The following is a 57,671-nucleotide window of genomic DNA, read 5'->3' as shown; positions in this document are numbered from 1 at the left end:
CAATCGTCCCGGTCATCGTCGTCGGCCTCAAGCTCGTCCATGTCCACTAGGCCGAGGTTGCGGCCGGTGGCCTTCAGATCACGGTACGCCCACCGTTTCGACGCGATCGGCGTCAACCCGTTGTCGCGCGGGACCAGGTTCGGCAGGATGCGGCTCCACCTGAGCTTGCAGTGCGTGAACTCGATCACCCCGTACGGGGTGCGGAACTCGCCCTCGCGGCCCGTGGTCATGAACGTGACCCGGTCCACCGGGATCTGGCTGATCACGCCCCAACGGCTCAACGCGCTCTCCAGACTCTCCCACACCAGCTCGTGCGGGCGCAGCTTGCGCGCCACCTGGTGCAGCGTGCCCTCGCCGCGGTGAGCCGAATACGCGAACACGTACACGCCGCGGGCCGCCCGCACCAGAATCCCCGCCGAGACCAGGCTCGACAGCGTGCGGTCCAACGCCTGCCCCGACTCGTCGAACAGCATGCCAAGCTCCACGTTGCGCCACACGTCCACCGCATACCGCGCGTCCATGTCACGCAACCGCGCCATCGCCACACTCCGCCTCACACCAACCAGTATGCACCAACACCCACAAAAACACATGTCCACGCACACCAAAACCGAGACTCCCGGGAGCGGACACTCCGATCACACGTACGGAATCGGCTAGGAGAAGGGTTGGTTTTTCGTTACGAATCACAATGGCCGGATGTGCCAGGTTTTCCCAAGAATGCCAGGCGTGTCGGGGTGAGTTTTCTGCGGCGCTGGAATTTTTGTCACGTTTTCTGTTACGTTCCGGGTCTAGGCGGAGAAACAGAAAACCCCGGAAGGTTGAATTCCAACCTTTCCGGGGTTTCATTCTGCGTGCGAGTGGGGGAGTTGAACCATCCGGGATTGTTGCTATCAGGCCGTTTTTGTTGGTATTTCAACGTTTCTCTATGATTGTTTATCACTGTAAATCACTGTAAATCAACGTTGATTGTCATATTTTTGTCATATCAAGCGATGCCCGCAAGTCTTCCGGCATCTACGTTTTTCGGTGCTAGACTTGCTTCTTGGACAATGCGAGGCCTTTGCCTTCGGGCGGGAGTTCTCCGGCCCCGTCTTCGGGCGGGGCTTTTTCATTGGTTGCGTATGGTTTGGATGTATCGGGCGGCTTCTTCGATGGTGCGGAAACCGCTTTTTCGGTGTCTTCGCCCGTTGATGCGTATGGCGACTAGGTAGCAGTTTCGGTCTTTGCGCCATGTGATGCCGCGAACGCCGGTGGTGCTGAGGCTGGACGCCTTGCGGCGCGTGGCGGCTTGCGAGCGGGTGACGGCTTCGAGATGGTCGGGATTGATGCAAGCGGGGACGCCGCATGTGGCGGTTACGACCATGCCGGCCGGCACGGTGCCGTGTGCGAGTTCGTAGGCGATACGGCGGGCTTGCCGGGGCTTGTTGCCTATGGATATGACGGGGTGCCCGCTTGAGTCGGTGTGAGCCGTCCATATCCAGTGTCCGCCCGCTTGTCTGTCGGTCTTGGCGTCGATGCGTCGGCGCAATCGTTCGGCTTCGGTGTCGTTCATGTGCCTTGCCTTTCCTTGGTTATGGTTTTGTTACGCTTGAACGGCGGAATTGCAACGTTTCCGAGCGTTGCCGGCGTGGTGACGTTCCGGTTTTCGCCTGTGTATGCCGTTGCCGCGTGGCGTGTATCGGGTCTGGTGGGGGTATGGGAAAGCCCCGGAAACCGGCCGTTATGGCGGTTTCCGGGGCCGTGGCGGCTTTTCCCCTTGGGATAAAACCGCCTTGCGGGGGTATCGGGCCCTATGACCGTTGAAGGGGCTAGGCCGGTGGGGGAGGGTATGCCGCCCCTATGCCTTCGCGGCCTTGCCGCTCGCTGCGGCTCCCACGGTGAGCTTGGCGAGCCGGTCGGGGCGCAGCACGCCGAAGCCGAAGCGGAACGTGAGACGGATGGCGTAGTTGTCCGAGTCGAAGTAACGCTGATCCGACACGGCCACTTCGAGCTGTCCCACGGCGCTGAGTATCTGCGACTGGTCGATCAGCAGCAGCGTTCCGGCCGGCGTGTTCTTGTTGATGACGACGGGAAGTCCGGCGAGCCGTAGCGCCGTGGCCTCGGCGGGCGATCCGATCAGCGGCGTGTTATAGCCGCTGCCGGCCTTCATCTTCTGGATGTACGCCCATGCGGTCGGGCTGGCGATGATGTGCGTCGGCTCGGCCCCGTTGGTCTGCACGGTGGCGATGGCGTCGGTGAGCGCGTCAAGGTTCGTGTCGATGTTGCCGCCGTCCACGATGCCGGTCGTGTTCACGAGTCCGATGGGGCCGGCTTCTCCCTCGGCGGGCTTGTTGGCGAGATAGATGGCGTCGGCCTTCTTGATGACGGCTCGCCCTAGGCTGTTGGTGAGCAGTTCACCCACGCCGGCGTGCGAGTACGCCTCGCGGCTGATCCGGTGTAGCACCGAGAGCTTGTGCGTGTTCACCGTCAGTTCGGTAAGCTCGGGGTCGGCCTCGCTGATCTGTTCGCCTTCCTTGACGATATCGGCTTCGGGGTCTTCGCTGACGAACGGGACGCGGACGCTTGGCGCGTCGCCTTCCACGTTCGCGCCGATGCTGCTGGTGGAGATGATAAGCGCCTCGGGGATGATGTCTTCCGGTGCGAAGCGCTGTACGTCGGGGAAAGCGCCCTTGTTCTGGCTGGTGATCGTAAATGCCATGATGATCCTTTACGGGTGTGAAAAAGCATGTGTGTATGTCTGCCGTGCGCACTGCCGCGCCACGGTGCCCCGCAAGGGCCGAAGAAAACGGACGGCGGGGCCTCAAGCCACATAGAACATCCGTATCAATGTACAAGTGTAGCCCAAAGCCCCGCCGCGCTCACGATGATTTTCGATCATCCTAGAAGGTCTTCAAATATCTTCGCCTCCCAGTCGGGTATCTCTCCGCTCCTGTGCTTCTTCCGCATATCGTTTAGCAAAGCCTCGTTTTTTGAGTCTATCTCTTGGTGAGCTATGCGGTATTTGGCTTCCTTGGCCTTATGCATCGGATCGTCTGGGGTTGACATCCCCATGTCGTACCACAACAGCCGTCTACGCCAATAGAAGTGCCCGTCGTAGTGCTTGTTATATTCACTGGCGAGCTCCGCGAGTCGTTGAAGATCGATGTTGCCGTGTTCGTCTATGACCGTTTCGACGTGCATGACTTGGAAGAACTTGCTCATATGCCTTGCCTCGGCCATCTTTGTCTTTGCGCTCGTGTCTTGGAGAAGATAGCTTATCGCCCTGCTGCCTATGAAGTTCTGTCCTTGCCATGCCTTGTCCGCGCGTTTCATGGCGGCGGCGTACCGTTTGCGGTATTTCTCGGTCTGCATTGCCGCTTTCGTTTTCTTCATTACCGGCCTCCCGCGCTCATGATGGTGTTCCTGAATCGTTCTTTTGGTGATCCGCCGAAGTCATATGCCCTGTCGTACATCGGCATGTGCGGCATTGGATGGCTGCGTTTCCATATGCTGTTTGGATGGTATGCGCTTTTCAGCTCTTCCACTATCCGTTTTCCTTCCTCGGTGAGTTCTTCTTCTTCCGTGAAGTACGTCTGTATGTCCATTTCGGCGAGGTCTTCGGCGAGGTCGGGGGCCGTCTCGTGCCATCCGTAGCCGGCTATGTCCCTTCCGAGCTGTTCGATACGGTAGTCGTGTAGCTTCTGTTCCATCCGGTCGGCGAGCTCTTCCGCTTCCTTCGCCTTGACGCGCCATTTGGCGGCTTCGCGGCTGATGTTGCCGCCGCTTTCGGTCTCTTCGGCTTCCTCGCTGTCCGCGTCGTCGGTCTGTTCCCCGGCGTCGTTGTCGTCCGCTGCCGTGGCTTCCTCGGACTGTGCGGACTCTTTAACGTCCGTCGCCGGTTCGGCCGTCTGCGGCGTGGTTTCGTCGGTTTGCGGCGCGGCCGGCGTATTCTGTTCCGTCGTTGCGGCGTCTGGCGTCTGTTCCATGATGCTTGTTCCTTCCTTGATGGTCGGTGTACTGTTGATCTTGCGAGATTCCACATCTCGCTGGTTTCCGCGTAATCGGACAAGTGCCGATTAGGGCGGGGCGGGTAACGGCCGTGAATGCCGGTATCCGCCCCGCTTTTTGTTATGAGGCCAATTCCGTCACCTTCTTTCCTCTGATCGTGGCCGCGTCCACGAGTCCGCGAAGCGATTCGTCGGCGAGCGCCACATAGATTTGCGTGGTTTCGGTGCTTGCGTGGCCTAGCGCGGTGCTGACGGCGAGCATGTCGTGCGAGTGCAGGTAGGCGACGGTGGCGAACCGGTGGCGCAGCTTGTGCGGGCCGTATCCTTCCGGCAGCAGGCGTGATATGTGCTTGCCTATGTGCGATTCCTCGCAGTGGCCTTTCCAGCGTCCGGGGAACATCCAGCCGCCGCAATGCGTGATCGTCTCGGCGAGGTCGTCGGGCAGGGGCACTATGCGCTGTTTGCCGCCCTTGCCGTGCACGACGAGCGAGTACGCGCCCGTCGTGCCGATCACGTCGTCTTGGTGCACTTGGGCGATCTCGGCGCGTCTCAGCCCGCATTCGGCGGCCAAGAGGATCATGACGCGCTCGGCGCTCGTGGCCTTCTCCAACGCGGCGGTGATGTACCGGTCGGGGCACGGCTTGGGGTGCGGGCGCGGCTTCCTGACGTTCGGCAGCGTCGCGGCCGGGTCGTGGTCGGCGAGTCCCGCCGCCTTCATCCAGCGGAAGAACGTGGCGAAGCAGTTGCGCAGCCCCTTGCGAGAGTCCTGCGAGCGCCCGTCCGCGAGCGCTTCCACGAGCTGCCCGGTCGTGACCTGTTCGGGCGGCGTGCCGGACGTGTCCGCGAAGTGGCGTAGCTGGTAGTAGCGGGTGAGCAATGTTTTCTCGCTGCAACCGCCCGCGCGCTTGTACTCGATGAAGCCCGCGACGGGATCGCGCCACGGTTCGGGTAGTTTGCTGATATCCATGTGTGCCATGCGTCGCCCTTTCCTAGAACAGGGTCAGTTGCTCGCCTTGGCCGGCGTCGTGCTTGCGCGGGTCGCCGGGCATGGTTTCGTATCCCATTTCGATCAGCGTGGCGCGAAGCTCGCACAGGGGGCACATGACCCAATCGCCCCGCTGCGTCTCGTTCGTCCGCTCGTGATCCGTCTCGCACGGCAGCCCGCACAGGGTCACGTCCTTCATGTGGTCGCGCTGCTGGAACGTGTGGTGAAGCACTGTGGTTTCGACGCTCATGATTCCTCGCTTTCCGGGAACAATCCAAGGTCTTGCGTGTTCTGTTCCGCGTTCCTCGCGCGCGCGGGGGCTTGAAACGCGGAAGTATTCGCGGAAGTAATCGGAGGCGTTGCAATCATTGGGGTTTGATTACTTCCGTGATTACTTCCGCGTTCTGTACCCCCGCGCGCGCGAGGGGCGGCGGTGGTATCCGCGAGCGCCCATAGACGTTTCTGTCCGCGTCCCTCGTAGGTCGGGTCTGGGACGGTGATGATACGGCCGTCCGAGCGTTCGCGGGCGTTGGTGAGCTGCCGTCTGCTGTAGCCTTCGACGTTCGCCGCCGCCGCTATGTCCTTGAACGCCACGGGGCCGTCATTGAGGTAGTCGGTGAGCCATTCGAGCACCTCGCCGCGTTCCGTGTGCGTCGTGTCGCCGCCCGCCGCCTGTATGTTGCGGTTTATCACCTCGTTCACGTCGCGTTCGGTCTTCATGAAGCCCGTGACCTTCGGAACCGCGAACGTTTCCCCGTGATCGTCCGCCACGTCAACGGACATAAGACCGTAGCTGTATGACGTGCCCTGAGCCGTCGTGTAGCTGCTCTTGTCGATCGTGGCGACGCAATCGCCGTTGTCGTCGTCCTTGGCGATAAGCACCAGAGAACGGATCACGTCGCGGAACGCATGACTGCCGCTGATCTTGTCCGACGCATAGCCGCCGCCCTTGTTGAAGTGAAGGATGCCGACAATCGCCATGTCCAAGTCGTCCGCGAGCGCGGCCAACGGGTCGAGCGCCCGGCGCACGTCGTCGCGCTTGTTGCTGTCGCCGTCCATGCACGAGGTTATCGGGTCGATGATCCACAGGCGCACGCCCTCGGCCCTGAACGAGTCCGCGAGCGCCGGCAGATCGTCAGGCAGTCTCACGCCGGTATCCGTGCCGTTGCCGTCGCTGTTCGTGTCGAGCATGGACAGAAACCGCACGCGATCCAAGTCCGCGCCGGCCGCTTCCAGCCTCATGCGCTGCATCGACTTCGAGTCCTCGATGCCGCTGATGGCCACGGTGGCGGGCTTGCCCTTCCAATCGCCATCGAGAAGGCCGCGAGTGGCGAGCGCGGCACGGTACAGGCTCAGCGTGCTTTTAGACACGCCAGCACGTCCGGCCATAAGCGTCAGCGTCCCGGTCGGAATCATCGGATAGTCCAAGAACCTCGGCCGCTGCTTCGCCACGGTGGACGCCGGCACGAGCAGCGGCGTACGCCCCTTATAGGGCACGGCGAGCGTATGCGCCGCCGTGGTGGCCGGCATGTCGTCCAACGCGGTGAAGTAATCCGTGAGCGTCGCCCGCTGATCCAACGTCAACGCGCTCATATCAAAATCGATCGTCATGGCAGCAACGCCCCTTTCACACGATTCATCGTCCCGTCAGCGCCTTCGCAAGCGCCCTGTTGCATCCCGCCGTATACCCGTTCGCGTACGTCCGCCGCGAACCCTGCGGCCACACGCCATGAAGGTATTCCAGCTCCCTCAATTCCGCCGCCCGGTTCAGATACCGGTAATACGCGGCCACGTCCTCCATGTAACGGCGCTCGCCTGTGTAGTCCCGTGTGGGTAGACTGGACGACACGAGGGCTTCGGGTTTGTCCAAGGTTCGGAACCTCTCTCTCACTGCCCGGCGTCGGCTCCCCAAAATTCCCGACGCCGGGCGTTTCCATAAGCCACAGGCACAGTCCTGTGACGGCGAGCGCCGCGAGCGCCGGCCCGTAGTCCTCGGCTTGGGTGAAGCCGATAGAAGCGATCCAGCACACGGCGGCGAGAATGCGGACAATCATCACAATGCCTGCCGTCATCGGTTCCCGCCTTCCGTCATATGCCGGTACATCCAATCGACCACATGTCGGCGTTCGTACACGGTTGCGCCCTTTACCTGCGTCTCATACGTCGGCCCGACGCCGTGACGCCGCCAGTCGGCGAGCGCCGTCACCGTCACGCCCATGCACGCGGCCGTGCCCGGTTCCGTGCAACGCTTCGGCATGGCCTTCGCGTCCTCTATCTGCCGTGCCGTGAAAACCGGTATCGGAATCATCTGCACCCCTCCCCGCCAAGGAACGCCACGAGGTCGCCGACCTGAGACGGCGACAGGCTCACGGGATGAGCCGTCAACGCCTCCGCGCCGATCCGAAACACGTAGAAGCCGGCCGGGTAACGGTCAACGATCAACGGACGATCCGGGTCGTACTCGTTCTCGAAACGAATCGTGCCGCTCATGCCGTCGCCCCCTTGCCCGCGAGCGCCTTGCGCTTCGAGCGGCCGGCATCGCTGCCGAGCCATGCGTCAACGTCGCTTTTCTTGTACACGACCTTGCGGCTGGTCGGCTTGTAGAACCTCGGCCCCTTCTTCGCATAGCCCATCGTGGCCAAGGAACCCGCAGAGGTCTTCGCGTACGCCGCAACCTCCTTCCGGGTCATCCACACGTCCCCGCTATCGATCGTCGGCAATGGGCCGGTAGCTATTGATGCCATCTTCGATACCTCCAGTGATCTAGACTGATAAACAGTCAATCAAATTGATTTGTCGTGATATAAGATAGAACACGATTTATCAGTTGTCAAACTGTATGAGGGAATATCAAATTGATCGATTATGCTGGTCGTATGACTCAAAACGATGAACCAAAGAAGCGAGCCGTGAACCAACTTGGTGCAACCGGCGAGCAAGTTGCGGTTAACATCAAGCGTTTTCGTGGTGGGATGCAGTACAAAGAGCTTTCCGAAAAATTGAAGGATGTGGGGCGTCCAATAGCGCCACTTGGCTTGAAGCGTATTGAATCGGGTGAGCGGAAGGTGGACGTGGACGACCTTGTGGCGTTCGCAATCGTGTTTGACGTGTCGCCGTTAACGCTGCTGCTGCCGGAAAGCGGATCGCGCGACGTGAAGACGCGCATAACCGGCCGTCCTGATGACTTGCGCTGTAATCAGGTGTGGAACTGGGCGACCGTCGTACAGCCGTTGCCGAGCCTTGAACGGGACGAGAAGGCGGAAGAGCTTATAGAACGCCGCGCCGCGTTCCGCGAGCGCTCCAAGCCACAAATCGACTCGGCGCGCATCAGCGAGGATACCGACGCCGACAACGGGGCCAAAGCGATAACGAGGATGCTTGCCGAAGCGATCGGCGGAACTGGGGTGCCGGTGTCCGGCGATACGCTGAAGGACGCACTGGCCGCTATGGCGTCCGGGGTGTAGTCATGGTTTCGTTCGAGTCGTACAGCCTTAAGGACGGTTCTAGGCGTTGGCGCGTGTGGTGGTACGACCCCGACCACGTCCACAAGAACAAGAGCGGTTTCAAGACGAAGCGGCTTGCCCAAGACTGGGCGGCGCGGTATGTCACGGCCGCGATGAACGACGGCGCGTATGTAGACCCGCAAGGCTCCAAGGCGTTCATAGAGCCGTTGGGGGACGAATGGGTGGCGGCGCACGAGAGCGTATGGAAACCGTCGCATTACAACAGCGTCGAAACGTCGTGGCGCGTTCATGTGCGGCCCAAATGGGGGCATAGGCGGCTGGGCGAGGTCACGCACTCGGAGATTCAGCAATGGGTGAACGACCTCAGCAAGACAAGAAGCGCGTCGGTGGTCATCCGGGCGTTCGGGATCATCAAGAACATCTATGAGACGGCGGTAAGGGACGGCCGCATAGTCCGCACGCCGGTAACGGATATCCAACTGCCGAAGAAGACGCGCAAGCCGCGAACGTACCTCACGCCGGCGCAGCTGGCGAAGCTGGCGGAATGCTCCGGCGAATACCGGCCGCTTATCCTCGTTCTCGGCCTGTGCGGGCTTCGGTGGGGCGAGGCCACGGCGCTCAACGTGGAAGACGTGGACTTCGAGAAGAACCGTCTTCATATCACGAAAAGCGTCACCAAGGTAAGGAAGGTGTACAAGCTGGGCACGCCCAAAAGCAATCGGTCGCGTGACGTTCCCATGCAGGAACCCGTGCGCGAGGCGTTGCGGGCGCATGTTCTGGGCAAGCGTTCCGACGAACTCGTGTTCGTCGGTGACAAGGGCGGCTATGTGGCCCCTCAGAGCCTTGGCAAGAATCATCGTTGCTGGTACAAGACGGCCGTCGCCAAGTCCGGGGTGCCGCCGCTGACGTGCCACGACCTGCGGCACACGGCGGCGAGCATCGCCGTGCATTCCGGCGCGAACGTGAAGGCCATACAGCGCATGTTGGGCCATTCGAGCGCGGCCATGACCTTGGACGTGTACGCCGACCTGTTCGACGACGATCTAGACGAGCTTTCCGGCCGGATCGACGCCGCCGTGGGCGAGTTGTTCAATTTGAATCAATCTAGCTCAATGTAGATTGTCATATTTTCCGTCATATTTTGGCGGTTTCATCATATACAGGAAAGCCCCGAACCGTTGGTATTTCAACGGTTCGGGGCTTTCATCCCTGCGTGCGAGTGGGGGGAGTTGAACCCCCACGAGCATACACTCACTGCCACCTGAAGACAGCGCGTCTACCATTCCGCCACACTCGCAGACAATCGACTAAGTTACACCCGTATCGCGATTTGCGCCACTTCGGCGTGTCGCGATGGGGGAATGCGTCGGCATATGTGTCCAAAATCCAGTGTTTCCGCCACTTTCGGCGTGCCGCGTGGGGATGGCTGTCTGTATGGTGAAACAGTATCGTCCAAGTTCATGAGGTGGAGAGATGAATCGGCTGCAATCCCGGTCGCGGTGCATGACGTTGATGGTCGTCATGGTCGTAGGCGCAGCCATACTGCTGGTCTGCTCATGGTTCGCGACGGCCGCGCTGCTTGCCGTCACCGCAACCGTCACCGGCCTGTGCTCGTTGCGCGAATGCCGCATCTGCCACCGATTCGCCACCCTGATCCACACCGATCAATACGGTCCGATCTGCCCGACCTGCCAGCGCATGATCCTCGAAGGACGCCAGCAGGAACTGCTTGAGCGGCGCAACGGCTGAATGGCATGGGCGGCGGTCTGAAAGCCCCCGACTCGTCTGCGATCCGCATCGACGACTGAATCCCTGACTGAGCGTCGTATCAGCGATCGATTACCAGCACGCGATGTTGCTGTCGGTACGTGACTCGGTCCCGCCGACCAGCGAGACTCCTCCGTCATCGCGACTGGCGCAACCGCCGCCGTCCACCCGCATGATCATCTGCCCGCGCCCGAAATCAGCCGTCTCCAACCCGACCGTCACGTCATGCCCGCGCCGAGCCAACTCCCGCGCAACCGCCGCGTTGAACCGTGTCTCCACGCGCATCGCATTGCCGCGATCCCACCGCCAACGCGGCGCGTCGAGCGCCTGCTGCGGGTCCATCCCGAAATCGATCGCGTTCATCGCCACCTGCACGTGCCCCTGCGGCTGCATGTACGCGCCCATCACGCCGAACGGTCCGACCGGCCGTCCGGCGCGCATCAGGAATCCCGGAATGATCGTGTGATACGTGCGCTTGCCCGGCTTGAGCGCGTTCGCCCGCGACGGATCGAGTGAAAAATCAGCCCCGCGGTTCTGCAGCGCGATCCCCGTTCCCGGCACGACGATCCCCGACCCGAACCCCATGTAATTCGACTGGATATACGACACCATGTTGCCCTCGCCGTCCGCGCAGCACAGGTACACCGTGCCCGAACTCGACGGCGTGCGCGTCGTGCGTACCTTGGCCGTCTCGCCGATCAGCCGCGCCTTCTCTTCGCCGTACTCGGGCGCAAGATACCGCGCGTAGTCGACCCCGGTGTCGTCCGGATCGCTGACCGTGTCGAACGCGTCTGCGAACGCGAGTTTGATCGCCTCGATCTGCCGGTGGTACGTGAGCGTGCGGTCGTCTCGCGCGACATCGAAGTTGCTCAGGATGTTCAGCGCCATGAGCGCGACGATGCCCTGCCCGTTCGGCGGGATTTCGCACACCTGCCAGCCGTCGCGGTAGTCGAGCCGCATCGGGTCGACCCAGCGCGGCGCGTACGCGGCTAGATCGTCGTATCTGAGATAGCCGCCGGCCTTGCGGCTCGCCTGATCGATCTCGCGGGCGAGGTCGCCTTCGTAGAACGAGCGCGCGTCGGTCTTGCCGATGTCGGTCAGCGAATCCGCATGATTCGGCAGCGTGACGATGTCGCCGGCGGCCGGCGTGTGATGGTCGGTGCCGTAGGTGAACGTGCGGAACCATTCGTCGAACCGGCCGTCGCCGTTGTGCTGACGGTAACTGTCGGCACCGCGCCGCCACCAGTATGCGAGGTTCGGATTGGCCGCGTAGCCGTTGCGTGCATAGTCGATGGCCGGTGTGAGATCGTCGAGCAGCGTGAGCCGGCCGTAGCGTTCGTTGAGCGCGGCCCATGCGGCGGGCGCGCCCGGCACGGTGACCGGTGTCCAGCCGAGGCGCGGCATGCGGCCGGTGACGTTGCCGTCCGCGATCACGCGATCGATGGAGATGCCTTGCGGGGCCGGACCGCTCGAATTGAGTCCGACGAGCCGTTGATCGCGGGCGCTCCAGGCGATGCAGAACGCGTCCGATCCAATGCCGTTCGACGTTGGTTCGACGACGGTGAGCGCGGCTGCGGCGGCGACGGCCGCGTCGAACGCGTTGCCGCCCTTGAGGATGACCTGCAGTCCGGCGGCCGATGCCTGCGGTTCGGAACAGTTGACCATCGCGCGGTTCGCGTAGATGGGGTAGCGCTGGGACGGATATCGCTGGGCGAGCGGATCGAATGTTGCAGGTGCCATGCGTCCATTATCGCGCAGCCGATCGTTTGATTGGCGGATCGTATTCGGCGTTCGGCTGGCGTGCGACTCCTTACGCCTGTCCTCGTAGGTTCGCGCGATCCGCGTGTGTGAGAACATGCGGAGGAATATGAGGTTTCAAACCTCTGTATGGTTGCGCGGCTGGTGAAGTTACGCGAACATACGGAACGATGGCACGAGACTCCGATGCGGTACTCGTTGGTATGAAGCGGCTTCGTCGGCTGAGTTTTACGACTATATTTTGATCAGGAAGCCGACGATGATGCGGAGGCTGTTTACGTTGACATGCGCGGGTGAGCGACTTCTGTAAGTGGGCGATTGCGGACAGGGGATGTTAGAAAAGTGGGCGTTTGCGGACAACGGATTCATAAAGTGGGCGATTGCCTGCCATAAAGCGTGCCGGTAAGTGGGTGTTTGCGGACGGGGAATCCGTAAGTGGGTGAATACCTACCACGGGGAGAACTCATAAGTGGGTGAATCCGTACCATGAAAAGTTAAGTGGGTGTTTGCCTACCACGAAAACCTCGGTTTGATGGTTTTCGTGGTAGGCAAACACCCACTTAACGATTTTCGTGTCCGGAAAGACCCACTTATGTCGAAATAGGTGGGCGATTCCGGACATTCGGACCGGATTGGCCGAGTTCACTCGGATGGCTGGCCGCGATTCGCTCCGATCCGCTCACTGACCGGTCAGCCGCGTGACCCGTTCGCGTAGAAGCGGGCGAGCGTCGCGTCACGGAACTCGTCGAAGTAGCCGCCGTTGATCGAGGCACGGATGTCGTCGAGCAGCTTGATGAAGAAGTGCTCGTTGTGGATCGTCGCCAGCGTGAACCCGTTGAACTCGCGGGCGCGCAGCAGATGGTCGACATACGCCTTCGAATATTGCGTGCAGGTGTAGCAGTCGCAGCCCTCCTCGAGCGGGCCGAAATCGAACTTGAACTCGGCTCGCTTGACGTTGTACCGCCCGTCGCGCGTGAAGATCGCGCCGTTGCGTCCGCAGCGCGCCGGGGCCACGCAGTCGAACGTGTCGCCACCGTTCTCCACGCACGCGAAGATGTCGTCCACCGCCGCGATGCCGAGCACGTGGCGCGGCCGGCTTTCCGGCATCGCATCGCAGATCCACGCGCAGGTGTCTCCGATGATCCGCTTCTCGATCGCGCCGCCGATGCCCACGCCGTCGAAGTCCAGCGAGGCGATCTGCTCGGCCGCATGCCGTCGCAGATCCTCGTAATTCGCGCCCTGCACCACGCCGTACAACGCCTGATACGGCTTGCCGAGCCTCGCCTCGGTCAATCGCTGGTGCTCCGCGACGCAGCGCTGCGCCCAGCGGTACGTGCGCTCGACCGACTGCTCCTGGTAGCGCCGCGTATTCATCAGCGTGGTCAGCTCGTCGAACGCGAACATGATGTCCGCGCCGATCTTGTGCTGGATCCCCATCGAAATCTCCGCGCTGAACCGGTGCAGCGAACCGTTGAGCGGCGACTTGAACGTCACGCCGTCCTCGTCCACGAACGCGAGACGCTCCTTGCCGTCCGCGATCACGTCGTCCGACTTCATGCCGGTCACGTCCATCGCCAGCGTCTTCTTGAATCCCGCGCCCAGCGACAGCACCTGGAATCCGCCCGAATCGGTGAACGTCGGGCCGTCCCAGTTCATGAATTTCGCGAGTCCGCCGGCCGCGTCGAGCACGTCCTCGCCGGGCCGCTCGTACAGGTGGAAGGCGTTCGACAGCATGCACTGCGCGCCCTCCGCCTTCATCGTCTCCGGCAGCACGGCCTTCATCGCGGCCTGCGTGGCGACCGGCACGAACGCGGGCGTATGGATGTCGCCGTGCGGCGTGTGCAGGATGCCGGTGCGGCCGTAGCGCGCGCCGCCGCGGCCCTTGCCGTCCGCCGCATCGGGCAGTCGGGTGATCGTCTCGAAGCTGAACGCGCTGCGGTCGCCGGGCTTGCCGGGTTCCGCGCCGCGCGGATGATCCACAAGGTTCGTCTGATTCGTGTCCGCAAGATTCGTCATGTGATTCACTCTAGGCGAAGCCCGTAACGGACGCGCGGAATGCCTGATTTCGTTGGTATTCCAAGCTGTCGGCTACCCCTTCACGAAGCCGGAAGCAAACTGTTGCGTTTCTTCCAACGAACATTCAGGAAACTTCCAGAGCAAGTATCTTTACTCTTAGGTAGCAGTTCACCGGGCACAGTGCCAGCGGACGATGGTTCGCGCGCGTGCCCGGCAACAACGTAAGGAGTAGCAATGGCTGAAGAGCACAACAACGACTGGCTGAACGGCCAGTCAGCGCAGGGGGACGCGCAGCAGGCCGCACCGGCGAACGACGGCCAGACCGCCCCGATCCAGACTTCCAACACCGCAAGTGATGCCGGCGACCAGCCGACCGTCACGCTGCCGACCAGCGCGTCGTCGTCGCTGACCGATACGACGCCGATCGAGCCGTTGAGCGGCACGTTCTCGGCCGGTACGTCGGGTGCGACTTCCGCAACGGGCGCAACGACGCCGTCCGCGACCGATCCGGCACAGACCTTGCCGCTGACCCCGGTCGCGTCCTCCACGTCGGCCGACGATACGCCGAACTATGCGGCGGCCGCCGGCGAAAGCACGGTCGTCTCGTCCACGCCGGCGCCGCAGTCGAACGATCAGACCCCGTCGTCCGATCAGCCGACCCAGCAGTATCGTCCGGCGCCGGAATACGGCGCGTACGGCCCGGTTCCGAACACGCCGCAGAACGGTCAGTCGGCAGGTCAGACCCAGCCGTCTGCGCAGCAGCCGACTCAGCCCCAGCAGAACCAGCCGTTCGGCGGTCTGTTCGGCAACCCGTTCGGTAACGCGAACGGTCAGAACCAGAACCCGCAGAATGCGAACGGTCAGCAGAACCGCAACCCGTTCGGCAATCCGTTCCTCGCCGGCCAGCAGCAGAATGCGCAGCCGAACCCGACGCAGCCGATCCAGCCGCAGAACGCGCAGGGTCAGCCGCCGTTCCCGCCGTATGGCAACGGCACCAACGGCAACCCGTTCGCGCAGCCCGGCCAGCCTGGCGTGCCCGGTGCGCCGGCCGCCAAGACCGGCGGCAAGACCGCCAGCGGCGTGGTCATCGGCGTCGTCGCGGCGCTCGTGTCCGCCGCGCTGTGCCTCGGCGTCGGCTACTACGGCCTGACCAACGGCTGGGTCACGATCCCGACGTCCAGCTCGCTGTCCAACATCACGTCGAACAAGTCCGGCTCCGGTTCGGCCACCACCAAGAGCGGCGAAGCCGTCGACTGGTCCGCCGTCGCGTCCAGCGTGTCCGACTCGGTCGTCTCCATCACGACCACGCTGTCCAACGGCAGCGCCAAGGGCTCCGGCGCGATCATCGACTCCGCCGGCTACATCGTGACCAACAACCACGTCATCTCCGGCGCGCAGCAGATCCAGGTCACGCTCGCGAACGGCGCGATCTACACCGCGCAGCTCGTCGGCACCGACACCACCACCGACCTCGCGGTCATCAAGCTCGACAACGCGCCGAGCAACCTCAAGGCCGTGGAATTCGCCGACTCCGACAAGCTCGCGGTCGGCGAGGGCGTGATGGCCATCGGCAACCCGCTCGGCTACGACGACACCGCCACCACCGGCATCGTCTCCGCGCTCAACCGCCCGGTGACCGTGACCGACGACAACAACAACGAGATCGTCACCAACGCCGTCCAGATCGACGCGGCCATCAACCCGGGCAACTCCGGCGGCCCGACCTTCAACGGCGCCGGCCAGGTGATCGGCATCAACTCGTCCATCGCGTCCACTGCCACCTCGTCCGAGTCCGCCGGCTCGATCGGCATCGGCTTCGCGATCCCGGCGAACCTCGTCAAGCGCGTCGCCGAGGAGATCATCAAGGACGGCAAGGTCAAGCACGTCGCGCTCGGCGTGACCATCACCTCCACCACGGTCACCGCGGACGGCGTGACCCGCGGCGGCGCGAAGATCACGCGCCCGTCGTCCGGCAGCTCCGCGGTCGTCTCCGGCGGCCCGGCCGACAAGGCTGGCCTCAAGGAAGGCGACGTGATTGTCGCGTTCAACGGCAACGCGGTCAACGAGAACTACTCGCTGCTCGGCTACGTGCGCGCCTCCGCACTCGGCGACAAGGTGACGCTGACCATCGTGCGCGACGGAAAGACGATGGACGTCGACGTGACGCTCGACCAGGAGGAATCCTCGGTCAACGGCTCGTCCAGCTCGTCCAACTCGAACGGTTCCAACGGCAACAGCCAGAACAACGGCAACGGCAATGGTTCCAACGGGTACGGCAACGGTTCCGATGGCAACAGCAACGGCAACAACGACGGTGGCACCGGCGACGACGGTGGCTTCACCGATCCGTTCGGCCAGTGGTGACCGCGCGGGCGGCGGCGGATCGTCGGTCCGACGGTTTCCGCCGCTCATGAGAGCGGCCTGAGCGTGGTTGCGAACGTTCCCCCGGTCAACCGCTCCTGCGGCTCGACGTGAACGTTTCCGACCGCAAGTCGTGAACATTCCTGAACGACCGTAAGTCAACAGCATCGTGATGATCCTGCTGAGTTACGGTCGTTTTTGCATGCTCAGACGACCGTAAGTCACTGAGAATGCGACGATTATGTTGACTTACGGTCGGATTCGGATGACCGGACGCCGGTCGGCCGCCGACGATCACCGACGCGAAGTCGCGGGGCTTCGGCATCATGAAAACACAACTGAATATGTCATCTTTACGCCGTGTATCGGATGGTCGCGCGGGGCGTCGCACGAGTTGCGTGTGACGTTCGGCAACGTCGCCGGTGGGTTAACAAGGCGTGACCGAACTGCCGATCGAGGCCGGTCACGCGTCTGCATACCCGCGTCACCGCCGCGATTGGCTCCGTATGCGAGCGCAAGGAGCAATGATGAACGCGTTCATCGTCAGATTCTTCCAAGCTGTACTTCGTATTTGCCGACTGGTGCCGATGCTGCCGGTCGTGATCGCGGCGGCGATCCCGCTGGCGTTGCTGGGGCAATGGCGGCCGGTCGGGCTGCGCGTTCCGGTGCTGGGCGATCCCGGTGTGGGACAGTGGCTGATCGTCGTGCTGGTGCTGATCGTCGTATTCGACACCGTGCGCGGCATGATCGACGACATCCGGCACGGTCAGGTCGGTGTCGATCTGCTCGCGGTAGTGGCGATCCTGTCGACCGTGGCGGTGCGCGAGTATTGGGCGAGCTGGGCGGTCATGCTGATGATCGCGTCCGGCGAGGCGATCGAGGAATACGCGCAGGCGAAGGCCGAACACAGTCTGACCGCGTTGATGCAGGCCGCGCCGCAGGCCGCGCATGTGGTCACGTTGCCCGGCGTGGGCGATACGGCATCGGACGGTACCGGGGGCGGAATGCGGCCGATCGTATCCGCTGACGGATTCCGACGGGTGAACAGAACGCCGGGGGAGACCGGTCCCGCGACGGCGTCGGCTGACCCGCTGAGACGCGTCGGCGAAACGGCCGGTTCCGCGCGACGCCGGAACGTTCGAGCCGACGAACGGGAGACAATCTGCGTCCTCACCGGTCGTGATCCATATGACTGCGGTCCTGCCGTACGTCGCGCAGACACCGTCGCGCGCGCATCCGCGGCATCCGATGCCGATGGTGATGGAACCGCAGCCGCACGGCACATGCGCACCGTGCCGGTCGATGAGGTACGCATCGGCGATGTGCTTGTCGTGCTGCCCGGCGAAACCGTGCCGGTCGACGGCGAACTCATGTCCGTCTCCGCCACGCTCGACCTGAGCAATATCAATGGCGAACCGATGCCGCGCGAGGTGTTTGCCGGTGCTCGCGTCATGTCGGGCGCGGTCAACGGCGCGACCGCGCTCACCATGCGCGTCACCGCGTTGGCTGCCGATTCGCAGTACCAGCGCATCCTGTCCTTGGTATCCTCCGCGCAGGAATCGCGTCCGGCCGTTGTGCGGACCGCCGACCGACTGGCCGTCCCGTTCACGGTCCTGTCCTTGGCGATCGCGGGCGTTGCGTGGGCGGTGTCCGGCGTGCCGACCCGGTTCGCGCAGGTGCTCGTGCTGGCCACGCCGTGCCCGCTGCTCATCGCCGCGCCGGTCGCGTACATCGCCGGAACCGGGCGGCTTGCGGCGGCCGGTGTGCTCATCAAAACACAGGACGTGCTCGAACGGCTCGGGCAAGTCACGCAGGTGTTCTTCGACAAAACCGGCACGTTGACCGTCAAGCAGCCGCAGGTGGTGCGTGTGGAGATGCTACCGGGGGTCGAGACTCGGCTGGATGAGGATCACGTGCTCATGATGGCCGGCGTGGTGGAAGGCTATTCGGTGCATATTCTCTCGCGTGGCATCGCTGCGGCCGGCGAGGCGGCGATGAGGCGGTTGCGGGCGCGGTTTGCGGACGGGCAGTGGGACTGTCCGGACCCCGGGGCGGACGTATTCGGGCACGGGCAGGATTTGCCGGTCGTGAAGGGGATTCGCGAGGACGCGGGCCGGGGCGTGTCCGGATTGGTGAACGGGCATGCGGTGCGCGTGGGACGGTTGTCGTTCGCGAATGCCCGGGACGACGGGTTCCAGCCGGTTGCGTCGGATGCCCGCGTTGCGGTGCCTCGGCGGCGGGAGGATGATCCCGAGACGGCGAACAGCGGTGATGCATCGCGTGACGACATGGCGGTTCGCGCGCGGTTCGGGATGCTCGCCCCGGATGAGATGGCATCGTATGTGTCGGTCGACGGGCAACTGATTGCGCGTATCGTATTACGTGACGTGCCGCGTGCGAATGCCCGCGAGGCGTTGGAGCGCCTGCATTCGCTGGGCGTGCGTCGGCTCACCATGCTGACCGGCGACAAGCGGGCATCCGCCGAGATCATTGCTCGGGAGGTCGGTATCGACGAGGTGCACGCCGAGCTGTTTCCGGAAGACAAGGTCGCGGCCGTGCGAGATGCGGGCGAAGCGGTGGAACGTGCCCAAGGTGCTCGAAATGATGCGGACGATGTGGCTCGGTCCCGGGATGAACGCGAGGGGTCCGAGCGTGACGGCTCCATTTGGCCCCGGCGCAACAGGGACGGGCGTCCCGTCACGATGATGGTGGGCGACGGCGTGAACGACGCGCCCGTCCTCGCCGTCGCGGACATCGGTGTGGCCATGACCGACGGCACCTCCACCGCCGCCTCGGAATCCGCGCAGGTCGTCATCATGAACGACGACATCGCCGCCGTGCCACAGGCCATCGCCATCGCCCGCCGCACCAAGCGCGTCATGCTCCAAGCCGTGCTGCTCGGCCTCGGCCTCGCCCTCATCGGCATGCTGGCCGCCGCCTTCAACCTCATCCCGGTCGTCGTCGGTGCCTTCCTCCAGGAGGCCATCGACGTCGTCTCCATCCTCTGGTCCCTCACCGCCCTCCTCGATAGGGACTGAGAGGAGGATCGATAAGCTCCGATTCCGGTATGGAATAGATGGTTTGACGATCGAGAGGCTAAAAACAGTTCTTGTCGGGGTCGGCTTGACGATCGAGAGGCTGCCGCACGTCGAAAATGCCGTTGAAAAGGGGCAAACAGACCGTATTTGAGCGTGATCGGCCATGCTGTCTGCCTCTCGATCGTCAAACCGACCTCGGCAACATGCGGAATCAGCCTCTCGATCGTCTAACTGAGGACAAATGGCTGGCCATGTCATCGGCATCAAGGCTGCTCGATGCGTAAATATGCCGCCGAGTAAGCCCAAATCACCCCTTCCGCGATTCGGCGGCTTGCGATAGGCTGGAACGCGTGACTGAAACTGTGAATACCGATACCAACGAACTGCGCATCGCAGTGATCGGCGCCGGTCCGGCCGGCGTGTACTCCTCCGACATCTTCCTGCGTCAGCTCAAGAAGCTGGGCGAGGAACTCGGCCTCGGCACCAAAGCCCGCATCGACCTGTTCGAGAAGCTGCCCGTGCCGTTCGGTCTGGTCCGTTACGGCGTGGCCCCCGACCATCCGTCCATCAAGTTCATCGCCGACGCGCTCGAGAAGACGCTCGACAATCCCGACATCCACCTCTACTGCGACGTGGAGTTCGGCAAGGACGTCACACTCGACGAGCTGCTCGAACGCTACGATGCGGTCCTGTTCGCCACCGGCGCGGTCAAGGACAAGCCGCTCGGTCTGCCCGGCGCGGACCTCGACGGCGTGTACGGTGCAGCCAAGTTCGTCGAGTGGTACGACGGCTACCCGACCGGCGCTCGCGAATGGCCGCTGACGGCCGAGAACGTGGCCGTGATCGGCGGCGGCAACGTCGCGATGGATGTGGCCCGCGAGCTCATGCGTAACGCGGACGATCTCAAGGCCAAGACCGATATCCCGGACAACGTGTACGAGGGCATCCAGCGCAACAAGGCGAAAACCCTCCACCTGTTCATCCGCCGCGGCGTCGCGCAGGCGAAGTTCAGCGTGCAGGAGCTGCGCGAGATGGAGAAGCTGCCCGGCGTGCAGCTCATCATCAACGAGGACGACTTCGAGCTGGACGACGACACCATCGAGGTGGCCGGCAAGGACAAGCTCACCCGCCAGATGGTTGAGGAGCTGTTCACGATCCGCGAGATGGCCGAGGACATGGAGGACGACGGCGACGTCGACTTCGAGGGCAACCCGGCCGACCGCAAGTATTACATCCACTTCAACTCCGCCCCAACTGAAGTGCTCGGTGAGGACGGCAAGGTGAGCGCGATCCGCGTCGAGCGCACCGAAACCGGCGCCGACGGCAAGATGCACCGCACCGGCGAGTTCACCGACTACCCGGTCGAGGCCGTGTACCACGCGATCGGCTACAAGCCGGCCGAAGCGCCCGGCATCGTGTACGACGAGAAGGGCGCGCACCTGGCCAACGCGAACGGCGACGGCCGCATCACCACCGCCGCGGACGGCGGCGAGGTGCGTGAACGCCTGTACGCGACCGGTTGGGCCAAGCGCGGTCCGGTCGGCCTGATCGGCTCGACCAAGTCCGACGCGCTGATGATCGTGACCAACATGCTCGAGGATCTCGCCAAGGCCGCGGAAGGCGGTCGCGTGGCCGCCGACCGCGACCCCGAGTCCATCGACCGACTGCTGGAGAGCCGCGGCGTCAAGCCGATCGACTTCGCCGGCTGGAAGAAGGTCGACGCGTTCGAGCGCGCGGAGGGCGCGAAGGAAGGCCGCGAGCACAAGAAGGTCATCGATCCGGATCAGATGCGCGAACTCGCGCACGCCTGATGCGATCGTGATGCGATCCTGATGTGATTCGCTGCTGATTGGCACAACGGCCGCCCGCAGACACACGATGTCGCGGGCGGTTTCGTATATCATCGACTTTCCAGCTTGCTTCCAGCCAACGTGGCATGGCCGCCGCGTATATTGAAAGGGACATCGCAATCCCCCTATCCGACAGCTTGGAAGTACCATGCCGCAACGTAACCATCATCGCCAACCGGCGGTCCCGCCGCGTCCCAACCGCGGTCGCGACAGCCGCAACCGCGGCCGATTCCGCCGCATGATGCGCGTGTGGGCGGCGAACCTCGCCCAGTCGCCGGTGTATCGTCGCCGGCTGCTGCTCGTCGTCGGCGCGATGCTTGCGGTCGTGATCGTCATCTGCGCCAGCGTGCAGTACCTGTGGCGCAATGCGGCGGACGAATCCGCAATCGTGACCGCCGACGCGGAGTCCGCTCAGCGCGCCGCCGATGCCGGTTCGGATACCACCGATGCGAATGCTGCCGCGGCCCAGTCCGAGCCGACCGCGGTCGAAACGGCATTGAACGGCATCGCTCAGCTTGACGGTTCCGCGCAGGTTTCCACGGCCGGCTTCACGCTCGACCCGGACACGCAGGTGCAGTTGGAGAACGAGCTGAATACGTTCGCGTCGTACGGGTACGGCGTCTCGTTCGTGATGATCGATGTGACGTCCGGCAAGGCGCTCGCCTCGTACGCCGGCACGCAACGATATTCCGCGTCCGCGATCAAGGGCCCGTACGTGCTGTCGCTGGCCCAGACCGGAACGATCGATCTGAAAGCGGTGTATTCGGCCGAAACCGATGCCGACGCCAACACGCAGTACCTGATCGACCAGACGATCACCGTATCCGATAACGATGCGTACAAGGAACTGCACGACACGTATGGCTCGGATGCGTTCGCGAAGTGGGCGACGACTGCGAACGTTGGCGTGGATGTGACGCAAGGCGCGTATCTGAACATGTCCGCGACCGATCTTGCGCGGATGTGGGCCGAGGGATACGGCTACCTGTTCGTTTCGGACGACAATTCGGATAGCGCGGCTGACAATGCGGCCGGCAGCTCAGCGGACGGCAACTCGAGCGCATCCTCAGACAACACCACCCAAACCGCGACCGACCTCGAATCCGCCGCCCGCCAGTGGCTTGCCGGCGAATTCTCCGGCACGCTGAACTCCACGATCAACATGGCGCTCGGCAGCCAGTATTCCGTCTACACCAAAGCCGGCTGGATCAACGGCGAAGGCGACTATTACGCGCTCAACGACGCCGGCATCGTGCGCTCCGGCTCCGGCGACTACATACTGGCCGTCATGACCAGCGCCGCCGGCGAATACGATCTCGTGACCGGTCTGATCTCCATGCTCGACACGATCCACTCCGCCGCCATGACCGCATAGCACATGAGTGCCGTTACGCCCGTGGCGGATGCGCCCCGCAATATCCGGCAATCTCCAGCCAACATCCAGATAGTGAATTTACTGTGAGGATCATGAACGGCAAATTGCGAGTGCACGGCCACTACAACGGCCTGAAAACGACACTGCTTTTCGCCCTGATGTGGGCAGTGATCATGCTGATCTGGTGGGCCACCGGCGGCCGCCGCAGCACGCTCGGCGTATACATGCTTATCGGCTTGGCTACCACGTTCGGCTCCTACTGGTTCTCCGACAAACTCGCCATCGCGTCGATGCACGCCCGCGAAGTATCCGAATCCGAAGCCCCCGCGCTGTACCGCATCGTGCGCGAGCTGAGCGCGAAGGCCGGCAAGCCGATGCCGCGCATCTACATCGCGCCGACCATGAGCCCGAACGCCTTCGCCACCGGCCGCAACGAACGTCACGCGGCGGTGTGCTGCACGCAGGGCATCCTGCAGATGCTCAACGAACGCGAGATCCGCGGCGTGCTCGGCCACGAACTCATGCACGTCTACAATCGCGACATTCTCACGTCCGCGATCGCGTCCGCAATGGCCACGGTGATCACGTACCTCGGTTATTCGCTGATGTATTTCGGCGGCGGTTCGCGCGATGATCGCGACGGTGATTCGGGCGGCGCGCTCGGCTTGATCGGCGTGTTGCTGTGCTCGATTCTCGCGCCGATCGGGGCGTCGCTGATCCAGATGGCGATCTCGCGCACGCGCGAATACGATGCCGACGAGGACGGCAGTGTACTGACCGGCGATCCGGAAGCGCTTGCGTCCGCGCTCAACAAGATCTCGTATGGCGCACAGGCCAATCCGATGCCGGCCACCGCGGGCACGCAGTCGGTCGCGGCGATGATGATCGCGAATCCGTTCTCCGCGGAAGGCATGTCGAAGCTGTTCTCGACGCATCCGCCGACCGAGCAGCGCATCGCGCGACTCATGCAGATGGCCCAGGAGATGCGCGCCCAGCAGGGTGCGTACGTTGGCGGTGCGGGGTATGCGCAGGGCATTCCCTCGCCGCGTTATGACCGGTGATCAGTGATGGTTGACGATACTATAGGCGGCGCGGCGGCATCGCCGCTGTTGGCGAGGTTGCGTGCCGCGTTGCCCGCGCTGGGCGGCAGCGAACGGCGGGTGATCGCCGCGCTGCTCATGCGCCCGCAGGATGTGCCGAACTGGTCTACGGCCGATGTGGCCGAGCGTGCGGGAACGTCGATGTCGACGGTGGTGCGCGCGTGCCAGCGAGTGGGGTTCCGCGGGTACCAGCATATCCGGCTGGAGTTCGCGCGGCTGTCGGATGATGCGCAACGGCATGATGCGGGATATGCCGGTGACGGTGCGTCCGCCGTGGCCGCCACCTTCGCCGATGCGATGGCGGCGCTGACGGTCGCTGCGAAAACCGTGGACGAGGCGTCGGTCGGCCGGGCCGCCGACATGTTGGCCGATGCGGGGCGGGTCCTGTGCGCGGCGACCGGGTTCTCCGCGCCCCCGCTGCGGGACGCCGCGTTGCGTCTGGCTGCGGCGGGACTGCCTGTGCAGTTTCCTGCGGATGTGACCAGCCAGCAGTTCTGCGCGCACACGCTGTCTGCCGGCGATGTGTGTCTGGCGGTGAGTTATTCCGGTGCGAACACGCATACGCTCAACACCTGCCGTCTGGCCCGTGAGCGCGGTGCCGCGGTGGTGGCGGTGACGAATTTCGCGCGCTCGCCGTTGGCCGAGATCGCGGATCCGGTGTTGGTGACCGGCGTGATGCCGCAGGCGCACAACATCGATCCGGGTGCGGATCGCGTGGCCGAGATGGTGTTGCTGCAGGCGTTGTGCCGTATGACGATCGCACGGTCGTCGCACGCCGATGCCGGCGATGCGCCGCGTGAGGTCATCGCCGATTCCGTCAGCGACGCCGAGGACCTGCATCGGGCGGGCGAGTAGTCCGGGCGGGCGTTCCCCGATTGTTCAACTGACTGTCGTCTGTCGGTCGTTTCCCCGTCAGGAGCACGACGTGTTGCCGCGGATAATCATAAGTGGAATTCATTTCGTGACTTATGGAATTCCGGAAAACCTTGTGAGGGGAAAGGCAACATCATGAAGATCCGTACGATCACCACTCTCGCCGCAGGTGCGCTTGCGGCACTGATGGTGCTTTCCGGCTGCGGCAGCGCCTCGGCCAACACGAACACCGTCGCCGCGGGCAACGACTCGGCCTCCAAGGCCGACACCTCGCTCAGCGGCACCATCACCGTCTACACCTCCGAGCCGCAGAACAAGCTCGACGAACTCATCAAGGACTTCAACCAGGTCGAACCGAACGTCAAGGTGCAGTCCTTCCGCGCCGGCACCGGCGACCTCAACGCGCGCATCGAATCCGAACAGGCCAACGGCGGCGTGAAGGCCGACATCCTGTGGGCCGCCGACGCGTCCACGTTCGAGAAGTACAAGAAGTCCGATTCGCTCGCCAAGTACACGCCCAAGGACGCCGACAAGCTCATCGACGGCGTGACCGACGCCGACGGCTACTACACCGGCACGCGCGTCATCCCGACCGTCATCGCGTACAACACGAACGCGATCAAGACCGCGCCCGACTCGTGGAAGGCGCTCGCCGACTCGCAGTACAACGGCAAGATCGTCATGCCGAACCCGTCCGTCTCCGGCGCGGCCGCCTACAACGCTGCCGTCTGGTACCTCGACAAGAACCTCGGCGAACAGTGGTTCACCGAACTCGGCAAGAACAAGCCGGTCATCGCCGACAGCAACGGTCCGGTTTCGCAGGCCGTCGCATCCGGCACGCAGCCGGTCGGCGTCGTAGTCGACTATCTGATCCGCGATCTCAAGGCCAAGGGTTCGCCGGTCGCCGTCTCCTACCCGTCCGAAGGCGTGCCGTTCGTCTCCGAGCCGATCGGCATCTTCAAGTCCACGAAGAACGAGAAGGCCGCCCAGGCGTTCATCGACTACGTGCTCAGCGTGCGCGGCCAGAAGCTCGCCGTCAAGCAGAACTACCTGCCGGTGCGCGACGACGCCGGCAGCCCGGAAGGCGCGCCCGATCTGAACAAGATCAAGCTGCTCAACCCCGATCTTGCGACGGTGACCAAGACCAAGGAAGCGGCGCTCAAGTCGTTCACCGCGAACGTCGGCTGACCTCACCGAGTTGAATCGATATCCGATATGACGCTGTCGGCTTCATCGGCCACGCGAGCGAAGCGCCCCGGGCACACGCTTGGGACGCTTCGCGTCGTGCTATGGGTGTTCTGCCTGCTGTTCATCGTCATGCCGCTCGGCGCGATCGCCCTGTACGGCATCCTCTCGTGGCGCGGCACCGAAGTGCTCAACCGCGACGTGCTCGACGCGGCCGTCAACAGCGCCGTCTCCTCGCTGACCGCCGCCGTCATCGCCACTCTCGTCGCGCTCGCGCTCGCCGTATTCGTCGAACACACCGACCTGCCCGGTCGCGGCGCGCTACGGCTGATCCTGCTCACGCCGCTGCTCGTGCCGCCGTTCATCGGCGCGATCGCATGGACCGGCGTGTTCGGCCCGGCCAGCCCGATCAACATGCAGTGGACGCAATGGTTCGGCCACGCGCTGTGGAACGTGTACGGCGCGGACGGCGTCATCTTCCTGCTCGCGCTGCACGGCTACCCGGTCGCCTACCTGATGATCGCGGTCGCGCTCGATCGCGTTCCGGCCGAACTGGAGGAGGCCGCGCGCATCAGCGGCGCCGGACCGATCCACGTGCTCGGCACGGTCACGCTGCCGCTCGTCGCACCGGCCGCGCTGAGCGCGTTCATTCTGCAGGTCGTCGGCAATCTCGCCGATTTCGGCATCCCGTCGATCGTCGGCACGCCGGAACGCTACACCACGCTCGCCACGCTGATCTACCGGTACGTGCAGTCCGGCTCGGTCGACAATCCGCTGCAGGTCGTCGCCGGCATCGGCATCATGATGCTCGCCGTGACCATGCTTGCGCTCACCGCCGTCAAACGCATTCCGCAACGGACGGTAACGTTCGCACCGCGAGCGGCCGGTGCGATGCCGCTGCGGCTGCGCGGACGGTTGCCGGTCGCGGCCGTCCTGTGGGCGGCGGGACTGGCGATCACCGTACTGCCAACGTTCGCGCTCGCATCGCAGTCGCTGCTGGCCGCGCCGGGCATCCCGCTCACGTGGTCCAACCTCACGCTCGACAGCTACCGTGAGGCGTTCGCCAGCCCGACCACGATGCTCGGCCTGACCACGTCGCTGTTCCTGTCGGTCGGCGCGGGCGTGGTCTGCGGCATCGTCGGCATGGCGATCGGCTCGCTCGCCGCGCGCTCGCATCGTCGCGGCGACCATGCGCTCGGCAGCGTCGCGTTGCTGCCGCAGTCGATTCCCGGCCTGATCATCGCGGTCGGCTGGCTGCTGCTCGCGCCGCATATCGGCTTGTTCAACACGCCGTGGGTGATTCTCGCCGCGTACGTGACCGCGTTCGTCGGGCTCGTGGTGCAGACCGTCGAGGCTCCGCTCAAGGCGATTCCGGACGCGCTCGTGGACGCGGCGCGCATCAGCGGGGCGTCGCCGCTGACTGCGATGCGCGACGTGATCTGGCGGATGGGCGCGTCCGCCGCAGTGACCGGCGCGATGCTCGTCGTGCTCACCGCCGTGCGCGAGCTGACGATCTCGTCGCTGCTGCTTGCGCCGGACGCGCAGACGCTCGGCGTGGTCGTGTTCAGCCTGCAGCAGGCCGGTTCATACAATGCGGCGGCCGCGCTGTCGCTGATCATCACCGTCGTGGGGCTTGCCGCGCTGCGTACGGTCACGAACGTCATGAGAGGACGATGACTATGACTGTCAGGACTGCGAACGTTGCTGCGAATACTGATATTGCGAACGTTACTGCCAACACCGCTGTCGATTCCGCCGATATTGCGGATGATGGTACCGCTGCCGATACCGCGGCCGCGCTCGACGTCGACCACGTCACCGTGCGATACGGCAACGGCAACCTCGGTCTCGACGACGTGAGCCTCGCCGTACGTCCCGGCGAATTCATGGTGTTGATCGGACCGTCCGGCTCCGGCAAGACGACGCTGTTGCGTACGATCGCAGGATTCCTGCAACCGACGTCCGGCAGCATACGTATGAACGGCGAGACCGTTTCCGCGTCCTCGCCTCGCGTCGACGTGCCGCCCGAACGCCGGCACTTGGGCATGGTGTTCCAGCAGCACGCGATATGGCCGCATATGAGCGTCGGGCAGAACGTGGCGTATCCGCTCGTACAGGCGCGTGTGCCGCGTGCTGAACGCGCGAAACGGGTTGCGGACGCGCTCGCGATGGTCGGGTTGGCCGGGTTCGCGGACCGTGATCCCGGCGAGCTGTCGGGCGGGCAGCGGCAACGCGTCGCGATCGCGCGTGCCGTGGTGGCCGAGCCGCGCATGCTGCTGCTCGACGAGGCATTGTCCGCGCTGGACGAACCGCTGCGCGAAACGCTGCGCATCGAGCTGAAGCATATGACCTCGCAGCTGCATCTGACCGCCGTGCACGTGACACACGACCGCGGCGAGGCGCTCGCCCTGGCCGACCGCATCGTGATCCTCGACCACGGTCGGGTGCGGCAGATCGGCACGCCGCGTGAGCTGCTGGAGCGGCCGTCGTGTCCGATGGTCGCCGCGTTCCTCGGCGATGCGACGCTGGTGCCGGGCGTGTGCGACGAGCATGGGTTCCGCGCGGACGCACTGCCGCTGACCGTGCCGATCGACCATGTCGACGTGCAGCGCGCGTGGGGGCACGGCGTGCTGGCGGTGTCCCCGCACGCGGTGACGCTGAGCGCGGCGACGGACGTTTCCGATGCTGCTAGTGGGCAGTCCGTTCCGGTCGTGTCCGCGTCGCTGTACGGGCAAGTGATGAACACGGTCGTTGTGGACTGGAACGGGCTGGAATTCCGGTGCGCGGTGCCTGGCATCGCGCCGAAGACCGGAGACAGCGTGTCGTTGAATGTATCGCAGGGCCGGTTCTATCTCGACGGGGCCGACGAGCGGGCATAGAAGATGGCCGGTGGCGGTGAGCGGCCTCATCGCCACCGGCCATTCACGTTCGGTCAGCGAAGATGATGGCTCGGATGGGTCGACGTGCCGGCCGGCACGGAGAACAGTACATCATCGGACAGGCTGATCGGCACGGTCGTCACGCGCAGCCCATCCGCGTCCAGCTCCTCGATGCTGAACGCGGCACCGGACCGTCCCTCCACCAATCCGGTCCCGACATCCATCCGCTGCTCGTACGCCATCGACGGCGCGACCGACACCGGCACTCCGGCGAACGTGGCCTGCATCGCGTGATGGAAATGCCCGGCAAGGATCAGCCGCACGTCCGCGCCGGCGACCGCATCGGCCAGCGCGCCGGGATTGCGTAGGTTGACGTTGCGCAGCCCCGGCAGCAGCGACTCCACCGGACTGTGATGCAGTACCAGCACGGCCGGTGCGGCGTCCCTGTGATGCAACCGTTCGCGCAAGTCAGTCAGCGCAGCGTTCGTCACATATCCCTCGCTGCTGTCCAGCAGATGCAGGTCGTAGCCGTTGATCTGCGCCACGTCGGGCACGAACATGGCTGCAGTGTATTGTTCCAGCGCATCCGCGGCCTCGGCCACATCGTCGTGATTGCCCGGAACCACGCACAGCGGCGCGCCGATCTCGTCGGCCAGCCGTTGCAACGCCTCGGCCGTGCGCCGGTACGCGCGCACGTCATGGTGTACCAGATCGCCGCTCACGACGATTACATCGGGCTGCACTGCCAACGATCGCAGATATCGTGGCACCAGCGGCAACGTTCGCAACGAGTCGACATGCCCGAACAGCGGATCGTCGGGCAACGTCGCGTGCAGGTCCGACAGATGCAGGATCGTCAGGCGCGGGCGGGCGGTCTCGTCCGTGCGTGTGGCTGGGGTCGTTGCGGCCGAAGTCGACAGTGCGATGGGATGTGGTGAGACCATTGCGCCGGGCCTGTTTTTCCCGCGCAGCGCGGCCAGTTGCGCCGCCGTCAGACCGTTGCGTTCCAGATATTGCGCCGCGCCGCCGCGTGCGTCGAGCCAGTCGCAGATTTCGGCCATCATGCTTGCCGGGCTATCGAGCCGCATGCGCAACGTGGCCGTATGTTCGGGCTCGCGAGGCGCGTCATGGTCGACCTCGGCGATGGTTTGTCGACGGATGCGTTCGCCGAGATGCGCGGCGGATCGTGCGTAGTCTGCGATGATCTCGTCTCTCGCATCGCCGGCGGCAAGCCGTGCCAACGCGACGACCAGTCCGGTGCGGTCCTTGCCGATGCTGCAATGCACGAGCGCGGCGCCTGGCGTGTCGGCGATGGCGGCGACCGCACGCGCGAGTTGGGCGCTGCGATGGGTGAGCATGAATTCGTAGATGCCTTCGAGCGTGCCGGTGCGCGGCGCGCCGTCCGGCAGACGATAGATCGGCGCGGAAACGGTGGTGATGCCGTCGAAACGGCGCGGGTGTCCTTCGTCCGGTTCTCGCAGGTCCACGATGGCGGAGACGCCGAGGTTGCGCAGACTGGTTTCGTCCGTTGCGGTCAAGTCGTCGGGTGCGGCGGAACGGATCAGCCACGGTTCGCCGCCGGTTCGGCGTGCGGCGATGCGCGCATTGGGGCAGCGGTCGAACGGGATGATATCGGAGGGTTCGTCTGCGGCGGTCGTGCCGGTGGGCGTGCTGTCATGGCTGGACATTCCGTTGTTCCTTATGACGTGGAATACATTCCATACCATTGTGGAAAAACGATATGGCAACCTGTCCAACTCCATGTGAACCGTCGGCAAATTCTCGTGATGAACGGTAAGAAAGATTTCTCCGCTCGCTTCGCTCGGTCGAAATGACAGGGTGAGGAGATTCGCTCGGCCGAAATGACGGAGTGGTCGAGAACATGCCGTTGGTGTCTGCTATACTAACCACTTGTGTCTCGCGCAAACGTGACGCAACGCGAATGTAGTTCATCGGTAGAACGACAGCTTCCCAAGCTGTAGAGGCGGGTTCGACTCCCGTCATTCGCTCCACTGAGAACCGTTGGAATTCCAACGGTTCTTTTGGTTTTAGGCGGCGTGGATGCTGCGATTTGAGAACAATTTGACAACATTGCGCGCACTGCGGACTTAGCGTGAACGCACTGTGGTCACGGCGTGGTCACGATCACTTGCCGCTGAGCTTGATGAGCTGGTCGATGGTGACGAACTCGTAGCCGGCCTTGCGCAGGTCGTCGATGATCTTCGGCAGCGCCTCGACGGTCTGCGAACGATCGCCGCCGCCGTCATGCATCAACACGATCGCGCCGTTGTGCGCATTGTCCAGCACCGCGTCGTGAATCGCGTTCGCGCCGGGCAGCTTCCAATCCTCGGTATCGATGTCCCACAGCACGTTCATGCCGATCAGATCTCCGGCCGCCGCCCACTGCTTCACCCCGAACGCGCCGTACGGCGAACGGAACACCGTCGTGTTCACACCCGACGCGGCCTTGATGTTCGCGAACCCGTCCGTGATGTCGGCCCGCATCTCGTCCTCGCTCAAATCGGGCATGTTCGGATGCGTGTTGCTGTGGCTCGCCACCTGATGCCCCTCGGCCGCCATGCGCTTTTCCACGGCCGGCCATGCCAGCGCCTGCTCTCCGAGGTCGAAGAACGTGGCCTTCGCCTTCTTCTCCTTGAGCACGTCGAGCACCTTGTCGCTGTACTGGCTCGGCCCGTCGTCGAACGTCAGCGCGATCACCTTGCGACCGGACGGCCGCGGATTGAACGATTCGACGATCATCTCCACCGGCTGTTCGATCACGCCCTTGTCGACTTCGATGCCGGACTTCGACCCGACCCAGACCTCGCGCGTACCGTTCTTGCCGGCCTGTGCGAACCGTTGGATGACGCCGGTCAGGTTGACGTTGTCGGTACTGTATTCGACCGTATCGTGACGCACGGTGTGCGATTCGGTCACGTCGTCGCCATCCGCGACCGTGATGTCGGCGTGCTCGGGAACCGTGATCTGCGATCGTTCGCCGACCGGAATCTCCTTCCCTCCGATCGTGACGTCGACCGGTTTGCCGCCCGTCTCGTCAATCACCGAGCCATCTATCGCGAGCAGACGACCCGGCTTACGTCCGAAGGAACCGTTGTTCTCCAACAGCACGTTCACCGTCGCGCCGATATGCGTGCGAACGTTCTCGTTACCGGTGCCGCTGTCCACGGTCACGTCGATCGGTCGCCAGCGTGTGTCCCACATCCACCACGTCGCCCCACCGCCCGAAATCAGCAGCGCCGCGACGAGCCCGCCGACCAGCACGCGCAGCCACAGTCGCGACCGGCGCGGATTGTTCGGATTGCCCGCGTTGCCCGCATCAAAGTCGTCCAGCGACGAATACGGCACGCGCGACGGCCGCGCGGCTCCCGCGAACGACAGCTCCTCGATCGGTTCCCGCGACCGCTCGGGTGCGAATGACTGCGGTCGTGCGGAATTTCGCTTCGGCGGAAACGACTGCGGCTGCGATGCGTCGCCGTCGCCGCGCTGCCGGTTCGTCTGCCGATCTGGCGGTTGCGGAACGGTCATGATGCCCCCTTGCCTCGGTCGACGCGGTCCGGTTGACGCGACGTCGGTCGGTGCCGTCACGAGTCGGTATCGACCGTGCGGATCCCGTCACCATTATCCCGCTCGTCGCCGAGACGCACGCATGCGACATGCGGTCGGCACCGCCGGGCCGAGAGCGATCGCAGGGAGACGCAGATGATCGCATTGCCCATCGGCGCAATGCCGTCCGCGCAATTCAGGCCAAATCGATCCAGTAACGGCGTACGTCGGGGAATCCGGGGTGCGGCACGACGGCTTCGAGCACGCCGTGATTCCTTTCGATCACCTTCGCCGAGGCGACATTCGTCTGGTTGCAGGTGACCAGGATGCGCGGGAATCCCAGCTCTCGCGCCTTGAGCAGGGTGAGTCGCAGGATCTCGTTCGCGTATCCGCGACCGCGGTCGGACGGGCGTACGCTATAGCCGATCCGGCCGGCGAAATGATCGATGAAATCGTTCGGTTCCAGACGGATGTCGGAGATGCCGACGATATGCGGCCTGCCATCCGACGGATTGTCGGCCGCGTCCACTGCCAGAAACACCTGCTCCCAGACCTTACCGTAATGCGGCGGATAGTCGCCGGCGAGCCAGCGCCCGTAGTCCTCGGCATGTTCCAGTCCGACGCCGCCGCTGATGCGCTCGCCCCGGTCGATGAATTCCCTGCGGAACTCCATCACCGCCTGCTCGGTGCCGGCGTCCGGTGATATGAGCTTGAGCATGATCCCGCCTTTCGTAAGTGCGTTTCGTGAATACGGACGATACCGTTCGCGCGCCGGCTACAGGCGCTCGTAGGGAATCTTGTCGCCGGCGGTCACGGCCACGGGCAGCGTGTTCTCCAGCGGAGGCATCTCGCAGGTGCAGAAATCCGTGTACGCGCAGAAGTAGTGCGTCGCGCGGTTGAAGTCGATTTCGGTGACCTTCGCGGAATCGGTGATCGGGAATCGCAGGATACGCCCGCCGCCGTAGGTCTCCTTGCCGGACGTGGCGTCGCGGAAGATCACTAGGCCCTGACCATGCGTGTTGGCTTGGAACACCTTCAACGCATAGTCTTTGCCGTCGATGGTGACGGTGAGCTCGCCGACCACTTTCTCGATATGCTGCAGGTTCGCCATGGATGCGCCCACCGTTTCGGTGTAGGACCGGTCGAACGGCTTATAGGACGCCGGCACCACCCACGCGCGGCTTGGCGCGTAGTGCGGGGTGCCGCGGAAGTTGCGGCGCAGCGGGGAGTTGGGGTCGCGTACGCGCACCGCATACTTGTTGAGACCGCCGACGCGTTTGATGAGTTCGGCCTGAAGGTCGCCGAAGTCGATCTTCACCACGTTGGCGTCCTCGTCGCCGGGCACCGTGAAGATGCGTGGGCTGGAGAGCTTGAGCAGGTTGATCTTGACGATGATGCCGTCCTCGGGCGTGTAGGTGACGGTGTTGCCTTCGGCCAGCCAGGTTCCGGGGAAGTTGTCGAGTCGGCGTTCGACGCCGTCCTCAAGCCAGTCGATGCTGACGATGGACAGGAACCCGAGCGGCGCATTGACCGCGTCGTCCTTCTCCTTGTGCCATGTCTCGAACTCGTTCGCGAATTCCTGATCGGTGAGAGTGTCGGCTGAAACCATGATGGTCCTTTCGGCGGAGATTGATGGGATGGGTGATGGGCGGAATGAATGATGCGACTGCGCCGATCACCGGATCGGTTGGCCGGCGGGGTCCCCAACTACTCGTCCGTCGGCTGTTCCACACCATACCAAGCGAAATTCGTCGTCGGTTTACATCGATATATGTTTTCTTTATAGGCCACTATCGGACGGTGCTGTCATGTGCGAAGAAGCTAACGATAATCCCTGTAATTCACCTTCTGTTCAGACCGATATTCGAACATATAACCGCATATAAGAATTACCGATAATCTATGCGGGTGTCGTCTGTGACGAGGTGCATATAGTGGGGCGCGTCGATCGGGTCACGCCGGTTCGGTCCATCATCGGTGCCAATGAAGTCGGGCACATGCACGAACACACCTCGCGAAACGGCCATATGAAGTAGAAGTAACGGATGCGACGACATGAACGGGGAATCACTCGCTGCGGACGCAATGATCGCAGCGAATACAACGAACAAGAAGGGGATACATATGCGGAGCAACGGTATTCGCCGTGCGCTGGCAACGGCGGCGGCCCTGCTGTCCGTCGCGGGACTGCTGCTGGCTGGAGGATGCGGAACGGCCGACGCCGGCAAGGACGCGCAGGGTAACACGATCATCAAGGTGAGCATCAGCGGCACCGGTTTCGATCCGGTCTGGAAGCTCATCAACGAGAACCTCAAGAAGGAGAAGGCCGGCATTCAGGTCAAGACGGTGTCCGTCGAAAAGAGCATATACGGCAACCAGGCCCTCAACCAGAAGGAGGTCGACCTGTCCGCGCAGCAGAACTATGCATTCCTCAACGGCGAGATCAAGGAGAAGGGCTACAAGTTCACGCCCATCGCCGAAACCATCATCAGCCCGCTCAACATCTTCTCCGACAAACTCAAGAACGTCTCCGAAATCAAGGACGGCGACACGGTGCTCATCCCCAACGACCCGGTGAACATCGGCCGTGCGCTGGAGACGCTGCAGGCTGCCAAACTCATCACGATCGACCCGGCCAAGGACAAGCCGACGCAGGGCATCTACGCCCACGAGGACGACATCACGTCCAATCCGAAGCATCTCAAGATCACGCCGGTCGACAAGAACATGGTCATGCCGTCGCTGTCCAGCGCGGCCATCGGCATCGCCAACGCCGACGCCGTCGTGGACTACGGCAAAAATCCCGTCACCGATGCGATCTTCACCGTCAAGCCGGACCCCAAGGACCCGCTGAACAAGCCGTGGATCAACCTGATCGTCGCCCGCACGGAAGACAAGGACAACCCCGACTTCCAGAAGATCATCAAGGCCTATCATCAGGACAACGTCAAGGAGCTCATCAACAAGCTGTTCAAAGGCGGCGACATTCCGGTTTGGTGAACGCGGACGGCTCCCGAGGCCCTTGCGTGGACGGGCCGGGGGCGCCGAGAGGTTCAATGCTCCGTCCGCAGCGCGGGCCGTTTACACGGCGGGTAGAGGCGATAGGGTAACCTGTTCGTCGGCAGAATAAGGCGATGTGGCGGAGGTACGTTATGGCTGGAATCGTGTTGATCGGCGCTCAGTGGGGCGACGAAGGCAAGGGCAAGGCGACCGACCTGATCGGAACGAAGGTCGATTATGTCGCGCGCTTCAACGGCGGCAACAACGCGGGACACAGCGTCGTCGTCGGCAACGAGTCCTACGCGCTGCACCTGCTGCCGTCCGGCATCATCAGCCCGAACGTGACCCCGGTGATCGGCAACGGCGTCGTCGTCGATCCGGAAGTCCTCTTCGAGGAGATCGACGGCCTGCAGTCGCGCGGCGTCGACTGCTCGCGCCTGCTCGTCTCCGAGGCGGCGCACGTCATCGCGCCGTACCACCGCGTGCTCGACAAGGTCACCGAACGCTTCCTCGGCAAGCACAAGATCGGCACCACCGGCCGTGGCATCGGCCCGGCCTACGCCGACAAGATCAACCGCGTCGGCATCCGCGTGCACGACCTGTTCAACGCCGACCATCTGCACGACAAGGTTGAGGCCAGCCTGCACCAGAAGAACCAGATCCTGGTCAAGCTGTACAACCGCCGCGCCATCGACGTCGACCAGACCACCGACGAGCTGCTCGCGCTTGGCGAGCGTTTGAAGCCGTACGTCGCCAACACCGGGCTCATTCTGAACAAGGCGCTTGACGAGGGCAAGACCGTTCTGTTCGAGGGCGCGCAGGCCACCATGCTCGACGTGGACCACGGCACGTACCCGTTCGTCACGTCCTCCAACCCGACCGCGGGCGGCGCGTGCACCGGCACCGGCGTCGGCCCGACCAAGATCAACCGCGTGATCGGCGTCTCCAAGGCATACGTGACCCGCGTGGGCGAAGGCCCGTTCCCGACCGAACTGTTCGACGAGTCCGGCGACTGGCTGCGCGCGCAGGGCCATGAGTACGGCGTGACGACCGGCCGTCCGCGCCGCTGCGGCTGGTTCGATGCGGTCGTCAACCGTTACGCGAGCCAGGTCAACGGCCTGACCGACATCGTCCTGACCAAGCTGGACGTGCTCACCGGCCTCAAGGAGATCCCGATCTGCGTCGCGTACGACGTGGACGGCGAGCGGTACGACGACATGCCGACCGACCAGGCCGCGTTCGCTGCCGCGAAGCCGATCTACGAGACGATGCCGGGCTGGAGCGAGGACATCTCCGCCGTCCACTCGTTTGAGGACCTGCCGGCGACCTGCCAGGCGTACGTCAAGCGTCTCGAGGAGCTGTCGAACTGCCGCATCTCCGCGATCGGCACTGGCCCGCAGCGCGACCACATCATCTCCGTGCACTCGCTGATCGACTGATTGGCCACGGTATGGCTCCCTCTCGTGGGGAGCCGCCGGTGAAGCTGGCTGAAGGGGTTACTGTCCGGCACGTTGCGTTCGATACAATGCACATTGCGTCCGACGCTTACTGGTCGATGCGGTACGTATCTGATTGATGTGCTGACGACGCGTTCGTAGTACTTGAAGATGGAGAGGGAGACATGACCGACGAGGAACTGCCGTCGCTTGAGATGCCGATTTTCAAGCCGGTCATGCCCGAGGGGGAGACGGATGCTGACTCTTCCCTGTCATCTCGACCGAGCGAAGCGAGCGGAGAGATCTCTCCCGATGGCGCTACGTCCGCCCCGGAAGAAAGATTTCTCGACTCCGGCCTTCGGCCTTCGCTCGAAATGACAGGGGAGAGCACCGAGCCGCAGCAGTCGTCCGAAACGCCGGCCGACGAGGTCAACTCGCAGCCCACTACGGGCGAGACAACGAACGATCCGTCCGGCGTTTCCGCGTCCGCCGACCCGGCCCCCACGACCCAGGAATTCGCGTCGACCCGCGTCAACGCGTCCTCCGGTCACCCCATCGTCGCGATCCTCGGCAAAGGCCAGCCCGCGCCCCCGCAGATCCCGCTCGCCCCGATGAAACGCATGCAGGCCCGCTTCAATCCGCTTGCGGACGGCATGCTGTATCTCGTCGTCTTCGTCGGCGGCTTCGTCGGCACCGGCATGCGCTACGGACTGAACCTGCTGCTGCCGAATCCGGCCGCGCCGAGCGGCTTCTTCCATGCGTTTCATCCGGCCACGTTCATCGCGAACATGTGCGCGTGCTTCATCTTCGCCGCGCTCAGCGCCTACATGTCGCAGGCGTCGTGGATTCGTAAACGCGCCCGCGAGCTGACCAGCCGCGGCGTCGGCATGGGCATGTGCGGCGGCTTCTCGACGCTGTCCGCAATGGCCATCGAAGACCTGACCTCGATCCACAACACGCAGATCGGCGGGTTCCTGTTTTACACGCTCGTGAGTTTCGCGTGCGGTCTGCTGGTCGCGTGGATCGGCACGAAGATGGCGTTGTCGCTCGCGGCCAAGCATGCCGTCAAGGCGCTGCACGAGCAGATCGACCGCGGCGACGGATCGCATATCGCACGATCGTCCGCACCGTCCGGCGACTACGGCCAGCCGCAGTCCGGCGAACGGTCCGTTTCGTCGGCATCCGCCGCGTCGGTCGCATCTGCGATCGGCCAGTCGTCCGTCGACCCGGCATCCGCAGCCGACAACCAGTCGATCGACACGTCGTCCGCCACCACGTTCGTCCCGTCGTTCGAACCGGACCCGGTGACCGACGAAATCCAGATGGTCGCGGACCCGATGCGAGGGGAGGCCCACCCGAAATGCTGACGTTCCTTGCAGTGGCCGCGTGCGGCGGCGTGGGCGCGGTGACCCGCTTCATTCTGAACACCTCCATCCAGCGCTGGTGGAACCGCGCGTTCCCGATGTCCACGTTCGTGATCAACGTGATCGCCACGTTCTGCGCAGGCATCGCGGCCGCGGCCTACGCATACCAGACCGTCGACCAGTCCACGTACCTGCTGTTCGTCACCGGCTTCCTTGGCGGCTTCTCGACGTTCTCGACCGCGATCAACGAGATGGTCTCGCTCGCCCGCAAAGAGCGGTTCGGCATGGCGGCGCTGTACTGCGCGCTGACGATCGTCGTGCCGCTGCTGTGCGTGGCCGCCGGCTGGTTCTGCATCGCGGCCACGCAGGCGTGACGCATCTGTTTCGTTTCGTTCCACTCTCGTCACCCGCCACCAGCGAACCGGTTCGATGTATTCGAGTAGAATAATCGAGGAGTGCATTGAGGCGGCCCCCGAAGTCGGGGAGCCGCGCGAGATTTCGATGCGGAAAGGCGGTGTGCCGTGGTAGGCATGCGTGACGTGGCCAAAAAGGCCGGGGTGTCCCTGAGCACGGTGTCGCTGGTGGTCAACGGCACCGGATACGTGTCCGACGACATGCGTGAGCGCGTCACCGAGGCGATGCAGTCGCTCAACTACATCCCCAACGAGCTGGCCCGCAACCTGTACCGCGACCGCACGAACATGATCGGCGTGATCGTGCCGACCATCCGCCACCCGTTCTTCGCCACGTTCACGTCCGTGCTGCAGCGCGAGTTCTCCAAACGCGGCCTGCGTACGATGCTGTGCTCGACCTCCGACTCCGACAAGGGTGAGTCCGAATACGTTGACATGCTGCGCCGGCACATGATGGACGGTCTGGTCATGGCCTCGCATACCGCGCATCCGGCCGACTACTGGACTTCGATCGGCCGGCCGGTCGTCGCGTTCGACCGTTACCTCGGCCCGGGCATCCCGGCGGTCGGCTCGGACCACGAGCAGGGCGGGCGCATGATCGCCGAACAGTTCATCCGATCCGGCGCGAAGCACGTCGTGATGATTGGCGGGCCGCGCTCGCAGTTCCACGATCTCGCGGCGGGCGGTGCGGACACCGTGGGGGACGGCGTGCGGGACATGACCTTCCCGACTGTCCGGTACTACCTGACGCTGGAGCGCGAGCTGACCGCGGCCGGCGTGCGCTGCGACTACGTGGAGGCCGGTGAAGTCAGTGATTTCGAGGGGTATGCGGTGGCCGCGTGGCACGTGGTCGACTGGTTCGCGATGACCGACGACGCGCGGGACGACACGGCTGCCGGCGAGTCCGGCGATGGTGATCGGGAGAGGGTTCGCGTTCGCGGCGAAGGCGCGGTGGACGCGATCGTCAGTTCGGATCTGGGCGCGGCGTATGCGGTGCAGGCCGCGTTGCGCTGCGGGTTGCGCGTGCCGGACGACGTGCAGATCATCGCGTACGACGGTACGTATATGGCCGGGGCCGCGGGCATCCGGCTGACTGCGGTGCGTCAGGATTTCGATGCGATCGCTACGGCCGTCGCCGACCGCATGATCGGTCTGATCGAGCAGGAAAGCGGCGATGGGGCGGCTGATGCTGCCGGCATGGTCGGCGCTACGTCCGATCTGATCCCGCTGAGCCTGCACGTCGGCGATACCACGCGCTGACCGTTTTCCTCCCGGGCTTACGGCCGGTTCCGGGGCGCAAACCGGCCGTAAGCCCGGGAAGGCGCGCGGATTTTCGGAACGTTCCCGGGCTTACGGCCGCTTGCGGTGCGGGAAATGGCCGTAAGCCCGGGAAGGTGTGTGGTTTCCGGTTCGGCTCCCCGGGCTTACGGCCGGTTGTGACGTGGAAACCGGCCGTAAGCCCGGGAGGAGTGTATGCCTGAGTGGACTGTAAGCCCGGGCGGGGTGTATGCCCGGAGGGTGTGTTGGTTTCCGGCCCCGGGCTTACGGCCGTTTGCGGGGGCTGGAACGGCCGTAAGCCCGGGAGCGGAGGGGTGTTACAGGTGGGAATGTGCGGGAAGGCGCCTGGGAAACAGCGGCGGCGTGTCGAACCTGTTCGAGTTTGACCGAGTCGAACCGGTTCGATACAATATAAGCCGTGCGGCGAGGACGGCGAGCGACGTGATGTGACTCCCAACCAAACCCCAGACAATCTCAAACAACGCAGTTATCAACGTAGTTATCAAAAAGGGGATAATTATGGCGAGCACAGCAGTCGTGCACGACCCGGCGGTATCCGCCGACGGTCACCGTCCAACCAAAGCAGAAGTCATCCGCCTCGGCGTCGGCTTCACCATCTCCGCAGTCGCCTGCGCCATCCCGTGGGTCGCGCTGAGCTCCATCATCCTGCCGGCCGTGCTCGAAGGCATCGACGCAGCCAGCAAGGAACCGATGCTCGGCCTCATCAACGGCATCGGCTCGATCGTCGCCCTGTTCGCGAACATCATCTTCGGCACGTTCTCCGACCTGACCCGCTCGCGCTTCGGCAAGCGCACGCCGTGGATCATCGCCGGCGGCATCGTGACAGGCCTGTCGATCGGCGCGATCGCATTTGTCCACACGCATGTCATGATCATCCTGCTGTGGAGCCTTGCCCAGCTTGGCTACAACATGATGCTCGCCCCGTACGTCGCCACCATGTCCGACCGCGTGCCCGACATGTTCCGCGGCACCGTCGCCGGCTTCTACGGTGCCGGCATCGTGGCCGGTCAGACCATCGGTTCGTTCGTCGGCGCACAGCTGCTCAGGAACGGCGACGCCGGCATCTTCACCGGCTGGATGATGGGTCTGGTCATCTTCGGCCTGTGCGGCATCGTCGTCGTGATCATCTGGCCACGCGAGAAGGCGAATCAGGACGAGGCCCGCGAGGCCGTCACCGCCAAGTCCGTGCTGCTCAGCTTCCGTCCGCCGAAGAACGCGCCGGACTTCTACTATGCGCTCGCCGGCCGCACCCTGATGATGGGCGGCTACTGGATGATCAACACCTACCAGCTGTTCATCGCGCAGGACTACGTCTTCGCCGGCGACCCCGACTCCAAGAACAAGGCCGCATCCGTGATCGTCACGATGTCCCTCATCACGCTCGTCGTCTCGCTGATCTCCGCCGTGTTCGCCGGTCCGGTCACCGACAAGCTCGGCATGCGCAAGCTCCCGGTCGCGCTCGCCAGCTGCCTGTTCGCGGTCGGCGCGCTTATGCCGTTGCTGTTCCGCTCCGAAATGGGCATGTACCTGTTCGCGGGCATCGCCGGCCTCGGCTACGGCACCTACAACGCGATCGACCAGGCGCTCAACGTGTCCGTGCTGCCGAACCCGGAGGAGGCCGGCAAGGATCTGGGCATCCTGAACCTCGCCAACACGCTGTCCACCGTGATCGGCACCGCGATGACCTCGCTCATCGTCGTCATCGTCAAGTCCGTGCTCGGCGTGACCCAGACCCCGCCGGTCGCGTACTCGGTGGTGTTCATCGTCGCGATCGTGATCGTGCTGATCGCCGCCTGGCTCATCATGCGCATCAAGAACGTGAAGTAGTCGGTCGATTCTTCCTTTCCCTTCCCTTCCTTTCCTCCCATCCATCCCGTAAGTGGGTGTTTGCCTACCACGAACAGGCCGTTGAGGATGGCCGCTTGTGGTAGGTGAACGCCCACTTTCGTGTAAGTGGGTGATTGCGGACGAGATAGCGGGCGATTGCGGACAGTTAAGTGGGCAAACGCGGACAATATCGGTTCGATCAGCCTCGTAAGTGGGTGTTCGCGGACGCCATAAGTGGGTGCTCGCCTACCAGATATTCGTAAGTGGGTGTTTACCTACCACGAAAACCTCGATTTTGGCTTTTTCGTGGTAGGTAAATGCCCACTTTTTGTGTAAGTGGGCGGATTCGGACAGTTCAGTGGGGGAGAGCGATCTGATTGGCCCTGGCCGGGCTGTATCTGCTGACCACTACCATATCTGCGTAGAGAGAAACACGTAAACGGATGTTCGCAACGCATGTGTCATGTCGACCGAGAGCCGCGAGCGGAGAAATCTCTTGCCGGCCAGTGGCTGTGAAGGATTTCTAGGCTCGGCTATGCCTCGCTCGAAATGACCGGACCATTGCGAAACAGACACGGCATTTACCAGACGTGGTGCGGCTGTTCCTTTTCTCTGCTCCCCCTGAAGGGGGAGCTGTCAGCGCAGCTGACTGAGGGGGTGAAACACCCAACGCATTATGTCCGGCAAGACATCAGGGAGAGGTAGACGAACCATGACCGACAGTCAGTCCAATCCGCAATCCACGCCGCAGGAGCCGCAGACCCCGCCGCAGCCCAAGCCGCTGCCCGGACAGATCTACATCCGCCCCGGCATCGACGACCGCCCGGACCTCGACAAGGCGCTCACCCCCGAAGACAAGAAGGCCATCGCCCGCCTCGCCGTCCGCATCGAACGCGAAAAGCCCGACGACTCCGCCGCCCACGCCGAAACGCAGGCCGTGCGCATGTCCACCGCCGGCTCGCCCGCCGTGGCCACCGCCGTCGCGCCCACGCCGATCGCCGACGCATCGTCCGCGTTCCTCGACATGCGCGACCCGATGGTCGCCGCCGACGGCACCAAGCCCAGCAAGCCGGAAGTCCACCGTCTCACCGTCGCCTTCACGCTCGCCGCGCTGCTGCGCACCCTGCCGTGGGCGATGCTCAACATGGTTGCCCTGCCGGCCCTCATCGACCGTCTGTACGGCAGCCCGTTCGACCATCGTGCCGCGACCGGCGCCGCGGCCGCGGAATCCGCCCACATCGCCGGCATCGCCCCGCTGCCGTGGCTCGCGCTCATCGTCGCGCTCGGCTCGATCGTCGGTCTGCTGGCCAACGTGGTCATCGGCGTCCACTCCGACCATACGCGCACGCAGTTCGGCCGCCGCACCCCGTGGATCATCGCGGGCGGTCTGCTCAGCGCGCTGTTCACGCTGCCGCTCGGCGCCCTCGGTTCCGCCGGTGCCATCCTGTTCTTCTGGCTGCTGCTGCAAATCACCTACGCCATGCTCGCCGCGCCGCTCGCCGCCGCGTTCGGCGAACGACTGCCCGACAAGTTCCGCGAACATGCGATGCGCTGGCGTGGCGTCGGCCTCATGGTCGGTCAGATGCTCGGCGTCGCGCTCGGCGCGGGCGGACTCGCGCTGGGTGGCGATCTGCCGTTCGGCCTGACCGCGCTCGCGTTCATCCTGTGCACGGTCGTGACGCTGCTCGTGTGGCCGAAGGAAGGCTCCAGCGAGTCGATCGCGTCCGTCAAGTTCAACTCCCGTCCGGCGCTCGCCGCGATGTTCAAGCTGCCGGCCGGCGATGAGAACGCCGCGTTCCGCCGTGCGTACTTCGCCCGCATCTGCATGATGACCGGCGTCGGTCTGATGACCGTGTTCCAGTGGATGATCGTGCGGCACTACGTGCTCGCCGCGTGGCTGATGGACGCGCGTTCCGTCGCGACGTCCGCGCCGGCGATCCTGCCGGTGTGCTCGGCGATGCTGGTGATCGCGCTTGGCGTGTGCATCGGCGCGGGCCTTGCGGCCGGTTGGTCCGAGTGGCTCAGCGAGTGGTGCGAGGAGAAGAACGTGGCCACGCGCGTCGTCGTGATCGTGGCGTGCGCGGTGTACGCCGCGGCGATCGTGATTCCGCTCGTGCTGGGCATTCTGTTGGCGCCGACGGTCATCAACGTGGGACTGTTCGTGTACGGTCTGCTGACCGGTTGCGCGTTCGGCCTGTACGACGTGTTCAATCAGGACGTCGTCGCCGAGTCGATCCCCGATCCGCGTGACAACGCGCGCTATCTCGCCGTGCTCAACGTGGCGACGACCTACGGCACGGTGATCGCGTGCTGCCTTGGCGTGATCGCCGTGATGTCGGCCGGATACGTCGCGCTGCTCATGGTCGCGATCGTGGCCGTGCTCATCGCCGCCGCGCTCACGCCCAAGGCCGCGTAAGTCCGGGTCACATAGTGAACATGCGCTGGTTCGCCGCGGCGGCCGCTCCTATCGTGTGGAACCAGTCGAGCACACAGCTCGGTGGTTTCGTTCGATACCGAAAGGAGGTTCGCCACGATGACTGGATACACTGCAACCGTTGAGTTCAACGCTCTGCTGTCCGCACGAATTATTATTCCGTCTTCGTTGGCGGACTGATTCGGCATACAGCTTGAAGCCCCGCCAACGAAGGCAGGGTGCAAGCGAGAAGTCGCGATCTTCGCAAGAAGCCCTGCCTGAATGGCGGGGCTTTTTTGATACGCCCCACAAGGTCACCGGTCAAATCACAAGCTGTACATCTTGGCCCCCTCGGCTGAGGGGGCTGTCAGCGAAGCTGACTGGGGGAGCGTCCACCCAAGAAACGCTCCAAGGCTTCCGCCTATCCCCAATCCGCGTCACGGACAGTCCCGCAAACCAAAGGGAGCCAACAAGCGAACGCAATCACATACGACGTAACGAACAACACACAGACTACAGGAGCATCACATGTCAGCAGTGGAATCCACGACGCGCACCGCCGTGGCCGGCAAGCTGAAATCCGCCGCACGCGATTCGGTCAAAACCGTCATCGCAGCCTCGATGGTCGGCACGGCCATCGAATTCTACGACTTCTACGCCTACGGCACCGCCGCGGCGAACTACTTCCCGCACATCTTCTTCTCCGACAAGACCAATCCGACCGTCGCCATGCTGGCGAGCTTCCTCACGTTCGCGATCGCGTTCATCGCCCGCCCGCTCGGCTCGCTCGTTTTCGGCCACTTCGGCGACCGACTCGGCCGCAAGGCCACGCTGGTCGTCTCGCTGATGACGATGGGCGTCGGTACGTTCCTGATCGGCTGCCTGCCGACCTATAAGACGGCCGGCGTGGGCGCGGTCGCGATGCTGTGCCTGCTGCGGTTCGTGCAGGGCGTCGGCCTCGGCGGCGAATGGTCGGGCGCGGCGCTGGTCGCCACCGAGAATGCGCCGGAAGACAAGCGCGCGCTGTACGGCTCGTTCCCGGAGCTGGGCGCGCCGATCGGATTCTTCCTGTCGAACGGCACGTATTTCGTGCTCGAGTCGTTCAACGATTCCGATGCGATGCTCGCGTGGGGCTGGCGTGTGCCGTTCCTGCTGAGCGCGGTGCTCGTGGTCGTCGGTCTCGTCGTGCGCGTCCAGATGGAGGAGACGCCGATCTTCCGCATGGCTCAGGAGAAGCAGCAGGTCGTCAAGGCCCCGGTGGTCGAGGTGTTTAAGAAGTCGTGGAAGCAGGTGCTGCAGGCGACGTTCCTCGTGGCCGTCACGTACACGCTGTTCTACACGCTCGCCACCTGGTCGCTCGCATGGGGCACGAAGACCGGCGCCGAAGGCGGCGGCGATCTCGGATTCACCAATCAGGAGTACCTGCTCATGCTGATGATCGCGATCTGCGTGTTCGCCGCGTTCATCGTGATCTCCTGCGTGAACGCCGACAAGTTCGGCCGTCGTCGCGTGATCGTGACCTCGTCGGTGCTGCTCGTCGTGTTCGCGCTGCTGTTCCCGTTCCTGCTCAACGGCCAGGTCGTCGGCCAGCGCAACTTCTTTGCGAACATGGTGTTCCTGTGCGTCGGCTTCGCGCTCATGGGCACTGCGTTCGGCCCGATCGGCGCGTTCCTGCCCGAGCTGTTCGATGCGAACGTGCGCTACTCCGGCTCCGGCATCGGCTACAACCTCGCCGCGATCGTCGGCGCGGCGTTCGTGCCGACCATCGCCACGTGGCTCAGCTCCCACTGGGGCGTGCACTCCGTGGGCCTCTACCTCGGCGTGATGGCCGTCTGCTGCCTCGTCGCCGTCCTCACCTGCAAAGAGACAAAGGACGTTGACTTTACGAAGTAGCCTCTTCCTTTCCCTCCCCTACATAAGGGGAGGGTGGCAGCGAAGCTGACGGGTGGGGTCACCAAGAGACTCCCCCCGTCCGCATCACCGCCCCGTCATCAATCCACCCAAACATTACATCCCCAACCAATCATTCAATATTTGGACGTGACCATCCACGCCAACCCCTACCGGACTAGAACAGTGCGGCAGGAGACGATGACTTTCCTCTACGGGACACAATCCCAACGTCGAAAGCCCTACCAATCTCACCGATTGTCGGGCGCCTTACCAACGCCCACAAGCAACATAAAGGAGTGCCTATCATGGCAGCAACTATCTGGTACGAAAAGGACGCCGATCTCTCCGTGTTCGATGGCAAGAAGGTCGCCATCCTCGGTTACGGCTCGCAGGGCCACGCTCACGCGCTGAACCTGCGCGACTCGGGCGTCGACGTGGTCGTCGGCCTGCGTCCTACCTCCAAGTCCGTGGAGTTCGCCAAGGAGCAGGGCCTCGAGGTCAAGCCGGTGCCGGAAGCGGTCGCCGAGGCCGACGTCGTGATGATCCTGCTGCCTGACCAGTACCAGGCCAAGGTCTACAAGGAGGACGTCGAGCCGAACCTGAAGCCGGGTGCCGCGCTGGCGTTCGCTCATGGTTTCAACATTCACTACGGCTACATCAAGCCGTCCGAGGATCACCCGGTCTTCATGGTTGCCCCGAAGGGCCCGGGCCACATCGTTCGTCGTGAGTACGCCGCCGGCCGTGGCGTCCCGGTCGTCGTGGCCGTCGAGCAGGACCCGGATGGCAAGACCTGGCCTCTGTGCCTCGCCTACGCCAAGGCTCTGGGCGCGCTGCGTGCAGGTGCCATCAAGACGACCTTCACCGAGGAGACCGAGACCGATCTGTTCGGCGAGCAGGACGTGCTGATGGGCGGCATCAACCACCTGTGCGACATGGGCTTCGACGTGCTGACCGAGGCTGGCTACCAGCCGGAGATCGCCTACTTCGAGGTGTTCCACGAGCTGAAGATGCTGGTCGACCTCGCCAACGAGGGTGGTCTGAACAAGGCCCGTTGGTCCTGCTCCGACACCGCCCAGTACGGCGACTACACCTCCACGGTCATCACCGAGGAGACCAAGAAGCGCATGCAGTACCAGCTCAAGCGCATTCAGGACGGCTCCTTCGCCAAGGAGTTCATGGACGATCAGGCCGCCGGCGCTCCGAAGTTCAAGAAGCTGCAGGAGGAGTACTCGCACCCGCACCTCGAGACCGTCGGCCCGAAGCTGCGCGCCATGTTCTCCTGGAACAACGGCCCGGCCAAGGATCAGGACGAGGCCGAGTCCTTCAACGGCAAGATCGCTCGTACCCAGGTTCAGTGACCTTTATCGTGCCGTTGCGGCCGCGCTGATCGCGTGACTGCATAATACCCCTAAGCCGCCGTCTCCGTTCATCCCGTCGGGGCCGGCGGCTTTGTACGTTTCACGGGTATCACCATGCACGCGGAGCGTGACCGGGAGCGGGGCTGCGAGTGGCCGTCATCATGGAAACGTTGAAAAATCAACCTTTTTAACGATGCCGCAATAATTGTGTGTCGCTCCCGGTCACGCTCCGCGTTGCGCATGTCGACGCCGACGCTGGCGTGCGCGGTTCGCTCTACGTCGCTCGTCATCAAGTAATGCACGATACTGCGGCAATGGTTGCTCGCTCAGCGTCCTGCCTAGCGCCCGTGCAACCTGTTCCGCCATTGATCGGCATCCCTCCGCGGTCAGAACGTCGTCGGCGAAAACCACGATGACTTGGTATCGTTCTTCGCGTAAGGCGCGCCTTGTGCGTTCGTCCCGACGATACTGCCGTTTGTCGATCCTGTGAGCGTCGCCGTCGTATTCGATGACCACCCGCTGTTGCGGATAAGCCAAGTCCACGGATACGGTCCGTCCCAACGATCGGATATATATTGGCCACTGGGTTTGCGGACGGGGCAGTCCGTATCGCAACAGTCCCAAAATAGCGCGTGCCTCCATCGGCGAATCCGTGACGGTTTCCAAAAACGGTAGCGCGGCTAGGCACTGTATTTTTCCGGGGAATGCGGGAGTCTGACTGAGAAACTGGCGTATGTCGTCGATGCAGATGGATACGCACCGTGTGGCGGCCCTCAGTATGGCATCGGCGAGCACGATGACTTCGATTTGACTGAGATGTCGAGACAGGATCGCCCATGTAATCAATGGATGGGTGAAGACGATCCGTTGTCCGTTGTGTTGGCAAGCCAGATTGCCCGGGGTCGGATTAAGAGACGACCATCGCAGATACCGCGTGTCGACTCGGTCTGGCCGTCGCGTCCTCGCTTCGTACAGGACGTGGAACATGCAGGCCTTAAGCGTGACGTTGAACGGGATCTCAATGCAGCAAAGTTTCAATGCGGTCAGACCGGTGTATACGGGAGTCGTATGCGACCGGGAGGTGTGCGCGGCGCATTGGATGATAGTGGCCGTTTGCGTACGGACCAGTGATTGGGCCAGATAGTCGCGTGGAACGGTGGTGTCGGTCGGGGTCGATGACGGTGCTGGTGCTGGTTGATGCGGCGGCGCGTTGTTGTATGTGTTCATGGCAGTAGCGTAGATACTATTTGGCGATTGCCGAGTGAAAAACGAGGTATGTGGTCGAAAGGTACGTTTCGACCACATACCTCGTTTTCGCTTGCGTCAACAATCGATATGTGATATCCGATAATTCCCCCGTTATGACGCGGAGCGTGACCGGGAGCGGGGCGCAATCATTGGGGTATGTTTCAAAAAGGTTGATTTTTCAACGTTTTTTATGATAGCGACGATGCGTCGCCCCGCTCCCGGTCACGCTCCGCGACGCAAAGGGGGAAGGAGAGTGCGGTAGACTGTCCACGTTTGGAACGTGACGTGGCTCACGTTGTGGACGATGACCGGATGGCGACGGGGTTATCGGTAGGATGGGGAGCAGTTCCGAGGACAAAATCCTCACGCTTGAGACGTTCGGGCCAGCCGCCCGAATACCCAAACGCGCAGAATGATGTACACAACACATAATGCGCAACCACACAACACCGTGTGCCGTGCCACGTCCCCGTGTGCGGCGGCACGCAAGTACAAGGAGTGCTTACATGGCTGCACAAATCTGGTATGAGAACGATGGCGATCTGTCCGTGCTCGAAGGCAAGAAGGTCGCGATCATCGGTTACGGCTCGCAGGGCCACGCCCACGCGCTGAACCTGCGCGATTCCGGCGTCGACGTAGTCGTCGGCCTGCGCCCGACCTCCAAGTCGGTCGAGTTCGCCAAGGAGCAGGGCCTCGAAGTGAAGTCCGTTCCGGAAGCCGCCGCCGAGGCCGACGTCATCATGATCCTCGCCCCGGATCAGTACCAGCGCACCATCTGGGCCAACGACATCGAGCCCAACATCAAGCCGGGCGCGGCCGTCGCGTTCGCCCACGGTTTCAACATTCACTACGGCTACATCAAGCCGTCCGAGGATCACCCGGTGTTCATGGTCGCGCCGAAGGGCCCGGGCCACATCGTGCGTCGTGAGTACGCCGCCGGCCGTGGTGTCCCGGTCGTCGTGGCCGTCGAGCAGGACCCGCGCGGCGACGGCTGGGCGCTGACCCTGGCCTACGCGAAGGCCCTCGGTGCCCTGCGCGCCGGCGCCATCAAGACCACCTTCAAGGAGGAGACCGAGACCGATCTCTTCGGCGAGCAGAACGTCCTCATGGGCGGCGTGAACAAGCTCGTCGAGATGGGCTTCGAGGTCCTCACCGACGCCGGCTACCAGCCGGAGATCGCCTACTTCGAGGTCTGCCACGAGCTGAAGATGCTCGTCGACCTGATGAACGAGGGTGGTCTGAACAAGGCCCGTTGGTCCTGCTCCGACACCGCCCAGTACGGCGACTACACCAACACCGTCATCAACGAGGACTGCCGCAAGCGCATGGAGTACCACCTCAAGCGCATCCAGGATGGCTCCTTCGCCAAGGAGTTCATCGACGACCAGGATGCCGGCGCCCCGCACTTCAAGGAGCTGCAGGAGAAGTACTCCAACGAGCGCATCGAGACCGTCGGTCCGAAGCTGCGCGCCATGTTCTCCTGGAACAAGGATGGCGTGAAGGACGCCGACGAGGCCAACTCCTTCACAGGCAAGATCGCCCGCGCCCAGGTTCAGTGACGTTCCCTTCGTCGACTGACCGAGTCGCGTGTTCTTCTGTCATTTCGACCGAGCGTAGCGAGCGGAGAAATTTCCCAGGAAGTATTGCCCGGTAAAAGATCTCTCCACTCGGCTATGCCTCGGTCGAAATGACACGGGTACATACAGGTACCGGGCAAGAGCGCCTAGATGACAGCCGCCGTTTCCGTCTCTTTGGAAGCGGCGGCTTCGTCGTATTCAGGCACGCCGGACAAACCGTAATGGTAGCGTTATCATCGATACCGGCCAACCAGCCCGAAGGAGCGCCGAACCCATGTTCATCCCACGGTATTACGAAAACCTAGACACCTCGCACGTCGGCACCGAGCCGAACCGCGCCTACTACATCCCCGCTTCACGCCGCATGGACACCGTCGGCGAACGCCGCGCGAACTCCGACCGGTTCACGCTGCTCAACGGCGACTGGGATTTCAAGTACTACGCCAGCATCTACGATCTGGATGACGACGTTCGCGCCGCCCACGCGGCCGGCCTTCCCGCATTCTTCGACGACGGTTTCGACGGTGTCGGCACGGACGCCGACGCCGAGGTCTGGGAGCATCGCGCCGCCGTCAGCCACGGTCGCGAGGCCGCCGGCTTCACCGCGATCCCGGTGCCGAGCGTGTGGCAGAACCACGGCTTCGACGGCCACCAGTACACGAACGTCAACTACCCGTTCCCGCTCGACCCGCCGTTCGTCCCGCACGACAACCCGTGCGGCGTCTACATCCACGAGTTCGAGCACACGCCGAACGATGCCGCCCCGCGTACCTTCCTCAACTTCGAAGGCGTGGACTCGTGCTTCTACGTGTGGCTCAACGGCACGTTCATCGGCTACTCGCAGGTCTCGCACTCCACCAGCGAGTTCGACGTGACCGACGCGCTCGTCGACGGCATGAACATGCTCGCCGTGCTCGTGCTCAAGTGGTGTGACGGCAGCTATCAGGAGGATCAGGACAAGTTCCGCATGTCCGGCATCTTCCGCGACGTCTACCTGCTCGACCGGCCGGAGGACGCGATCCGCGACTACTTCGCGCACACGTCGATCTGGCGCAACGTCGATCCCGACAAGCTGGACGATCTGACCGACGCCGAGTACGACGCGTCGCCGGTCGATCATGCGACCGTGGACGTCGACTTCGCGTTCTACGACAACGTGGACGTTCCGGTGACCGTGCAGCTGTTCGATGCGGACGGCGAGCTGGTGGCCGAAACGCAGGCCGAGCCGATCGATCTTGCGAACGTTGGCGCGGCTGCGAACGATGGCGATGACCTGTCTGACGACGAAGATGATGCGGATGATCTGATCGACGAGGCCGAGGATGTGCTGCTCGACAATGCCGACGCGGCCGACAAGGGACTGCTGGACGGCGACGACACGGCCGATGGTGCCGCCGCCGATGACGAGTCCGCCGACGATCTGGAAGAAGGCACCGTCGAATCCATCGACGAGATCGCGGACGAATCTGAGCCGACCGACGCGGAATCCGCGCTGCACATCGCCATCGAAACCGGCACCGCGTCGCCGATGATCATCGACACGGACACCGCCGCCGGCGACAGCGCGTTCCTGCCGACCGCGCACGCGCAGCTCGTCGTCAACGACCCCAAGCTGTGGACCGCCGAAACCCCATACCTGTACACCATCGTCTACACCACGGCGAACGAGACGATCACCGATCACGTCGGCATCCGCGAGATCAGCGTCGACGGCAACGTCGTCAAGGTCAACGGCAAGCCGATCAAGATCCACGGCGTCAACCGCCACGACTCCGACCCCGTCACCGGCCCGGTCATCAGCGAGGCGCAGATCATGCGCGACCTGACGCTGATGAAGGAGCACAACGTCAACGCGATTCGCACCAGCCACTACCCGAACGCGCCGCACTTCTACGATCTGTACGACCGACTCGGCTTTTACGTGATCGGCGAGGCCGACGACGAGAGCCACGGCACCGATCAGGAGATCGCCGAGGATACGAGCTGGGAGGCGTCGTGCGCCCGCTGGCCGCGCATGATCGCGGACAACCCGGCGTTCACCGCGCCCACCGTCGACCGCGTGCAGCGCTGCGTCGAGCGCGACAAGAACCGCCCGAGCATCATCTTCTGGTCGATGGGCAACGAATGTGCATACGGTTGCACGTTCGAGGCCGCGCTCGCGTGGACGCAGGCGTTCGACCCGAGCCGACTCACGCACTACGAGTCCGCGCGGTATGTGACGGCCGATCGCGAGTATGATTTCAGCCATCTCGACATCCACAGCCGCATGTATCCGCCGCTGGAGGACATCGACCAGTACTTCTCCGAGGAAGGCCCGCGCACGCCGGACGGCAAGCACGACGGCACCTTCGGCGGAGACGATGGTGACAACGGTGTCAAGCCGTACTTCATGTGCGAGTTCTGCCATGCGATGGGCAACGGCCCGGGCGATCTCGAGGAGTACTTCGACCGCATCCAGCGTTACGACGGCCTGGTCGGCGGCTGCATCTGGGAGTGGTGCGACCATGCGATCGACCGCGGCACGAATGCGGCCGGCAAGCGCGAGTACGCGTACGGCGGTGATTCGGGCGAGTATCCGCACGACGGCAACTTCTGCATGGACGGTCTCGTGTACCCCGACCGCACGCCGCACACCGGCCTGCTCGAGTTCAAGAACGTGTACCGCCCGGTGCGCGTCGCCGGATTCGACCCGGCCGCCGGAACGGTCACGCTGCACAACTACTACGACTTCCTCAACACCGCGGACGCGGGCCTGTTCCTCGACTTCACGCTCGTGGTCGACGGACGGCCGACCGTGAACGCCGTGTGGGAAGACGATGCTCAGGCCGGCGATGTGTTTCGCGTGAAACATCCGGGCAACTACGCGCCTTCCATGCCGGCGATCGAGCCGCACGGCGAGACGACCGTGGAACTGCCGACTGCGATCCGTTCTGCGATTGCGAAGCTGGGCGAGTCGGCCGGCAAGGTGACGCTGCTCGTGCGCACGTATCGTCTGACCGATGATGGCGTGCTGCTCGCCGGATTCCCGCTCGGCTTCGACGAGGTCGCTGTGCCGACCGCCGATCCGCGCAACCAGACCGTCGTCGCGCTGCTGGAAGCGGTTCGTGACGACGACCCGGCGGCCGAGGACGAGGCCACGGAGGCTGTGGAGTCTTCTGAGACCGGCTGCGCATGCGACGGCGACCGCGACTCCGCGCAGTGCGCGTGCGGTGACTGTGCATGCGGCAAGGCCGATGGCGAGCCGGCTGCCGCCACCGGAACGTCGCCGCTGTTCTCCGGCGAATCCGGCACCGTCATCCCGCCGCTGCTCACCGTGTCCGAAACGTCCCGCACGATCACCGTCGAATCGCCGGACTTCCGGTACGAACTCGACAAGCGCACCGGTCTGTTCTCGTCGATGACGTTCGCGAACCGTTCGCTGCTCGACCGTCCGATGGAGGTCAGCATCTGGCGCGCACCCACCGACAACGATCGCAATGTTCGTCACGAATGGGAACGTGCGCAGTATGATCGTGCAACCGTTCGCGCCTACGAGGTCGGTGTGCTGGTCGACGAGGACGATGTGATCGAGCCGACGCCCGATTCGGTATCCGACATGGATATGGTCGCGCCGGACATCGCCGCGCAGTCCGAAGGCGAACCGACGTTCGTTGCATCGTTCGGCGGTGCGAACGATCGCGGTGGCGCGCCCGTCGTCGATACGAACGCGGTATCCGTCGCCGGCGACGTGACGATCCACGCGCGACTCGGTCTGGTCGCGCCGATCGTCCAGCGCATCGCCGACATCGACGCGACGTGGACGATCCACGTCAACGGTGCGGTCGAACTGACGATGGACGTGACGCGCGACACCGCGTTCCCGTTCATGCCGCGCTTCGGTCTGCGTCTGTTCGTGCCCAAGGCGATGCGCGACGTGACGTACTGCGGTCTCGGCCCGGTCGAAAGCTACGCCGACAAGCGTCGCGCCAGCTGGCACGGCGTCTTCTCCGGTACGCCGGCCTCGCTGTTCGAGCCGTACATCAAGCCGCAGGAGAATGGCAACCACCATGACTGCGACTGGGCGTCCGTGGCCGGCGACGGCGTGACGCTCACGTTCTTCGGCGAGCAGACGTTCGACTTCCAGGCGCTGCCGTACACCGCCGAGGAGCTGACGCGCAAGATGCACAACAGCGAGCTCGAACAGGCGGATTCCACCGTGGTGAACGTGGATTACGCGCAGTCCGGCATCGGGTCGAACAGCTGCGGACCGGCCTTGGCCAAGCAGTACCGGCTGGATGCGGAACAGTTCTCGTTCACGATCGGGCTGTTGCCGTCCGCGCACTGACGGCCGCGAAGAACGCATGGGCGACGAGTTTCTCTGACCGCCGCTTCGCGGGCCGTGCGGCGAGGAAACCCGTCGTGCGATGTTGCCGCTGACATAAGTACAGGTCCCGGTAGGAGCGTTCCTGTCGGGACCTCGTCATATCGGCATGGCTGCGATCACGGCTGACAACGTTTGCCATATGGCGGCTCGCTGAACGTTCCCGGCCATGCCCGGACGGATATAATCGGGGGGATTACCGGAATCGCCATCAAGGAAGTTCAGAGCATGGAGAACCCCCGCCAGTCACGCGCGGCCTCGTCCCGACGCATCACCGACGATATGCGTCGTGCCGTATCGACGAGCACGGATGCGAATACGGCTGCAAACGCAAGCATCAGTGCGAACGGTCGCACCAGTGCAAACCGTCGCACACGGTCGCATATCACCGCCATCGACGGTCTGCGCGCACTCGCCATCATCGGCGTGGTCGCCTACCACACGCGCCCGTCGTTGCTCGCCGGCGGCTTCCTCGGCGTCACCGTCTTCTTCGTCATCAGCGGTTTCCTCATCACCCGCAGCCTGGCCGCGCAACTGGCACGCACCGGCACACTGTCCTACGGCACATATCTGATGAAGCGCTTCAGACGACTGATTCCGCCGGTCGCGGTCATCATCGCGGTTACCGCGCTGGCCAGTTACCTCATCGCGCCGAGCCTCTTCGCCAAAGCCCAGTCCGACGCCCTGCCGTCCATGCTGTTCGTCAGCAACTGGGTCTACATCTTCCGCCACGTGTCCTATTTCGCGGCCGCCGGTCTCCCGTCGCCGCTGACGCACCTGTGGTTCCTGAGTCTGCTCATGCAGTTCTACCTGCTGTGGCCGATCGTGCTGCTCGCGCTGTATCGCAGCGGACTGTCCCGTACGATGCGAATCGCGGCCGTCGCCGCGCTGACGGTACTGTCCGCCGTGCTGATGGCGGTGCTGTTCGACCCGACCGCGGCCGGCAGTCGCGTCTACTACGGATTGGATACGCGCGCCGCCGAACTGTTGTGCGGCGCGGCACTGGCGATGCTGATCCCGTCGCGCAAGCCCGACACGGCCCGGCGTCGGAGGGCACATGCCGTCGGTCCCGTCGCCGCATCCGCCCGTTCGCGGCATCTCGGCGTCGGCGATCTCGCCGGCCTGACGCTGCTGGTTGCGATGATCGTCGCGTTCGTCGTCATCCGGTCGGATTCGACGTTCCTGTACCGCGGCGGCTATCTGATCGCGGCTCTGCTGGCCGCGCTGCTGCTCGCGCTGGTGATGGTGCCCGGCAATCTGGCCGGCCGCGTGCTGTCCGCGGCTCCGATGCGTTACCTCGGTTCGCGGTCGTTCTCGCTGTATCTCGTGCATTATCCGATGCTCGAAATGATGAATCCGGCGACGCGCGCCACCGACCTGGCATGGTGGGAGTGGATCGTGCAGGCGATCGCATTGCTGATCGCTGCCGAGGTGTTCTATCGGCTGATCGAGCATGTGCCGGCCGGTGTTGCGTCCGTGGTGCGTGTGGCCAGTGCCGCTGGTGCCGATGCCGTGCGCGGCCTCGGCAACGCGGGTGGTTTCGACGGTGCGGGTCGTGCGGCTGCCGTGCGGTGGGCGCAATCGGTTGCGCGGCGTGCGATCGTCATGCTGAGCGCGGTCGCCGTGGCGTTGCTGTGCGTGCTGCCGCTCAACTGGGGTGTGATCGCGTCGGCCCGTGCCGCGTATCTGCGTCCGGTCGTGGCGCAGACCGCGAAGCCGAAGACCCCAAAGACCCCGTCGGCGGGAACGGCGCGGTCAAAGACGGCTTCGGGGAATGATGCCGGTCAATCCGCTGCCGATAACGGTTCCGGTTCGGCTGACGGTTCTGCCGATGACCAGGGCAAGGATTCGTCGGGCAAGCTGGTGCCGGTGGCCGAGAAGGTGCCGAAGAATCTCGACACGACCGGCTGGACGTACGATGCGACCACCGGTGTCTGCACTGCCGATCCGCTGATCATCAGCGATTCGATCGAGCTGGGCGCGCGCAGCGTAATGGATGTCGTCATGCCGAACGCTGTGCAGGACAACGAAGTGAGCCGTCCGATCACCGCGTTCCCCGACCTGTATCAGCAGCATGTGGCCGCTGGCGAGGACAAGCGGGTGGTGATCGCCGCGCTCGGCGCCAACAGTGCGAGCGTCGATCGGCCGGAGATTCTGGAGAATGTGGTGGCGTCCGTGCAGGGCAAGCCGCTGTATTTCATCACGGTCCGCTCTCCGATGATCAGTCAGGATTGGGTGAACGAGAACCTGCGCTCGGTGGCGGCGAAGCACGACAACGTCGGTATCATGGATTGGCATGGGCTGAGCGAGGGACACGACGAGTACTTCGCTGACGACGGCACGCATCTGACGCAAGGCGAGGGGCTGGGCGCCGAAGCCTATTCCCGCATGATCGTCAGTGCGTTGTGCGGGCAGTGAGTGCGCGTTCTGTGCATGATGGTTGACCGGAGCGGCGTATCGAACGTTATGCGCGTTTGATACGCCGCTTTGTTGTATATGCGTCCGTAGCTGCAGGTTGGTGTGTTGTTTGCCTTGTGTTTGGTTATGGGGTTTAGTGTGGGGTTTGTTGGACGTGGTTTGCTGGCGCGCGACACGCCGAGGGAGGCGTGTGTTTTCTAGGGTTTTGCGGTTGGTGGTCGGTTGTCGATTTGCGTGGTTGGTGGTTGGTGTGTATGTTTATCTCTTGCTGCTCAGCGCGGCGGGGTTCTTCTCCTGAAGGGTGTTGCCTCGTTGACGTGGTGGTGGTTTGAGAACTCAAGAGCGTGTTTGTACTACTTCTTTATAGTCAATGATTGCCAGTTCATTCCTCGCTTCCTGTTTTGGGGAGTCCATGAGAGTGGGTAATGAGGGGTGAGGTTTTTGTGCGAACGTCCTTCCTTATAGGATGTTTTGTCAATTTTGTTTTGTGAGTCATCTTTTCGGATGTCTTCTGCATGGTTTTTTGTGGAGGGTTCGATTCTGGCTCAGGATGAACGCTGGCGGCGTGCTTAACACATGCAAGTCGAACGGGATCCCTCAGCTTGCTGGGGGTGAGAGTGGCGAACGGGTGAGTAATGCGTGACCGACCTGCCCCGTACTTTGGAATAGCTCCTGGAAACGGGTGGTAATGCCGAATGCTCCGATATGCTGCATGGCGTGTCGGGAAAGGGTTTACCGGTATGGGATGGGGTCGCGTCCTATCAGCTTGACGGTGGGGTAACGGCCTACCGTGGCTTCGACGGGTAGCCGGCCTGAGAGGGCGACCGGCCACATTGGGACTGAGATACGGCCCAGACTCCT

Annotated in this window: 43 protein-coding genes, 2 tRNA genes and 1 rRNA gene (1 of these 46 running past the window's edge); 26 read left to right on the top strand and 20 right to left on the bottom strand. The window is 63.6% G+C overall.

The genetic code is table 11. The features are described from left to right. The 12 genes from abiEi to AC1A0G_RS09785 all read right to left on the bottom strand — a co-directional run. A protein-coding gene (abiEi, locus tag AC1A0G_RS09840; RefSeq protein ID WP_476529347.1) for a type IV toxin-antitoxin system AbiEi family antitoxin crosses the window boundary here: on the bottom strand, positions 1–557 show its 5' portion. 1 nt of this gene lie to the left of the window's left edge; the window shows 557 of its 558 coding nt (coding positions 1–557); it begins with the start codon at positions 555–557; the stop codon is cut by the window's left edge — 2 of its three bases fall inside, at positions 1–2. Positions 558–1,111: 554 nt separating this feature from the next. Beyond that, positions 1,112–1,555, bottom strand: a complete 444-nt coding sequence (locus AC1A0G_RS09835; protein ID WP_476529345.1) for an HNH endonuclease — start codon at positions 1,553–1,555, stop codon at positions 1,112–1,114. A gap of 285 nt (positions 1,556–1,840) precedes the next feature. After that, positions 1,841–2,701: a phage major capsid protein gene (locus tag AC1A0G_RS09830; RefSeq protein WP_476523043.1), complete on the bottom strand. Its 861-nt coding sequence runs from the start codon at positions 2,699–2,701 to the stop codon at positions 1,841–1,843. A gap of 176 nt (positions 2,702–2,877) precedes the next feature. Continuing rightward, positions 2,878–3,354: a hypothetical protein gene (locus AC1A0G_RS09825; protein ID WP_476529344.1), complete on the bottom strand. Its 477-nt coding sequence runs from the start codon at positions 3,352–3,354 to the stop codon at positions 2,878–2,880. A gap of 20 nt (positions 3,355–3,374) precedes the next feature. Then, positions 3,375–3,968, bottom strand: coding sequence for a hypothetical protein (locus AC1A0G_RS09820; RefSeq protein ID WP_476529342.1), 594 nt, complete (start codon positions 3,966–3,968; stop codon positions 3,375–3,377). A gap of 142 nt (positions 3,969–4,110) precedes the next feature. Then, on the bottom strand, positions 4,111–4,965 hold the full coding sequence (locus tag AC1A0G_RS09815; protein WP_476529341.1) for a tyrosine-type recombinase/integrase: 855 nt from the start codon (positions 4,963–4,965) through the stop codon (positions 4,111–4,113). Between the two features lie 13 nt (positions 4,966–4,978). Beyond that, positions 4,979–5,224: a hypothetical protein gene (locus AC1A0G_RS09810; protein WP_476529339.1), complete on the bottom strand. Its 246-nt coding sequence runs from the start codon at positions 5,222–5,224 to the stop codon at positions 4,979–4,981. Continuing rightward, positions 5,221–6,585, bottom strand: coding sequence for an AAA family ATPase (locus tag AC1A0G_RS09805; RefSeq protein ID WP_476529337.1), 1,365 nt, complete (start codon positions 6,583–6,585; stop codon positions 5,221–5,223). The genes AC1A0G_RS09810 and AC1A0G_RS09805 overlap by 4 nt, the downstream gene beginning before the upstream one ends. Positions 6,586–6,610: 25 nt before the next feature. Further along, positions 6,611–6,844 (bottom strand): hypothetical protein, encoded by a 234-nt coding sequence (locus AC1A0G_RS09800; protein ID WP_476529335.1) that lies wholly within the window; start codon positions 6,842–6,844, stop codon positions 6,611–6,613. A gap of 198 nt (positions 6,845–7,042) precedes the next feature. After that, positions 7,043–7,231 carry a hypothetical protein gene (locus tag AC1A0G_RS09795; protein WP_476529333.1) on the bottom strand — a complete coding sequence of 63 codons (189 nt, stop codon included), beginning with the start codon at positions 7,229–7,231 and terminating at the stop codon, positions 7,043–7,045. A gap of 47 nt (positions 7,232–7,278) precedes the next feature. Next, positions 7,279–7,464, bottom strand: coding sequence for a hypothetical protein (locus AC1A0G_RS09790; protein ID WP_219070490.1), 186 nt, complete (start codon positions 7,462–7,464; stop codon positions 7,279–7,281). Continuing rightward, complete coding sequence (locus tag AC1A0G_RS09785; protein ID WP_476529331.1) at positions 7,461–7,718, bottom strand: helix-turn-helix transcriptional regulator; 258 nt, start codon at positions 7,716–7,718, stop codon at positions 7,461–7,463. The genes AC1A0G_RS09790 and AC1A0G_RS09785 overlap by 4 nt, the downstream gene beginning before the upstream one ends. Positions 7,719–7,829: 111 nt before the next feature. Here AC1A0G_RS09785 and AC1A0G_RS09780 point away from each other — a divergent pair, with 111 nt between their 5' ends. Continuing rightward, positions 7,830–8,438, top strand: coding sequence for a helix-turn-helix domain-containing protein (locus AC1A0G_RS09780; protein ID WP_476529329.1), 609 nt, complete (start codon positions 7,830–7,832; stop codon positions 8,436–8,438). 2 nt (positions 8,439–8,440) lie between these two features. Further along, the gene (locus tag AC1A0G_RS09775; RefSeq protein ID WP_476529327.1) at positions 8,441–9,556 is read left to right on the top strand and encodes a tyrosine-type recombinase/integrase; all 1,116 of its coding nucleotides are present in this window, start codon (positions 8,441–8,443) and stop codon (positions 9,554–9,556) included. A 96-nt stretch (positions 9,557–9,652) separates the two neighbouring features. Here AC1A0G_RS09775 and AC1A0G_RS09770 read toward each other — a convergent pair. Further along, positions 9,653–9,735: transfer RNA gene (locus tag AC1A0G_RS09770), tRNA-Leu, on the bottom strand. 176 nt (positions 9,736–9,911) lie between these two features. Here AC1A0G_RS09770 and AC1A0G_RS09765 point away from each other — a divergent pair. Next, on the top strand, positions 9,912–10,187 hold the full coding sequence (locus AC1A0G_RS09765; RefSeq protein ID WP_476529325.1) for a hypothetical protein: 276 nt from the start codon (positions 9,912–9,914) through the stop codon (positions 10,185–10,187). Positions 10,188–10,277: 90 nt separating this feature from the next. Here AC1A0G_RS09765 and AC1A0G_RS09760 read toward each other — a convergent pair whose 3' ends face one another. Next, positions 10,278–11,945, bottom strand: coding sequence for a gamma-glutamyltransferase family protein (locus tag AC1A0G_RS09760; RefSeq protein WP_476529324.1), 1,668 nt, complete (start codon positions 11,943–11,945; stop codon positions 10,278–10,280). A 708-nt stretch (positions 11,946–12,653) separates the two neighbouring features. Then, complete coding sequence (gene tgt / locus AC1A0G_RS09755) at positions 12,654–13,979, bottom strand: tRNA guanosine(34) transglycosylase Tgt (RefSeq protein WP_476529322.1); 1,326 nt, start codon at positions 13,977–13,979, stop codon at positions 12,654–12,656. Positions 13,980–14,213: 234 nt separating this feature from the next. On the opposite strand from tgt, the gene AC1A0G_RS09750 reads away from it, so the two are divergent. The 9 genes from AC1A0G_RS09750 to AC1A0G_RS09710 all read left to right on the top strand — a co-directional run bounded on the left by AC1A0G_RS09750 (position 14,214) and on the right by AC1A0G_RS09710 (position 28,640). Beyond that, complete coding sequence (locus AC1A0G_RS09750) at positions 14,214–16,343, top strand: S1C family serine protease (protein ID WP_476529320.1); 2,130 nt, start codon at positions 14,214–14,216, stop codon at positions 16,341–16,343. An 845-nt stretch (positions 16,344–17,188) separates the two neighbouring features. Then, positions 17,189–19,378 carry an HAD-IC family P-type ATPase gene (locus AC1A0G_RS09745; RefSeq protein WP_476529352.1) on the top strand — a complete coding sequence of 730 codons (2,190 nt, stop codon included), beginning with the start codon at positions 17,189–17,191 and terminating at the stop codon, positions 19,376–19,378. Positions 19,379–19,728: 350 nt separating this feature from the next. Beyond that, positions 19,729–21,189 carry an FAD-dependent oxidoreductase gene (locus AC1A0G_RS09740; protein WP_476529319.1) on the top strand — a complete coding sequence of 487 codons (1,461 nt, stop codon included), beginning with the start codon at positions 19,729–19,731 and terminating at the stop codon, positions 21,187–21,189. Positions 21,190–21,376: 187 nt separating this feature from the next. Continuing rightward, positions 21,377–22,603: a serine hydrolase gene (locus tag AC1A0G_RS09735; protein ID WP_476529317.1), complete on the top strand. Its 1,227-nt coding sequence runs from the start codon at positions 21,377–21,379 to the stop codon at positions 22,601–22,603. Between the two features lie 92 nt (positions 22,604–22,695). Next, complete coding sequence (gene htpX / locus AC1A0G_RS09730) at positions 22,696–23,664, top strand: zinc metalloprotease HtpX (protein WP_476529315.1); 969 nt, start codon at positions 22,696–22,698, stop codon at positions 23,662–23,664. Positions 23,665–23,670: 6 nt separating this feature from the next. Then, positions 23,671–24,558: a MurR/RpiR family transcriptional regulator gene (locus AC1A0G_RS09725; RefSeq protein WP_476529313.1), complete on the top strand. Its 888-nt coding sequence runs from the start codon at positions 23,671–23,673 to the stop codon at positions 24,556–24,558. A 153-nt stretch (positions 24,559–24,711) separates the two neighbouring features. Then, positions 24,712–25,764, top strand: coding sequence for an ABC transporter substrate-binding protein (locus AC1A0G_RS09720; RefSeq protein WP_476529311.1), 1,053 nt, complete (start codon positions 24,712–24,714; stop codon positions 25,762–25,764). Positions 25,765–25,791: 27 nt separating this feature from the next. After that, complete coding sequence (locus tag AC1A0G_RS09715; protein WP_476529309.1) at positions 25,792–27,438, top strand: ABC transporter permease; 1,647 nt, start codon at positions 25,792–25,794, stop codon at positions 27,436–27,438. A gap of 2 nt (positions 27,439–27,440) precedes the next feature. Further along, complete coding sequence (locus tag AC1A0G_RS09710) at positions 27,441–28,640, top strand: ABC transporter ATP-binding protein (RefSeq protein WP_476529307.1); 1,200 nt, start codon at positions 27,441–27,443, stop codon at positions 28,638–28,640. A 53-nt stretch (positions 28,641–28,693) separates the two neighbouring features. Here AC1A0G_RS09710 and AC1A0G_RS09705 read toward each other — a convergent pair whose 3' ends face one another. Beyond that, complete coding sequence (locus tag AC1A0G_RS09705; RefSeq protein WP_476529305.1) at positions 28,694–30,328, bottom strand: tyrosine-protein phosphatase; 1,635 nt, start codon at positions 30,326–30,328, stop codon at positions 28,694–28,696. 250 nt (positions 30,329–30,578) lie between these two features. Between AC1A0G_RS09705 and AC1A0G_RS09700 the strand changes: the two genes are divergently transcribed. Continuing rightward, positions 30,579–30,652: transfer RNA gene (locus AC1A0G_RS09700), tRNA-Gly, on the top strand. Between the two features lie 133 nt (positions 30,653–30,785). On the opposite strand, the gene AC1A0G_RS09695 is transcribed toward AC1A0G_RS09700, so the two are convergent. The 3 genes from AC1A0G_RS09695 to AC1A0G_RS09685 form a co-directional block, all read right to left on the bottom strand. Beyond that, positions 30,786–32,186: a polysaccharide deacetylase family protein gene (locus AC1A0G_RS09695; protein WP_476529303.1), complete on the bottom strand. Its 1,401-nt coding sequence runs from the start codon at positions 32,184–32,186 to the stop codon at positions 30,786–30,788. A gap of 214 nt (positions 32,187–32,400) precedes the next feature. Continuing rightward, positions 32,401–32,922, bottom strand: a complete 522-nt coding sequence (locus AC1A0G_RS09690; protein ID WP_476529301.1) for a GNAT family N-acetyltransferase — start codon at positions 32,920–32,922, stop codon at positions 32,401–32,403. Positions 32,923–32,979: 57 nt separating this feature from the next. Further along, positions 32,980–33,813 carry a DUF1684 domain-containing protein gene (locus AC1A0G_RS09685; RefSeq protein WP_476529300.1) on the bottom strand — a complete coding sequence of 278 codons (834 nt, stop codon included), beginning with the start codon at positions 33,811–33,813 and terminating at the stop codon, positions 32,980–32,982. A gap of 515 nt (positions 33,814–34,328) precedes the next feature. On the opposite strand from AC1A0G_RS09685, the gene AC1A0G_RS09680 reads away from it, so the two are divergent. The 9 genes from AC1A0G_RS09680 to ilvC (AC1A0G_RS09640) all read left to right on the top strand — a co-directional run bounded on the left by AC1A0G_RS09680 (position 34,329) and on the right by ilvC (AC1A0G_RS09640) (position 47,207). After that, on the top strand, positions 34,329–35,204 hold the full coding sequence (locus AC1A0G_RS09680; RefSeq protein WP_476529299.1) for a MetQ/NlpA family ABC transporter substrate-binding protein: 876 nt from the start codon (positions 34,329–34,331) through the stop codon (positions 35,202–35,204). A 152-nt stretch (positions 35,205–35,356) separates the two neighbouring features. Then, positions 35,357–36,643 carry an adenylosuccinate synthase gene (locus AC1A0G_RS09675; protein WP_214372712.1) on the top strand — a complete coding sequence of 429 codons (1,287 nt, stop codon included), beginning with the start codon at positions 35,357–35,359 and terminating at the stop codon, positions 36,641–36,643. Positions 36,644–36,825: 182 nt separating this feature from the next. After that, complete coding sequence (locus tag AC1A0G_RS09670) at positions 36,826–38,007, top strand: fluoride efflux transporter FluC (RefSeq protein ID WP_476529297.1); 1,182 nt, start codon at positions 36,826–36,828, stop codon at positions 38,005–38,007. Beyond that, positions 38,001–38,378 carry a fluoride efflux transporter FluC gene (locus tag AC1A0G_RS09665; protein WP_476529295.1) on the top strand — a complete coding sequence of 126 codons (378 nt, stop codon included), beginning with the start codon at positions 38,001–38,003 and terminating at the stop codon, positions 38,376–38,378. Before AC1A0G_RS09670 ends, AC1A0G_RS09665 begins: the two co-directional genes overlap by 7 nt. Positions 38,379–38,525: 147 nt before the next feature. Then, the gene (locus AC1A0G_RS09660) at positions 38,526–39,677 is read left to right on the top strand and encodes a LacI family DNA-binding transcriptional regulator (protein WP_476506332.1); all 1,152 of its coding nucleotides are present in this window, start codon (positions 38,526–38,528) and stop codon (positions 39,675–39,677) included. Positions 39,678–40,214: 537 nt separating this feature from the next. Then, on the top strand, positions 40,215–41,543 hold the full coding sequence (locus AC1A0G_RS09655; RefSeq protein ID WP_476506333.1) for an MFS transporter: 1,329 nt from the start codon (positions 40,215–40,217) through the stop codon (positions 41,541–41,543). Between the two features lie 712 nt (positions 41,544–42,255). Next, on the top strand, positions 42,256–43,959 hold the full coding sequence (locus AC1A0G_RS09650; RefSeq protein WP_476529293.1) for an MFS transporter: 1,704 nt from the start codon (positions 42,256–42,258) through the stop codon (positions 43,957–43,959). 525 nt (positions 43,960–44,484) lie between these two features. Further along, the gene (locus AC1A0G_RS09645; RefSeq protein WP_476529291.1) at positions 44,485–45,849 is read left to right on the top strand and encodes an MFS transporter; all 1,365 of its coding nucleotides are present in this window, start codon (positions 44,485–44,487) and stop codon (positions 45,847–45,849) included. A gap of 305 nt (positions 45,850–46,154) precedes the next feature. Then, positions 46,155–47,207 carry a ketol-acid reductoisomerase gene (gene ilvC / locus AC1A0G_RS09640; RefSeq protein ID WP_476529289.1) on the top strand — a complete coding sequence of 351 codons (1,053 nt, stop codon included), beginning with the start codon at positions 46,155–46,157 and terminating at the stop codon, positions 47,205–47,207. 222 nt (positions 47,208–47,429) lie between these two features. On the opposite strand, the gene AC1A0G_RS09635 is transcribed toward ilvC (AC1A0G_RS09640), so the two are convergent. Beyond that, positions 47,430–48,434 carry a DUF559 domain-containing protein gene (locus AC1A0G_RS09635; RefSeq protein ID WP_476529287.1) on the bottom strand — a complete coding sequence of 335 codons (1,005 nt, stop codon included), beginning with the start codon at positions 48,432–48,434 and terminating at the stop codon, positions 47,430–47,432. Between the two features lie 527 nt (positions 48,435–48,961). Here AC1A0G_RS09635 and ilvC (AC1A0G_RS09630) point away from each other — a divergent pair. The 4 genes from ilvC (AC1A0G_RS09630) to AC1A0G_RS09615 form a co-directional block, all read left to right on the top strand. Further along, entirely contained in the window at positions 48,962–50,014 is a 1,053-nt protein-coding gene (gene ilvC / locus AC1A0G_RS09630; protein ID WP_476506336.1) for a ketol-acid reductoisomerase, read from the top strand. 292 nt (positions 50,015–50,306) lie between these two features. After that, positions 50,307–54,356 carry a glycoside hydrolase family 2 TIM barrel-domain containing protein gene (locus tag AC1A0G_RS09625; protein ID WP_476529285.1) on the top strand — a complete coding sequence of 1,350 codons (4,050 nt, stop codon included), beginning with the start codon at positions 50,307–50,309 and terminating at the stop codon, positions 54,354–54,356. A gap of 264 nt (positions 54,357–54,620) precedes the next feature. After that, a complete protein-coding gene (locus AC1A0G_RS09620) occupies positions 54,621–56,810 on the top strand; it encodes an acyltransferase family protein (protein WP_476529284.1) in 2,190 nt (729 codons plus the stop codon). Positions 56,811–57,332: 522 nt separating this feature from the next. After that, positions 57,333–57,671: ribosomal RNA gene (locus AC1A0G_RS09615) — 16S ribosomal RNA — on the top strand; the annotation flags it as partial.

The sequence above is a fragment of the Bifidobacterium sp. LH_230 genome (assembly GCF_056357555.1).
Note: the sequence above shows the minus strand (reverse complement) of the source record. Positions and strands in the feature narration are given on the sequence as shown.

Excerpts from the sequence above, each read along its gene's own strand:
- AC1A0G_RS09785 (WP_476529331.1), bottom strand. The coding sequence starts at position 7,718 with ATGGCATCAATAGCTACCGGCCCATTGCCGACGATCGATAGCGGGGAC.
- AC1A0G_RS09695 (WP_476529303.1), bottom strand. The coding sequence starts at position 32,186 with ATGACCGTTCCGCAACCGCCAGATCGGCAGACGAACCGGCAGCGCGGC.
- ilvC (WP_476529289.1), top strand. The coding sequence starts at position 46,155 with ATGGCAGCAACTATCTGGTACGAAAAGGACGCCGATCTCTCCGTGTTC.
- AC1A0G_RS09750 (WP_476529320.1), top strand. The coding sequence starts at position 14,214 with ATGGCTGAAGAGCACAACAACGACTGGCTGAACGGCCAGTCAGCGCAG.
- AC1A0G_RS09665 (WP_476529295.1), top strand. The coding sequence starts at position 38,001 with ATGCTGACGTTCCTTGCAGTGGCCGCGTGCGGCGGCGTGGGCGCGGTG.
- AC1A0G_RS09775 (WP_476529327.1), top strand. The coding sequence starts at position 8,441 with ATGGTTTCGTTCGAGTCGTACAGCCTTAAGGACGGTTCTAGGCGTTGG.
- AC1A0G_RS09650 (WP_476529293.1), top strand. The coding sequence starts at position 42,256 with ATGACCGACAGTCAGTCCAATCCGCAATCCACGCCGCAGGAGCCGCAG.
- AC1A0G_RS09835 (WP_476529345.1), bottom strand. The coding sequence starts at position 1,555 with ATGAACGACACCGAAGCCGAACGATTGCGCCGACGCATCGACGCCAAG.
- AC1A0G_RS09820 (WP_476529342.1), bottom strand. The coding sequence starts at position 3,968 with ATGGAACAGACGCCAGACGCCGCAACGACGGAACAGAATACGCCGGCC.
- AC1A0G_RS09620 (WP_476529284.1), top strand. The coding sequence starts at position 54,621 with ATGGAGAACCCCCGCCAGTCACGCGCGGCCTCGTCCCGACGCATCACC.
- AC1A0G_RS09645 (WP_476529291.1), top strand. The coding sequence starts at position 44,485 with ATGTCAGCAGTGGAATCCACGACGCGCACCGCCGTGGCCGGCAAGCTG.
- AC1A0G_RS09655 (WP_476506333.1), top strand. The coding sequence starts at position 40,215 with ATGGCGAGCACAGCAGTCGTGCACGACCCGGCGGTATCCGCCGACGGT.
- AC1A0G_RS09810 (WP_476529339.1), bottom strand. The coding sequence starts at position 5,224 with ATGAGCGTCGAAACCACAGTGCTTCACCACACGTTCCAGCAGCGCGAC.
- AC1A0G_RS09690 (WP_476529301.1), bottom strand. The coding sequence starts at position 32,922 with ATGCTCAAGCTCATATCACCGGACGCCGGCACCGAGCAGGCGGTGATG.
- AC1A0G_RS09670 (WP_476529297.1), top strand. The coding sequence starts at position 36,826 with ATGACCGACGAGGAACTGCCGTCGCTTGAGATGCCGATTTTCAAGCCG.
- AC1A0G_RS09720 (WP_476529311.1), top strand. The coding sequence starts at position 24,712 with ATGAAGATCCGTACGATCACCACTCTCGCCGCAGGTGCGCTTGCGGCA.
- AC1A0G_RS09790 (WP_219070490.1), bottom strand. The coding sequence starts at position 7,464 with ATGAGCGGCACGATTCGTTTCGAGAACGAGTACGACCCGGATCGTCCG.
- AC1A0G_RS09795 (WP_476529333.1), bottom strand. The coding sequence starts at position 7,231 with ATGCCGAAGCGTTGCACGGAACCGGGCACGGCCGCGTGCATGGGCGTG.
- AC1A0G_RS09725 (WP_476529313.1), top strand. The coding sequence starts at position 23,671 with ATGGTTGACGATACTATAGGCGGCGCGGCGGCATCGCCGCTGTTGGCG.
- AC1A0G_RS09805 (WP_476529337.1), bottom strand. The coding sequence starts at position 6,585 with ATGACGATCGATTTTGATATGAGCGCGTTGACGTTGGATCAGCGGGCG.
- tgt (WP_476529322.1), bottom strand. The coding sequence starts at position 13,979 with ATGACGAATCTTGCGGACACGAATCAGACGAACCTTGTGGATCATCCG.
- AC1A0G_RS09705 (WP_476529305.1), bottom strand. The coding sequence starts at position 30,328 with ATGTCCAGCCATGACAGCACGCCCACCGGCACGACCGCCGCAGACGAA.
- AC1A0G_RS09735 (WP_476529317.1), top strand. The coding sequence starts at position 21,377 with ATGCCGCAACGTAACCATCATCGCCAACCGGCGGTCCCGCCGCGTCCC.
- AC1A0G_RS09715 (WP_476529309.1), top strand. The coding sequence starts at position 25,792 with ATGACGCTGTCGGCTTCATCGGCCACGCGAGCGAAGCGCCCCGGGCAC.
- AC1A0G_RS09745 (WP_476529352.1), top strand. The coding sequence starts at position 17,189 with ATGCTGATGATCGCGTCCGGCGAGGCGATCGAGGAATACGCGCAGGCG.
- AC1A0G_RS09625 (WP_476529285.1), top strand. The coding sequence starts at position 50,307 with ATGTTCATCCCACGGTATTACGAAAACCTAGACACCTCGCACGTCGGC.
- AC1A0G_RS09825 (WP_476529344.1), bottom strand. The coding sequence starts at position 3,354 with ATGCAGACCGAGAAATACCGCAAACGGTACGCCGCCGCCATGAAACGC.
- AC1A0G_RS09675 (WP_214372712.1), top strand. The coding sequence starts at position 35,357 with ATGGCTGGAATCGTGTTGATCGGCGCTCAGTGGGGCGACGAAGGCAAG.
- AC1A0G_RS09760 (WP_476529324.1), bottom strand. The coding sequence starts at position 11,945 with ATGGCACCTGCAACATTCGATCCGCTCGCCCAGCGATATCCGTCCCAG.
- htpX (WP_476529315.1), top strand. The coding sequence starts at position 22,696 with ATGAACGGCAAATTGCGAGTGCACGGCCACTACAACGGCCTGAAAACG.
- AC1A0G_RS09830 (WP_476523043.1), bottom strand. The coding sequence starts at position 2,701 with ATGGCATTTACGATCACCAGCCAGAACAAGGGCGCTTTCCCCGACGTA.
- ilvC (WP_476506336.1), top strand. The coding sequence starts at position 48,962 with ATGGCTGCACAAATCTGGTATGAGAACGATGGCGATCTGTCCGTGCTC.
- AC1A0G_RS09685 (WP_476529300.1), bottom strand. The coding sequence starts at position 33,813 with ATGGTTTCAGCCGACACTCTCACCGATCAGGAATTCGCGAACGAGTTC.
- AC1A0G_RS09710 (WP_476529307.1), top strand. The coding sequence starts at position 27,441 with ATGACTGTCAGGACTGCGAACGTTGCTGCGAATACTGATATTGCGAAC.
- AC1A0G_RS09815 (WP_476529341.1), bottom strand. The coding sequence starts at position 4,965 with ATGGCACACATGGATATCAGCAAACTACCCGAACCGTGGCGCGATCCC.
- AC1A0G_RS09635 (WP_476529287.1), bottom strand. The coding sequence starts at position 48,434 with ATGAACACATACAACAACGCGCCGCCGCATCAACCAGCACCAGCACCG.
- AC1A0G_RS09765 (WP_476529325.1), top strand. The coding sequence starts at position 9,912 with ATGAATCGGCTGCAATCCCGGTCGCGGTGCATGACGTTGATGGTCGTC.
- AC1A0G_RS09680 (WP_476529299.1), top strand. The coding sequence starts at position 34,329 with ATGCGGAGCAACGGTATTCGCCGTGCGCTGGCAACGGCGGCGGCCCTG.